Origin of the sequence: Kosakonia sp. CCTCC M2018092, assembly GCF_003864115.1 — a bacterium.
GTDB classification, from domain to species: domain Bacteria; phylum Pseudomonadota; class Gammaproteobacteria; order Enterobacterales; family Enterobacteriaceae; genus Kosakonia; species Kosakonia cowanii.
The window spans coordinates 4299335-4357005 of record NZ_CP034225.1; the positions used below are offsets into that span (position 1 = coordinate 4299335).

The 57671-nt window shown below is 56.7% G+C and carries 47 protein-coding genes, 1 tRNA gene and 2 pseudogenes (1 of these 50 cut by a window edge); 26 read left to right on the forward strand and 24 right to left on the reverse strand.

Translation table 11 applies throughout. The annotated features are described in order from the left end of the window. Positions 1–101 precede the first annotated feature (101 nt). A complete protein-coding gene (locus EH164_RS20275; RefSeq protein ID WP_034811937.1) occupies positions 102–233 on the reverse strand; it encodes an entericidin A/B family lipoprotein in 132 nt (43 codons plus the stop codon). A 57-nt stretch (positions 234–290) separates the two neighbouring features. Further along, the gene (efp, locus tag EH164_RS20280; RefSeq protein ID WP_023478480.1) at positions 291–857 is read right to left on the reverse strand and encodes an elongation factor P; all 567 of its coding nucleotides are present in this window, start codon (positions 855–857) and stop codon (positions 291–293) included. A 41-nt stretch (positions 858–898) separates the two neighbouring features. Here efp and epmB point away from each other — a divergent pair, with 41 nt between their 5' ends. Next, on the forward strand, positions 899–1927 hold the full coding sequence (gene epmB, locus EH164_RS20285; protein ID WP_054803047.1) for an EF-P beta-lysylation protein EpmB: 1029 nt from the start codon (positions 899–901) through the stop codon (positions 1925–1927). Between the two features lie 77 nt (positions 1928–2004). Here the strand turns inward: epmB and EH164_RS20290 are convergent, their stop codons facing one another. The 4 genes from EH164_RS20290 to EH164_RS20305 form a co-directional block, all read right to left on the reverse strand. Further along, positions 2005–3648: a methyl-accepting chemotaxis protein gene (locus tag EH164_RS20290; RefSeq protein ID WP_124970464.1), complete on the reverse strand. Its 1644-nt coding sequence runs from the start codon at positions 3646–3648 to the stop codon at positions 2005–2007. Positions 3649–3965: 317 nt separating this feature from the next. After that, a complete protein-coding gene (locus tag EH164_RS20295) occupies positions 3966–4319 on the reverse strand; it encodes a DUF4156 domain-containing protein (protein WP_023478338.1) in 354 nt (117 codons plus the stop codon). 157 nt (positions 4320–4476) lie between these two features. Next, positions 4477–8496 carry an Ig-like domain-containing protein gene (locus tag EH164_RS20300; protein ID WP_164483630.1) on the reverse strand — a complete coding sequence of 1340 codons (4020 nt, stop codon included), beginning with the start codon at positions 8494–8496 and terminating at the stop codon, positions 4477–4479. A 78-nt stretch (positions 8497–8574) separates the two neighbouring features. Next, positions 8575–9015 carry a hypothetical protein gene (locus tag EH164_RS20305; RefSeq protein WP_124970470.1) on the reverse strand — a complete coding sequence of 147 codons (441 nt, stop codon included), beginning with the start codon at positions 9013–9015 and terminating at the stop codon, positions 8575–8577. Between the two features lie 492 nt (positions 9016–9507). Between EH164_RS20305 and EH164_RS20310 the strand changes: the two genes are divergently transcribed. Next, positions 9508–10209, forward strand: a complete 702-nt coding sequence (locus tag EH164_RS20310) for a winged helix-turn-helix domain-containing protein (protein WP_164483631.1) — start codon at positions 9508–9510, stop codon at positions 10207–10209. Positions 10210–10296: 87 nt separating this feature from the next. Here the strand turns inward: EH164_RS20310 and groL are convergent, their stop codons facing one another. Further along, the gene (groL, locus tag EH164_RS20315) at positions 10297–11943 is read right to left on the reverse strand and encodes a chaperonin GroEL (protein ID WP_023478547.1); all 1647 of its coding nucleotides are present in this window, start codon (positions 11941–11943) and stop codon (positions 10297–10299) included. Between the two features lie 44 nt (positions 11944–11987). Further along, the gene (locus EH164_RS20320; protein WP_007372708.1) at positions 11988–12281 is read right to left on the reverse strand and encodes a co-chaperone GroES; all 294 of its coding nucleotides are present in this window, start codon (positions 12279–12281) and stop codon (positions 11988–11990) included. Positions 12282–12519: 238 nt separating this feature from the next. On the opposite strand from EH164_RS20320, the gene yjeH reads away from it, so the two are divergent. Beyond that, a complete protein-coding gene (gene yjeH / locus EH164_RS20325) occupies positions 12520–13776 on the forward strand; it encodes an L-methionine/branched-chain amino acid transporter (protein WP_124970476.1) in 1257 nt (418 codons plus the stop codon). Between the two features lie 31 nt (positions 13777–13807). On the opposite strand, the gene EH164_RS20330 is transcribed toward yjeH, so the two are convergent. After that, positions 13808–14272, reverse strand: coding sequence for an FxsA family protein (locus EH164_RS20330; protein WP_042718491.1), 465 nt, complete (start codon positions 14270–14272; stop codon positions 13808–13810). A gap of 338 nt (positions 14273–14610) precedes the next feature. Here EH164_RS20330 and aspA point away from each other — a divergent pair, with 338 nt between their 5' ends. From aspA to EH164_RS20355, 5 genes are all read left to right on the forward strand, one after another. Further along, positions 14611–16047, forward strand: coding sequence for an aspartate ammonia-lyase (gene aspA, locus EH164_RS20335; RefSeq protein ID WP_023478344.1), 1437 nt, complete (start codon positions 14611–14613; stop codon positions 16045–16047). A 115-nt stretch (positions 16048–16162) separates the two neighbouring features. After that, a complete protein-coding gene (locus EH164_RS20340; RefSeq protein WP_076769014.1) occupies positions 16163–17464 on the forward strand; it encodes an anaerobic C4-dicarboxylate transporter in 1302 nt (433 codons plus the stop codon). Positions 17465–17548: 84 nt separating this feature from the next. Further along, complete coding sequence (gene cutA, locus EH164_RS20345; RefSeq protein WP_023478491.1) at positions 17549–17872, forward strand: divalent cation tolerance protein CutA; 324 nt, start codon at positions 17549–17551, stop codon at positions 17870–17872. Next, complete coding sequence (locus tag EH164_RS20350; RefSeq protein WP_124970482.1) at positions 17848–19542, forward strand: protein-disulfide reductase DsbD; 1695 nt, start codon at positions 17848–17850, stop codon at positions 19540–19542. Before cutA ends, EH164_RS20350 begins: the two co-directional genes overlap by 25 nt. 46 nt (positions 19543–19588) lie before the next feature. Beyond that, on the forward strand, positions 19589–20164 hold the full coding sequence (locus tag EH164_RS20355) for a transcriptional regulator (RefSeq protein ID WP_042718485.1): 576 nt from the start codon (positions 19589–19591) through the stop codon (positions 20162–20164). Here EH164_RS20355 and EH164_RS20360 read toward each other — a convergent pair. Together EH164_RS20360 and EH164_RS20365 are read right to left on the reverse strand one after the other, a co-directional pair. Then, the gene (locus tag EH164_RS20360) at positions 20161–20766 is read right to left on the reverse strand and encodes a LysE family translocator (protein WP_124970485.1); all 606 of its coding nucleotides are present in this window, start codon (positions 20764–20766) and stop codon (positions 20161–20163) included. The two genes, EH164_RS20355 and EH164_RS20360, sit on opposite strands and share 4 nt — an antisense overlap. 38 nt (positions 20767–20804) lie before the next feature. Beyond that, positions 20805–21650, reverse strand: coding sequence for an AraC family transcriptional regulator (locus EH164_RS20365; RefSeq protein WP_124970488.1), 846 nt, complete (start codon positions 21648–21650; stop codon positions 20805–20807). Between the two features lie 182 nt (positions 21651–21832). Between EH164_RS20365 and EH164_RS20370 the strand changes: the two genes are divergently transcribed. Beyond that, positions 21833–21908 (forward strand) — tRNA-Phe (locus EH164_RS20370). 1247 nt (positions 21909–23155) lie between these two features. Here EH164_RS20370 and EH164_RS20380 read toward each other — a convergent pair. From EH164_RS20380 to EH164_RS20390, 3 genes and pseudogenes are all read right to left on the reverse strand, one after another. Next, positions 23156–23488: a hypothetical protein gene (locus tag EH164_RS20380; RefSeq protein WP_164483632.1), complete on the reverse strand. Its 333-nt coding sequence runs from the start codon at positions 23486–23488 to the stop codon at positions 23156–23158. 380 nt (positions 23489–23868) lie between these two features. Beyond that, a pseudogene (locus EH164_RS20385) lies at positions 23869–27636 on the reverse strand (RHS repeat-associated core domain-containing protein); the annotation flags it as partial. Positions 27637–27707: 71 nt separating this feature from the next. Then, complete coding sequence (locus EH164_RS20390) at positions 27708–28145, reverse strand: DcrB-related protein (RefSeq protein ID WP_124970491.1); 438 nt, start codon at positions 28143–28145, stop codon at positions 27708–27710. A 210-nt stretch (positions 28146–28355) separates the two neighbouring features. Between EH164_RS20390 and EH164_RS20395 the strand changes: the two genes are divergently transcribed. After that, on the forward strand, positions 28356–28874 hold the full coding sequence (locus EH164_RS20395) for a ClbS/DfsB family four-helix bundle protein (RefSeq protein ID WP_124970494.1): 519 nt from the start codon (positions 28356–28358) through the stop codon (positions 28872–28874). Between the two features lie 68 nt (positions 28875–28942). Here the strand turns inward: EH164_RS20395 and EH164_RS20400 are convergent, their stop codons facing one another. Further along, complete coding sequence (locus EH164_RS20400) at positions 28943–29230, reverse strand: SymE family type I addiction module toxin (RefSeq protein ID WP_124970498.1); 288 nt, start codon at positions 29228–29230, stop codon at positions 28943–28945. 377 nt (positions 29231–29607) lie between these two features. Then, positions 29608–30078, reverse strand: coding sequence for an ester cyclase (locus EH164_RS20405; RefSeq protein ID WP_054803059.1), 471 nt, complete (start codon positions 30076–30078; stop codon positions 29608–29610). Between the two features lie 150 nt (positions 30079–30228). Between EH164_RS20405 and EH164_RS20410 the strand changes: the two genes are divergently transcribed. Beyond that, the gene (locus EH164_RS20410; RefSeq protein WP_124970501.1) at positions 30229–30609 is read left to right on the forward strand and encodes a helix-turn-helix domain-containing protein; all 381 of its coding nucleotides are present in this window, start codon (positions 30229–30231) and stop codon (positions 30607–30609) included. Between the two features lie 9 nt (positions 30610–30618). Here EH164_RS20410 and EH164_RS20415 read toward each other — a convergent pair whose 3' ends face one another. Beyond that, on the reverse strand, positions 30619–31068 hold the full coding sequence (locus tag EH164_RS20415; RefSeq protein ID WP_124971629.1) for an NUDIX domain-containing protein: 450 nt from the start codon (positions 31066–31068) through the stop codon (positions 30619–30621). Between the two features lie 140 nt (positions 31069–31208). Here EH164_RS20415 and EH164_RS20420 point away from each other — a divergent pair, with 140 nt between their 5' ends. The 3 genes from EH164_RS20420 to EH164_RS20430 all read left to right on the forward strand — a co-directional run bounded on the left by EH164_RS20420 (position 31209) and on the right by EH164_RS20430 (position 33724). Next, positions 31209–31949, forward strand: coding sequence for an SDR family oxidoreductase (locus tag EH164_RS20420; RefSeq protein ID WP_124970504.1), 741 nt, complete (start codon positions 31209–31211; stop codon positions 31947–31949). Between the two features lie 146 nt (positions 31950–32095). Beyond that, entirely contained in the window at positions 32096–32707 is a 612-nt protein-coding gene (locus tag EH164_RS20425) for a DUF2238 domain-containing protein (protein ID WP_124970507.1), read from the forward strand. 69 nt (positions 32708–32776) lie between these two features. After that, complete coding sequence (locus EH164_RS20430) at positions 32777–33724, forward strand: nickel/cobalt transporter (protein ID WP_124970511.1); 948 nt, start codon at positions 32777–32779, stop codon at positions 33722–33724. 37 nt (positions 33725–33761) lie between these two features. On the opposite strand, the gene proP is transcribed toward EH164_RS20430, so the two are convergent. Next, complete coding sequence (gene proP, locus EH164_RS20435) at positions 33762–35264, reverse strand: glycine betaine/L-proline transporter ProP (RefSeq protein WP_124970514.1); 1503 nt, start codon at positions 35262–35264, stop codon at positions 33762–33764. 602 nt (positions 35265–35866) lie between these two features. On the opposite strand from proP, the gene kdgT reads away from it, so the two are divergent. Then, positions 35867–36862 (forward strand): 2-keto-3-deoxygluconate transporter, encoded by a 996-nt coding sequence (kdgT, locus tag EH164_RS20440; protein ID WP_124970517.1) that lies wholly within the window; start codon positions 35867–35869, stop codon positions 36860–36862. On the opposite strand, the gene EH164_RS20445 is transcribed toward kdgT, so the two are convergent. Both EH164_RS20445 and crfC read right to left on the reverse strand, forming a co-directional pair. Continuing rightward, the gene (locus EH164_RS20445) at positions 36859–37740 is read right to left on the reverse strand and encodes a diguanylate cyclase regulator RdcB family protein (RefSeq protein WP_124970520.1); all 882 of its coding nucleotides are present in this window, start codon (positions 37738–37740) and stop codon (positions 36859–36861) included. The two genes, kdgT and EH164_RS20445, sit on opposite strands and share 4 nt — an antisense overlap. After that, on the reverse strand, positions 37737–40091 hold the full coding sequence (gene crfC / locus EH164_RS20450) for a clamp-binding protein CrfC (RefSeq protein WP_124970523.1): 2355 nt from the start codon (positions 40089–40091) through the stop codon (positions 37737–37739). The genes EH164_RS20445 and crfC overlap by 4 nt, the downstream gene beginning before the upstream one ends. Positions 40092–40699: 608 nt before the next feature. Here crfC and EH164_RS20455 point away from each other — a divergent pair. The 5 genes and pseudogenes from EH164_RS20455 to EH164_RS20470 all read left to right on the forward strand — a co-directional run bounded on the left by EH164_RS20455 (position 40700) and on the right by EH164_RS20470 (position 43265). Further along, complete coding sequence (locus EH164_RS20455; protein ID WP_023478448.1) at positions 40700–41035, forward strand: zinc ribbon domain-containing protein YjdM; 336 nt, start codon at positions 40700–40702, stop codon at positions 41033–41035. Positions 41036–41199: 164 nt separating this feature from the next. Beyond that, positions 41200–41925, forward strand: a complete 726-nt coding sequence (phnF, locus tag EH164_RS20460) for a phosphonate metabolism transcriptional regulator PhnF (protein WP_124971632.1) — start codon at positions 41200–41202, stop codon at positions 41923–41925. A gap of 71 nt (positions 41926–41996) precedes the next feature. After that, on the forward strand, positions 41997–42581 hold the full coding sequence (gene phnH, locus EH164_RS20465; RefSeq protein ID WP_124970526.1) for a phosphonate C-P lyase system protein PhnH: 585 nt from the start codon (positions 41997–41999) through the stop codon (positions 42579–42581). A 31-nt stretch (positions 42582–42612) separates the two neighbouring features. Continuing rightward, a pseudogene (phnP, locus tag EH164_RS22950) lies at positions 42613–42732 on the forward strand (phosphonate metabolism protein PhnP); the annotation flags it as partial. A gap of 197 nt (positions 42733–42929) precedes the next feature. Then, positions 42930–43265, forward strand: coding sequence for a low molecular weight protein tyrosine phosphatase family protein (locus EH164_RS20470; RefSeq protein WP_124970528.1), 336 nt, complete (start codon positions 42930–42932; stop codon positions 43263–43265). A gap of 10 nt (positions 43266–43275) precedes the next feature. Here EH164_RS20470 and EH164_RS20475 read toward each other — a convergent pair whose 3' ends face one another. Both EH164_RS20475 and EH164_RS20480 read right to left on the reverse strand, forming a co-directional pair. Then, a complete protein-coding gene (locus EH164_RS20475; protein ID WP_124970531.1) occupies positions 43276–44748 on the reverse strand; it encodes a bifunctional UDP-sugar hydrolase/5'-nucleotidase in 1473 nt (490 codons plus the stop codon). A 189-nt stretch (positions 44749–44937) separates the two neighbouring features. Next, entirely contained in the window at positions 44938–47502 is a 2565-nt protein-coding gene (locus tag EH164_RS20480) for an ATP-binding protein (protein WP_124970534.1), read from the reverse strand. Positions 47503–47627: 125 nt separating this feature from the next. Here EH164_RS20480 and EH164_RS20485 point away from each other — a divergent pair, with 125 nt between their 5' ends. From EH164_RS20485 to EH164_RS20510, 6 genes are read left to right on the forward strand one after another with little or no spacing between them, the layout of a single operon-like run. Beyond that, complete coding sequence (locus EH164_RS20485) at positions 47628–49151, forward strand: sugar ABC transporter ATP-binding protein (RefSeq protein WP_124970537.1); 1524 nt, start codon at positions 47628–47630, stop codon at positions 49149–49151. Position 49152: 1 nt separating this feature from the next. Then, on the forward strand, positions 49153–50154 hold the full coding sequence (locus EH164_RS20490; RefSeq protein ID WP_180344267.1) for a ribose ABC transporter permease: 1002 nt from the start codon (positions 49153–49155) through the stop codon (positions 50152–50154). A 40-nt stretch (positions 50155–50194) separates the two neighbouring features. Next, positions 50195–51136, forward strand: coding sequence for an ABC transporter substrate-binding protein (locus EH164_RS20495; protein WP_124970540.1), 942 nt, complete (start codon positions 50195–50197; stop codon positions 51134–51136). A 47-nt stretch (positions 51137–51183) separates the two neighbouring features. Beyond that, positions 51184–51870 carry a D-lyxose/D-mannose family sugar isomerase gene (locus tag EH164_RS20500; RefSeq protein WP_124970543.1) on the forward strand — a complete coding sequence of 229 codons (687 nt, stop codon included), beginning with the start codon at positions 51184–51186 and terminating at the stop codon, positions 51868–51870. 11 nt (positions 51871–51881) lie between these two features. Beyond that, positions 51882–52742 (forward strand): ketose 1,6-bisphosphate aldolase, encoded by an 861-nt coding sequence (locus EH164_RS20505; protein ID WP_124970546.1) that lies wholly within the window; start codon positions 51882–51884, stop codon positions 52740–52742. After that, on the forward strand, positions 52742–53740 hold the full coding sequence (locus EH164_RS20510) for a carbohydrate kinase family protein (protein WP_124970549.1): 999 nt from the start codon (positions 52742–52744) through the stop codon (positions 53738–53740). The genes EH164_RS20505 and EH164_RS20510 overlap by 1 nt, the downstream gene beginning before the upstream one ends. 312 nt (positions 53741–54052) lie before the next feature. Here EH164_RS20510 and glgP read toward each other — a convergent pair whose 3' ends face one another. Together glgP and glgA are read right to left on the reverse strand one after the other, a co-directional pair. Continuing rightward, complete coding sequence (glgP, locus tag EH164_RS20520) at positions 54053–56500, reverse strand: glycogen phosphorylase (RefSeq protein WP_124970555.1); 2448 nt, start codon at positions 56498–56500, stop codon at positions 54053–54055. 19 nt (positions 56501–56519) lie between these two features. Beyond that, positions 56520–57671, reverse strand: the 3' portion of a protein-coding gene (gene glgA, locus EH164_RS20525; protein WP_023478535.1) for a glycogen synthase GlgA. 282 nt of this gene lie beyond the right edge of the window; the window shows 1152 of its 1434 coding nt (coding positions 283–1434); its start codon lies off the right edge, out of view — the gene reads right to left on this strand; the stop codon is at positions 56520–56522.

A 57671-nucleotide genomic window follows, 5' to 3' on the forward strand; every position in this document is an offset into this window, starting at 1 on the left:
TCCTTTTATTGTCAATATCGTTTGTGTATAGCCACTTAAGCATAGACAAATTCCCGAAAAGCGACGGGAAAAAAGCGGATTTTTAAGACGAGAGGAAGTTATTAACTGGCGGCGTGCGAAATGATATGACCAAGCGTCTGCACATCTTCGCCGATACCGCGCGCGGTATTGCAGCCTGCGAGCAGTGCGCAGCTGATAAGCAGCAGTGAGAGGAGTTTTGCGAGACGTTGCATTATCCGGGCCTCAACGAACCCGCGACGCAGCAGAGCGCTACGTCGCGGTTGCGCGCATTACTTCACGCGAGATACGTATTCGCCGGAGCGGGTATCGACTTTAATCACTTCGCCAACCTGTACGAACAGCGGCACTTTAACCACAGCGCCGGTGCTCAGGGTAGCCGGTTTACCGCCAGTACCTGCGGTATCACCTTTCAGACCCGGATCGGTATCAACGATTTCCAGTTCAACGAAGTTCGGCGGCGTGACGGAGATCGGCTGGCCGTTCCACAGAGTCACGATGCACTCTGCCTGATCCAGCAGCCATTTTTCGCTGTCGCCAATCGCTTTTTTATCAGCAGAGAGCTGTTCAAAGGTTTCGTTGTTCATGAAGTGCCAGAACTCACCGTCGTTGTAGAGGTAAGTCAGGTTCATATCCACAACGTCCGCGCCTTCAGCCGAGTCGGTAGACTTGAAGGTTTTCTCAACGCGGGTACCGGTCAGCAGACGACGCAGTTTAACGCGTGCGAACGCCTGGCCTTTGCCCGGTTTCACGAATTCGCTGGCCTCAACCGCGTACGGTTCGCCGTCCATCATGATTTTAAGACCGGCACGAAAATCGTTGCTATAGTAAGTCGCCATAAGGCCCTCTGAAATTGTTAACTGGTAGCTTAGCCAAAAAAATGGCACACATTGTAACCCTAAAATCCCCTTCCAGAGAAGATTGGTTATTGCAACTTGCCGATGTAATCACCGATCCCGATGAACTGCTACATATTTTAAATATAGAACCTGATGAAGCACTGCTGCGCGGACGCGAAGCAAAGCGGCTTTTCCCGCTGCGGGTGCCGCGGGCGTTTGTCGCGCGCATGCGCAAAGGCGATGTTAACGATCCGCTTTTGCGTCAGGTACTTACCACCAGCGAAGAGTTCATCTCAGCACCGGGTTACAGCACCGATCCGCTGGATGAGCAGAGCAGCGTGGTGCCTGGTCTGCTGCACAAATACCGTAACCGCGCGCTGCTGCTGGTCAAGGGCGGCTGTGCGGTAAATTGTCGCTACTGTTTCCGTCGCCACTTCCCGTATGCCGATAACCAGGGCAACAAGCGGAACTGGCAGGGCGCGCTGGATTATATCGCCGCGCACCCTGAGCTGGATGAGATCATTTTTTCCGGCGGCGATCCGCTGATGGCAAAAGATCACGAGCTTGAGTGGTTGATCGCCCAGCTGGAAGCCATTCCACACCTTAAACGCCTGCGCATTCATAGTCGCCTGCCGATTGTGATCCCGGCGCGCATCACCGACACGCTGGTTGCCCGCTTCGCCCGCTCCTCGCTGCAAATTTTGCTGGTGAACCATATCAACCACGCGCAGGAGATTGGCGACGATTTCCGCGCGGCAATGGCGCAGCTGCGCCAGGCGGGCGTCACGCTGCTCAACCAGAGCGTGCTGCTGCGCGGCGTGAATGACAATGCGCAGACGCTGGCGGATCTCAGCAACGCCTTATTCGACGCGGGCGTGCTGCCTTACTATCTGCATGTGCTGGATCGGGTAGAGGGCGCGGCGCACTTTATGGTGAGCGATGAAACGGCGCGGGAGATTATGCGTGAGTTACTGACGCTGGTGTCGGGGTATATGGTGCCGAAGCTGGCGCGGGAGATTGGCGGTGAGCCGAGTAAAACGCCGCTGGATCTACAACTGCGTCAACAGTAAAAAAAAAGCACGGTCGCGAAATACGCAACGCGACCGTGAAAAAGCGCTTGCACGGGAAACAAGCGCGTGTCGGAACTTTAAAATGTCTCCCAGCCCTCATCGCTGCCGCCGGCAGGTGCCAGATGCGCACGCTGTACGGGTGCTTTCACGGAGCTGGCGCTGGCGCGAGTCGGCTGCTGGCCCGGTAAACGGAACACATCCACCAGCTGCTGCAGTTTCGTGGCCTGCTCTTCAAGGCTACCCGCTGCCGCCGAGGACTCCTGTACCAGCGAGGCGTTCTGCTGGGTCGTGGTATCCATTTCAGACATCGCCTGCGCAATCTGACCGATGCCACGGTTCTGCTCATCAGAGGCAGCGGCGATCTCCTGCATCAAATCCTTCACCTGCATGACGGAGTTAACGATGCCGCTCATGGTTTCGCCAGCCAGATCCACCTGACGGGAACCCTCCTGCACATAGTTCACCGATTCGCTGATCAGCGTTTCAATCTCTTTGGCTGCCTGCGCGCTGCGCTGGGCCAGTGAGCGAACTTCGCCCGCTACCACCGCAAATCCGCGGCCCTGATCCCCTGCCCTTGCCGCTTCTACTGCCGCGTTCAGTGCGAGGATGTTGGTCTGGAAAGCGATGCCGTTAATCACCGAGGTGATTTCAGAGATGCGTTTTGAGCTCTCCATAATGTCTTTCATGCGGTTTACCGCCACGCTGACTACGTTGCCGCCCTGTGCAGCGGTATCGGAAGCGGTAATCGCCAGTTGGCTCGCCTGATGGGCGTTCTCGGCGTTCTGTTTCACCGTCGAGCTAAGCTCTTCCATGCTGGCGGCTGTTTCAACCACTGCCGCCGACTGCTGTTCAGTACGTGCTGAGAGTTCGTTATTGCCTAACGCAATCTCATTCGCTGCCGTATTCACCGAGCTAGAGGCGGCGCGCACCATCTTCAGCGATTCAGAGACACGCTCGACCAGCAGGTTAAACGCCGCGACCGCACGGCCAATCTCATCCATACGCCCGGTTGTCAGCGCCTGGCTCAGATCCAGTTTCTCGCTTATATTTTCCATGCCATCGCGCATATCGTTAAGGCGACGCTTGATGTTAAGCACGGTAAAGAGACCAAACAGACCGAGAACCAGCGTCGCGACCAGCGTGGCGGAAACGGATAAAACCATCGAGCGATTAATTAAGCTGGAGTTAGCAGAGACAGCGTCATTTACCAGCTTGCCGTTATAAGCAACCTGATCGGTAAAGTCGTTAGTTAATATGGCAATACTTTCGGCAACCGGCCCGCCTTTACGCATAGCCTGAATAATGGCAGCCCGGTCATTACCTTCTGAGACTTTAAAAAATTGATCCATCACTGCGCGAAACTTTTCTAAATCGCCCAGCGTTTTATTCGACATTTCCTGATCGTGTTGATCGGAAACGAGATCTTTAATGTAACCCTGGTGCATGGCGTAAACGTCGTCATACAACTTTAATGCGTTCTGTTTGATTTCCGCCATCCCGGCAGGTTCCTCAGTCAGACCGTGAATGAAGAGCTGGCCGCGAATCGTCAGCACTTTCAGCATCTCTTTGTTCATCATGTCCAGGCTGGGTAAGGTATTTTCTTTAAAGTTCGTTTGCGACTCACCCAGTTTCGATAAAGAAAATATCGCAATCAGGTTTGTGCCGATAAGGCTAAAAATCAGTAATGAGAAAGCGAGTAACAATCTCTTTGTAATATTCATTGGTAACTCCCGACACTTCATGCAAGAAATAGTATTGTTTTTTCACACTCCCTCGCGTTTCGTCCTGAAGTGAATATCGGCAGCGAAAATTATTACTTTATCTCGATATATCCTCTTTTTTAAAAAAAGATAGAATTCGCAGAAATATAATTAAAAAAATCATCAAGCTTAAGAAAACTTAATATTCAGAGAGGCTAAATTTAATTAGCAGGAAAATTATAATCCTCTTATTTACAAGCAGAGAATAAATAACAGCGATGGGAAAAATATCAGTTCTTTCAGCGCGCCCGCCATCACTGGCGGGCAGAAGGGAAAAATCAGTTAGGGCACTTGTAAACCTGAGCGTTCATTTCGCTGGCGGTCGGCACAAAGCTCGACAGCACGCCCTGCGTCGGGCTGCTTACGTTGTAAAGCACATTACCGCCCATAGCGGCGGCCTGGTTGCGCAGAGCATTTGCCGCGCCGCGCATTGAGCCGCCCTCTTCGCCATGCTGGCCAGAGAGCCAGTTGCTCTGCTTACCGCTGGCGGTGCCGAGATACTGGCACTGTGCGGCCGGTTTATCTTCTACAAAACGCACGTTCTGGCCGCCTGCGGTGAGATCATTACTGCTGCTGCAACCCGCCAACAGAAACGCTGCGCCAACCATTCCCGCCAAATATTTTACCGACATGTTATTCCCCGTAATCAATGAGCTGGACGCGGTTCGTCCGTGTCTAAACCTTATACTAAAAAGATGACTAAAAGAAAAACGCCGCCATCGCAGGTCAGATAAATCAGCGAAAATAGCAAAAAAGCCCCGCCGTGATGGCCGGGGCTTAAGTACAGCATTAGCAACGATTTATGTTACTGCCAGTAAAAAGCGTATTGATTGGCACGACATCGACGGTCCCGTCCTGGGCGACAACGAACTTCACAATCGCCCAGACACGGTTACTGAGATACCCGTTGGCATTAACAGATTCCCAGTCATAGGAGCGACCATCAGCAAGATAGAGCTTCACTTTCGCACCGCTTATATCGTTATGGTCGGTCGAATAACGGTAAACCGCGTAGCAGTAATTTCCAGGATGCATTCGGTTGATGGTAATCGTTTCCGGGCCATAGCCCTGCGTATTATCCACATCCAGTTCCGCATCTGCTCCTGCTGGCTTACGGGAGGAGTACTGGACATGAGCAGTACTGTTACCTACCGGCACAAACAGGTGCGAATCGAGATCTTTCGGCCTGGCATCCCAGGTCAACACCATACGCGCCGCCTTACCGTTAAGCAGCGGGGAGAGCACAAAGTTTTTTGTGTAATCAGTGACGCCCAGCAGACTCGCCACTAAGTCCGTTTCCAGCGTGATATAGCCCGCCAGACTCGCCTCCACAAAGTAATCTCCTTGTTTAAGCGTCAGGGAGTATTTACCGCTACTGTCCGACACTATGGTGTGAAGCGGTTGCGCATCGCCCTGCGAACGGAAGATCTTCACCGTGACACCCGAAATCGCGATGCCGGTAACGGCGTTTATAGTGGTGCCATGCACCAGCACTGGCGGCAGGGTAAAGCTCACCTTCTTGTTGGCATTGACATGGCTCGCGTTACTGAGCGATGCGGCGACCTGGACGTTTATCGCCTCAGCGCGCGTACTGAGCAGCGTCCCCACGGCGACACCGGCGCTGTCGGTTACACTCTGGCTGGTGATAGTGACATCTGACCCTTTATCCTGCGCCCAGTTAACCGTTACCCCGCCGATCGCGTTGCCGTTCGCATCCTCAACCGTTGCCCTGAAGTCAAAGCTGTCGGTGCCGTTGGCATCTTTCTCTATCGCCGGGCCATCCAGCACAACGCTGGCGATAGCCGCCGTTGTGACATCACCAGTGAAGTTAACCGACTTGCTGGCGTAAGTTGTGCCTACGGCGGCCGTCACGGTGTAGCTGCCTGCGCGCAGGCTGGTGACGCTGGTACTCACTTTGCCATCGTCATCGGTTACCCCCTGGGCCGTGGTCAGTGCCGCCCCGGTGCTGACGGTAAATTTCACCAGCATGCCGCTCAGGATGTTCCCGCTGGCATCTTTCACAATGGCAGTGAGGTTATTCATGGCGTTGCCATCCGCCACTGCGTTATTGGTATCAACCAGCAGATGGGCGTCGTCGATACGCGCCGTCGCGGTGTCAGCTACGAAGAGAGTAGACTTGCTGATAGTTGAGCCGTTTACCGTGGCATTTACCGTATAGACCCCGGCGGTACTGCTCACCACCGTCGTGCTCACTTTGCCATCTGCGCCCGTAAGACCGGCACTCGCCGCCAGCGTTGCCCCAGAACTGACGCTGAATCTGACCGCCACACCGGAGAGCGGGTTGTCATAAGCATCCACCACCGTCGCGGTCACACCGTTTGTAGCCCTGCCATTAGCCGCTGCACCATCGGGCGAGATTACTAAATTTTCATCAGGCAGCTGCGCGGAATTGCCATCCGGGAGAAAAGTCGTGGTCAACCTCGCCGAATGGGAAGTGCCCACCAGATTCGCAGCGGCATTAAAGCTCCCCGCCCTGCGGCTGGTTAACGCCGTTTGCGCTTCCCCTTGTGCGTCCGTGACAGCCTGCGCTGGGGAGACTTTCACCGGGCTATCGGGCACAAACTGGATCGCCATGCCGGGAATCGGGTTGCCGAGCGCATCCGCAACTCTAACCTGCATCATGTTGATGTCGTTGCCATTGGCGAGGGCATTTTGCGCCACGCTGCTCTGCACAAAGTGCGCCGTTGCGCGGTCAACCTCAAAGGTCACCGTTTTACTGAGTGAGAGATTGTTAGCATTCGCCGTGACGGTGGATATCCCCGCGCGAGTATGGGTCAGCGACAGCATCGCCTGCCCTTGCGCATCCGTCAGCACCGGGCTGCCTTCCACCAGCGTGGCACCGTTGTCTGCCGAAAACATCACTGGGTAACTGGCCAGCGGGTTGCCGTAGCGGTCAGTGACCGTGGCGCGAAGTTTGTTGGTTTGCACGCCGTTTGCCACCGCGTTATCAGCGAGTACGGTAAGCTCGGTGAGCCGCGCTGACGCGACATCGGCAATAAACTCGACTCGCGCGCTACGTTCATTACCGTTACGCAAAGCGGCGGTCAAAACACCATTGCCGACCACCCGGCTTCGCAGTTGTACCGCTGCGATCCCCTGGTTATTGGTGTCGACCTCCAGCCACTCTTTATCAGAGGCATGATCGGTAAAGAGGGTCGCCGCCGACACATTGTTATTGTCAGTCAGCTGTGACACGCGAAATGCCACGCGCTGTCCAACAAGCGGCTGCCTGTCACGGTTCACAATTCTGGCTTTTACCGTAAAGGCGTGCTGATTATCAGCGATCTGCGCCGCGTCAGGGGTGAGCGTGAGCTGATCCACCACAACACTTGAGCGCATCACGTGGAGAGTAGTTGTCACCGGCTCAGAGCGATTGCCTTTTTCATCTACGCCGATGGCGGTTAAAACATAATCCTGCGACGCACTGGCTGCCCGGTTGTGGCTGGGAGCATACGCCGGAACCTGCACCTCCAGCGCCGTCATTGACGGTTGGCTGAAGCTGCCACCATTGACGCTGAAATTCGCCGATGCCTGCCATTCAATACGCTTCAGCCCATATTTCGCTTTTGCCACCGTCACAGGAATAGAGAGCGTCGTACCCGCCTCAACCGTATAGTGCTGCGGAATGGAAAGCGCCACCAACAGCTGCTTTCGGTACTGCATCACAATGTTGTAGTTACGAGCCACCAATGCATATTTGCTTCCCATCAGGCTACGCTGGATTTCCAGATTATCGGCATCGAGCTGACGCCACAGCGGCACGCCGAGGCGATAGTTCATCGACAGATCAAAGCGGGTGTCACGGGTGTCTCCAAATGAGCGCTCTCCGGAGAGCGTTAACAGCGGAAAGGGCGAGTAGTTCAGCCCCAACGTTAACGCCCAGGGATCGTTTTTCAGATCTCCGCTACTGGTCAGCGCGATATTTTTGCCAAAGTAGCGCTCATACTTTACCGAGCCGCCCCACTGGGGTTGCGATGGCAACCAACCATCAAGACGAAGATCAAATCCGTTCGCCGGGCGTTCGTCGTGATCTTTCATCTTTTCAATCGTCGAGGGGTGCCAGTCCGTAAGACGGTGATAGGCGTTCGCCGACAGTTTCAGGAAATTCCCCCACGCTTCGCCACCAATCCCTAAACGGGCGTTTTTGCCCGTGTAGTCGTAGTCATAGAAGGTATTGACGCCGTACATCCAGGCATCGATCTGCTGGCGATAGCCAAGACCAATATTGGTAATGTTGCGTTCATCATTTTTACGCAGCCCCAGTTGACCGAATAGCAGTTGATCCTCGGTATCATGCAGGGGTAAAAGCACATCGCCGCCAATGTTGCCGTCGCTATCCAGCGTGGCATTCACCGTGCCTTTTTGCCCCACCCAGTCCTGAAGCTGCTGGTTAATCAACCCACCACCTACGCTGCGAGCGAAATCAGCAGACGCTTTCCCGACATTTTCCGACATCAGTAATTGACCGGTCTGCGCAACTTTCGGTGCCAGCCACGCATCGGCTGCGGCAGGTTCAACTGCCTCCTCCGTCTGCATATCGAGCGTCGGCAAAGGCGGGTTATTTTGCGCCGGGGGTGCAACCGTCGGTGAAAGGGTGTGGGATAACATTCTGGGCTCGCTAATGAGCGCCTGTAGCCCGGCCATCGTTTCATCCATGCTGCGATAATCGGCATATTCTTTTGCCTGTGCCGCAGGAGTGAAGGAGAAAAAGAGTGGGCTGAATAACTGGAGCGCGATAATTACCCACGCGGTACCACGCTTCCAGCCGGGAAGTTGTCTGGTTTTCATTATTAAGTCATCAAGGAAAAAAGACGAAAAAGCCGTTTTTAAAAACGGCATTCAAAATAAAAACTGGCGATGCCTCTGTCAGATGCTGGCAAGGTTTCGCATCTTTTCTTTAACGATTTGGTAACTCGTGTAGTGCGCCTTCGCACACAGGGTATCCAGCTTGAGATCGAGCTGCATGGTGTAGATCTCTTTCGCCTCTTTACCCATGATGTTTTTATTAATGTTCAGAAACTTGTAGCCTTCGCCTATTTTTGAGTAATCATCAGAGTAATTTTTATAGGTCGACGTATCAGTGCCGCGAATGAAGTTAAATTTGTCGATACAGGCGTTGTTAGTTGATGCAATAACGATCCCATCGAAAAAGGGTGATTTGCGCTCCGCCGCCGCGCCTTGTGGCGCGCTGACGTTACTGGCGCTGAGTGCCGAAACGCTCTCTTTTGGGCTGTTTTTATTACCCGCACAAGCTGAGAGGAGAAATACGCACGCGCTGCTTAATATAATGGCATTTAAATTGTTCATTTTATTTTTTCCCTTAAAATTTAACCATTAAAAAAATATCAGGCTTTAAACGTGCGAATGCCGTGAGGATATTCCCACTCACACATCACACGCACCTAATAAGGTTGTATAATAAATTCGCAATTTAGCTTTAAGCTATTTATATCGGAATATTGGATACAAACAAGATAATTTATCGTTATATAAGCCACTTTCAGCGCAACGCATAATTATTATAAGAAAAATAATAACAAAATCCCGCCCCTTCGCTGAGAATTGTCTGGTAAATTGTCGGGATGCGTCTCTTAAAACAGAAAAAAAGCGGCTTTATTTATTGACAATATAGGTAGCATGGACAATATGGTTACATTTTTTAAGCAGCCTCATCATTCTGAATAGAGTGATTTAATTAACAGGTTAAAGTAAGTATTAATTAATTTCTTTATTACAGAAGCATCTAACTTTTTCTTTTTAATTTATTCCATGACCGACGGCATCATGAAAGGTATCAATATGCTCTTTATTATAGATAAGGAAATCTATTTCAGACCCGCCGATGGCGCGATATGGGGCGCGGGCACTGAAAATGAAAAACGGTTTTTAACCCTCGCCGGCAGCCGCTTACTGCTCTTTTTTATCGAGCATCGCGGCGAGATCGTGACCCGCGATGCGATCTTTCAGGCGGTCTGGGAGCGGTATGGTTTGCACTCCACCAATAACACGCTCAACCAGTACATCTCACTGCTGCGCAGAACGATGACGGACTTTGGCTTAGGCGCGCAGGTGATTAAAACCATCCCCAAAACCGGCTTTATATTCAGCCGCGATATCTCCGTTATCGCCGTCACGGAAAATCGTGACGTGGCAGTACCAGCGCCAGCGGCTGCACCAGTACCAGCCGCGCCTGACTCAATGATTGCGCGTAAACAGTACGGCGCGCTGGCGCTGCTGGTGCTGTTTTTGCTCTGCACCTTTATGCTCTTTGGTCTGTGGCAGAGCCGTACCCTCAGCGCGCCGCTGCCTGAATTTGGCAAAAGCGTCGTGACGTTCACCCAGTGCGATTTTATGCCGGCGGAGAGCGAGGAGGAGTCCCGGTTGCTTGCGTCGAGTGACAAACTCAAATTTATGACGCTGGTAGACGATCTGGCCGTTGAGCAGGAAGCAACCCGCGATAAAGCCCCGCAGGCCTGCCCGGCCAACTCGCCTGCGGGCTGAAACGCAGGCAAAAAAAAGAGCGGGCATTAAGCCCGCTCCTCTTCGTTGAACCCGCGCCCGGTTTTGCGGGCACGTGTCCGGCAGCAATTACATCATGCCGCCCATACCGCCCATGCCACCCATACCGCCAGCAGCACCTAAATCAGGCGCGTCGCTTTTCGGCAGATCGGTAACCATGCACTCGGTAGTGATCATCAGACCGGCTACGGATGCCGCGTACTGCAGTGCAGAACGGGTCACTTTAGTCGGATCCAGGATACCCATGTCGATCATGTTGCCGTACTCTTCGGTCGCTGCGTTGTAACCGTAGTTACCGTCGCCCGCTTTAACCATGTTCGCAACAACAGACGGCTCTTCGCCGCAGTTCAGCACGATCTGACGCAGCGGAGCTTCCATTGCGCGCAGCGCAACTTTGATACCCACGTTCTGGTCTTCGTTCTGACCTTTCAGCTCAGCCAGTTTGCTGGCTACGCGAATCAGCGCCACGCCACCACCGGCAACCACGCCCTCTTCAACGGCAGCACGGGTTGCGTGCAGCGCATCTTCAACGCGGGCTTTCTTCTCTTTCATCTCAACTTCGGTCGCAGCGCCAACTTTGATTACCGCAACGCCGCCTGCCAGTTTCGCTACGCGCTCCTGCAGTTTTTCACGGTCGTAATCGGAAGTAGCTTCTTCGATCTGCTGACGAATCTGCGTTACGCGACCCTGAATAGCGGTCTCTTCACCCACGCCATCGATGATGGTGGTGGTGTCTTTGTTGATGACAACGCGTTTCGCCTGACCCAGATCTTCCAGGGTCGCTTTTTCCAGCTCCATACCGATCTCTTCAGAGATAACGGTACCGGCAGTCAGGGTTGCGATATCCTGCAGCATTGCTTTACGACGGTCGCCGAAGCCCGGTGCTTTCACCGCAGCCACTTTCACGATGCCGCGCATGGTGTTAACCACCAGGGTCGCCAGCGCTTCGCCTTCCACATCTTCAGCGATGATCAGCAGCGGTTTGCCTGCTTTAGCAACGGCTTCGAGAACCGGCAGCATTTCGCGGATGTTGGAGATTTTCTTATCAGCCAGCAGGATGAACGGGCTTTCCAGCTCTACTGCGCCAGTTTCCGGCTTGTTGATGAAGTAAGGGGAGAGGTAGCCACGGTCGAACTGCATACCTTCAACCACGTCCAGTTCGTCCTGCAGACCGGTACCGTCTTCAACGGTGATCACGCCTTCTTTACCGACTTTATCCATCGCTTCAGCGATCAGTTTACCTACGGTTTCGTCGGAGTTAGCGGAGATGGTACCAACCTGAGCGATAGCTTTAGAGTCAGAGCACGGTACGGAGAGCGCTTTCAACTCTTCAACGGCAGAAGCGACAGCTTTGTCGATACCGCGTTTCAGATCCATCGGGTTCATGCCCGCAGCAACGGCTTTCAGACCTTCAGTGATGATGGACTGTGCCAGAACGGTCGCGGTGGTGGTACCGTCGCCCGCAGCGTCGTTCGCTTTGGAGGCAACTTCTTTCACCATCTGCGCGCCCATGTTTTCGAACTTGTCTTCCAGTTCGATTTCACGTGCTACGGAAACACCATCTTTGGTGATGGTCGGTGCACCGAAAGATTTATCCAGAACCACATTACGGCCTTTCGGACCGAGGGTAACTTTCACTGCATCTGCCAGAACATTTACGCCGCGCAGCATTTTTACACGAGCGTCGTTACCGAATTTTACGTCTTTAGCTGCCATTTTCTGTATTCCTTAAATTCGTTCAGGTTCGTTCGCGCGCGTTGTTACGCTTCAACAATTGCCAGAATGTCGCTTTCGGACATAATCAGCACTTCTTCGTTGTCGATCTTCTCAGCCTTCACACCGTAACCATCGTTGAAAATCACGATATCGCCCACTTTCACGTCCAGCGGCTGAACAGTACCGTTTTCCAGGATGCGGCCCTTACCGACAGCGATGATTTCGCCACGAGTTGATTTGCCTGCCGCAGAACCGGTCAGAACGATACCGCCAGCAGATTTAGACTCAACTTCCTTACGTTTGACGATCACACGATCATGTAACGGACGAATACTCATTTGATAGCTCTCCTTTGAGAAAGTCTTTATCAGTTATGGTGAGGCCGGGTCCATGCGGTTATCCGGCTGGTGACCTGAGAGATGGGGTTAGGCCTCTCCCCCTTCAAGGGGTAAAACAAAAAAAATTTTCGAAAATGCAATCGACTGCCCCCTCCCTTTCCTGGCAGGGAACGGCGAGCCATAAGTAAAACAGCTTGTGCTACCATCGACGCTCCCGATAAGAGACAAACAGAAAAAAATGAGCGGATTAAAACAAGAGCTGGGGCTGGCGCAGGGCGTTGGATTACTCTCTACCTCGTTACTGGGCACCGGGGTCTTCGCCGTTCCGGCGCTGGCGGCTCTGGCCGCTGGTAACAGCAGCCTGTGGGCGTGGCCGTTACTCATCGTGCTGGTGTTCCCGGTGGCGATTGTCTTTGCCATTCTCGGACGTCACTTCCCCAGCGCAGGCGGCGTCGCCCACTTTGTCGGCATGGCGTTTGGTCCGCGTTTGCAGCGGGTGACCGGCTGGCTGTTTCTCTCGGTGATCCCGGTTGGGCTGCCTGCGGCCCTGCATATCGCCGCCGGTTTCTGGCAGGGGCTCTTTGGCTGGCAGGGGCCGATGCTGCTGATGGCAGAGCTGATGACGCTGGCGCTGATCTGGCTTATCGGTACGCGCGGAGCGGGATCCAGCGCCAACCTGCAATCGATTATCGCCGGGCTGATCGTTGCTCTGCTGGTCGCCATCTGGTGGCGCGGCGGCATTACGCTGCGCGATATCCCCTTCCCACCGCTCGGCGACGTTTCCCTCTCTGAGATGTCCGCTTCATTAGCGGTGATGTTCTGGTGTTTTGTCGGGCTGGAGGCGTTCGCCCATCTCGCCTCGGAGTTCAAAAACCCGGAGCGGGATTTCCCCCGTGCGCTGATGATTGGCCTGCTGCTGGCAGGCACCGTCTACTGGGCCTGTACCGTGGCGGTGCTGAAGTTCGATCTCTGGCATCACCTGGGCGCAGCGGCCTCGCTGCCGGTGATTGTCGTCGATCTCTTTGGTAAGCAGGCGCTGTGGGTGGCCTGCATTATTGGCTATCTCGCCTGTTTCGCCAGCCTCAATATCTATATTCAGAGCTTCGCGCGGCTGGTGTGGTCGCAGGCGGCCTACAAACCCGACAGCGCGCTGGCAAAACTCTCGGCGCGCCAGCTGCCGCTTAATGCTCTCAACGCGGTGATTCTCTGCTGCGTGGCCTGCACGCTGGCGATTTACGCCTTCAATATCAATCTCGACACGCTGATCATCTACGCCAACGGGATTTTTATCATGATCTACCTGCTCTGCATGCTGGCGGGGTGCCGCTTGCTGAAAGGGCGCTATAAGGCGCTGGCGGCGTTGGGAAGCGTGCTCTGCCTGCTGTTGCTGATCATTCCAGGCTGGAAGAGTTTGTATGCGGTGGTGATGCTGGCGGCGCTGTGGCTCTTTTTACCGAAGCGGCGCACGACAACGGTTCGTTCTGTGTCGGAATAAAAAAATGCCCGGCAAGGCCGGGCAGCGGAGCTTAACGATCGTCTTTATGATCCAGACGGTTGTTGGGGTCATCTTTACGCTGATATTCGCCTTCAAAGGTGTCGCCACCGCCAAACCCGGCGCCCGCGCCCGGCCCGCGCGAAAAGCGCAGGTGCGGCATCAGCTTGAGGGTGATCAGTTTTTGCACCGGCGGCACCAGCAGCAGCAGGCCGAGGAAGTCGGTAAAGAAACCGGGCAGCAGCAGCAACAGGCCAGCGATCACCAGCGACACGCTCTTGATCATCTCGGCCGCCGGGCTTTCACCCGCCGCCATCTTCTGCTGCATCGCCATCAGGTTTTTAAAGCCCTGGTTGCGCACCAGCGACATGCCGATAACCGAGGTGAAGAGCACCAGAATGAGGGTCATCAGCACGCCAAAGACGTGAGCCACCTGGATGAAGATCGAAATTTCGATGTAAACGTATAAGAAAAAAGCAATAAACGGTATCCAGCGCACTGGCTTCTCCTGTAAACGAGCAACGGTCATCTCACCGTTGCTAAAATGAGTCTGCGAAATCGCATAGGGATGAGATGGTGGCAAAGCTGAAAAATTCAATTTCCCCGGTGGTGTAAAGTTTTGTTTGTTACGCAGCGGTGACTTATTTCACATATTGGTAATTATGATGGGTCCAGTAAGATAATAAGTGATCCCGATTACGGCAATTCGCCCGCGCCAGCATATAATTTCACTCTTCTGGCCGATTGAGGGAATAATCGTCGGTCGAAAAAGACACATAACCACATAAATATTGTGTGATTGGTGTATTCATTCGTAGCTTGAAAAAGAAGGTTCACATGTTAAACAACATTCGTATCGAAGAAGACTTGTTAGGTACCAGGGAAGTGCCAGCGGATGCCTACTACGGCGTGCATACTCTGAGAGCGATTGAAAACTTTTATATCAGCAACAACAAGATCAGCGACATCCCTGAGTTTGTTCGTGGCATGGTGATGGTGAAGAAAGCCGCAGCGCTGGCGAACAAAGAGCTGCAAACCATCCCTAAAAGTATTGCTAACGCTATTGTTGCCGCATGTGATGAGGTGCTGAACAACGGCAAATGCATGGACCAGTTCCCGGTTGACGTCTATCAGGGCGGCGCGGGTACCTCTGTGAACATGAACACCAACGAGGTGCTGGCAAACATCGGCCTTGAGCTGATGGGCCACCAGAAAGGGGAGTATCAGTTCCTCAACCCGAACGATCATGTCAACAAATGCCAGTCCACCAACGATGCCTACCCGACCGGGTTCCGCATCGCGGTCTACACCTCGGTGGTCAAACTGATCGACGCCATCAAACAGCTTGGCGAAGGCTTTGAAAACAAAGCGGTGGAGTTCAAAGATATCCTGAAAATGGGTCGTACCCAGCTGCAGGATGCGGTGCCGATGACCCTCGGCCAGGAGTTCCATGCCTTTAACGTGCTGCTGAATGAAGAGACCAAAAACCTGCTGCGTACCGCGGAACTGCTGCTCGAAGTGAACCTCGGCGCAACGGCTATCGGTACCCGCCTCAACACGCCGGATGGCTACCAGCAACTCGCCGTGCAGAAGCTGGCGGAAGTGAGCAACCTGCCGGTAGTCGCCGCAGAAGATCTGATCGAAGCGACCTCCGACTGCGGTGCCTATGTAATGGTGCACAGCTCGCTGAAACGCCTGGCGGTAAAACTGTCGAAAATCTGTAACGACCTGCGCCTGCTCTCCTCCGGGCCGCGCGCCGGGCTGAACGAGATTAACCTGCCGGAACTGCAGGCGGGCTCCTCTATCATGCCGGCCAAAGTGAACCCGGTTGTGCCGGAAGTGGTAAACCAGGTCTGCTTTAAAGTGATCGGTAACGACATCACCGTCACCATGGCTTCCGAAGCGGGTCAGTTGCAGCTGAACGTGATGGAGCCGGTGATTGGCCAGGCGATGTTCGAGTCGATCCACATCCTGACCAACGCCTGCTACAACCTGCTGGAAAAATGCATTAACGGCATCACCGCCAACAAAGAGGTGTGTGAAAGCTACGTCTATAACTCCATCGGTATCGTTACCTACCTCAACCCGTTTATCGGCCACCACAATGGCGATATCGTCGGCAAGATCTGCGCCGAAACCGGAAAGAGCGTGCGTGAAGTGGTACTCGAGCGCGGATTGCTGACGGAAACGGAGCTGGATGATATCTTCTCTGCCCAGAACCTGATGCACCCGGCCTATAAAGCGAAACGCTATACCGATGAAAGCGAACAGTAACCTCCCCCCAGGTTAAAAAATATGAAAGGCACGTCCTCCGCGACGTGCCTTTTTCTTTTGGGTGGTTACTTACCAATAACAATTTCATATCACTTGGAAAACAAGGAAGCCCACTATGTTTGCTGCAGAGCTTGTCCTCGTCTTACTTGCCATCTATCTTGGCGCCAGGCTCGGGGGGATCGGCATTGGCTTTGCCGGTGGCCTCGGGGTGCTGGTGCTGACGCTCTTCTTTCAAATTAAACCCGGCGCCATCCCGTTTGACGTCATCGAGATCATCATGGCGGTCATCGCCGCGATTGCCGCCATGCAGGTGGCAGGCGGGATGGATTATTTAGTCAGCCTCGCCGAGCGCCTGCTGCGCCGCCATCCGAAGTACATCACCTTTCTCGCCCCGCTGGTCACCTGGTTTATGACCATTCTGGCGGGTACCGGCCACACAGCCTTCTCCACGCTGCCGGTGATCACCGAAGTGGCAAAAGAGCAGGGCATCCGCCCCTCGCGCCCGCTCTCTATCGCCGTGGTAGCGTCACAAATCGCCATTACCGCCTCGCCCATCTCTGCGGCGGTGGTCTTCTTTGCCGGTATTCTTGAGCCGCTGGGCGTCAGCTACCTGACGCTGCTGGCGATCTGTATTCCCGTCACGCTGATTGCCGTGATGCTGACCGCCATTGTCTGTAACTTCCTCGGCTGCGAGCTGAAGGACGATCCGGTCTACCAGGAGCGGCTGGCGAAAGGGGAAGTGAAGCTGCGCGGCGAGCAGGTGTTTGCCCTGAAGCCCCACGCCAAACGTTCGGTGATGCTCTTTCTGGTCGGTATTATCGCCGTCATGCTCTACGCCACCGCCATCAGCCCGACGGTGGGGCTTATTGCCAACCCGGTGCTGCCGCGTAACGAAGCGATTGTGGTGTTTATGCTGACTATCGCTACGCTTATCTGCCTGAGCTGCAAAGTCGATACCGGCGAGATCCTCAACGCTGGCACCTTTAAATCCGGCATGAGCGCCTGTATCTGCGTGCTCGGCGTGGCGTGGCTCGGCGATACTTTCGTCAAACACCATATTGAAGATATCCAGATGGTGGCGGGCGATCTGCTGCACAGCTACCCGTGGCTGCTGGCGGTGGTGCTCTTCTTCGCTGCGACCCTGCTCTACTCGCAGGCGGCGACCACCAAAGCGCTGATGCCTGCCGCGCTGCTGCTTGGCGTCTCACCGCTGACCGCCGTGGCTTCCTTTGCCGCCGTGTCGGCGCTGTTTGTGCTGCCGACCTACCCGACGCTGCTGGCGGCAGTCGAGATGGATGACACCGGTTCAACGCGCATCGGCAAATTCGTCTTTAACCACCCCTTCCTGATCCCCGGCGTGATCGCCATCGCGCTCTGCGTGGTGCTCGGCTTTATCTTCGGCACTATCTTGTTGTAAAAGTCTATAAATCGGGCTGCCCGGCGGCCCGATCTTCCCGCGTCGCATGCTATAGTCCCTGCTTTCGCTTTCAGGAGGTTGAGAATGAACACGCCCGACGCCGTTGTTGTACTCTGCACCGCCCCGGATGAAGCCACCGCCCAGGATCTGGCGGCCAAAGCGCTGGCGGAAAAACTCGCCGCCTGCGTGACGATCCTCCCCGGAGCGACCTCACTCTACTACTGGGAGGGCAAGCTGGAGCAGGAGTATGAAGTGCAACTGCTGCTGAAAACCGACGTCGCGCATCTGGACGATCTCTTCGCCTGCCTGAAATCGCATCACCCTTATCAAACCCCTGAACTGCTGGCGCTGCCGGTTTCTCACGGAGAGCACGACTACCTCACATGGCTCAACGCATCCTTACGCTGATCCTGCTGTTATGCAGCACATCCGCTTTCGCCGGGCTGTTCGACGCGCCCGGCCGCTCTGACTTTGTGCCTGCCGACCAGGCGTTCACCTTTGATTTTCAACAGCATCAACATGACCTGACGCTCAACTGGCAGATGAAAGAGGGTTACTACCTCTACCGCCAACAGATCCGCGTCACGCCAGCGCAGGCGCAGATCGGCGCGCTCGAACTGCCCAAAGGCGAGATGCATGAAGATGAGTTCTACGGCAAAACCGAGATCTACCGCCAGAAGCTGAACCTGCCGCTAAGCATCGCGCAGGCGGGGAAAGGCGCGACGCTCACCGTTACCTATCAGGGGTGTGCCGATGCCGGTTTCTGCTACCCGCCGGAGACCAAAGTGGTGCCGCTGATGGAGGTCGCTGCCGCGCCGGTGGTCGAACCCAAAGCCGCACCAACGACTGAGACCGCGCCCGACCGCCCGTTGCCCTTCTCCGCCCTCTGGGCGCTGCTGATCGGCATCGGTATCGCTTTCACCCCCTGCGTATTGCCGATGTACCCGCTGATCTCCGGCATTGTGCTCGGTGGCAAACAGCGCCTTGCCACGCCGCGCGCGCTGCTGCTGGCCTTTATCTACGTGCAGGGGATGGCGCTGACCTACACCGCGCTGGGGCTGGTAGTTGCCGCCGCCGGGCTGTCGTTCCAGATCGCATTGCAACACCCTTACGTGCTTATCGGCTTGTCGCTGCTGTTTAGCCTGCTGGCGCTGTCGATGTTCGGCCTCTTTAACCTGCAACTCCCCTCCGCGCTGCAAACCCGCTTAACGCTGTGGAGCAACCGCCAGCAGGGCGGCTCCATCGGCGGCGTGTTCGCCATGGGGGCGATTGCCGGGCTTATCTGCTCGCCCTGCACCACCGCGCCGCTCAGCGCCATCCTGCTCTATATCGCCCAGAGCGGGAACCTGTGGCTCGGCGGCGGCACGCTCTACCTTTACGCCCTCGGCATGGGCCTGCCACTGATTCTGGTTACGGTGTTCGGCAACCGCCTGCTGCCGAAAAGCGGGCCGTGGATGGAGCAGGTCAAAACCGCCTTTGGCTTTGTGATCCTCGCCCTGCCGGTCTTTTTACTGGAGCGCGTGCTGGGCGAAGCCTGGGGGCTGCGGCTCTGGTCATTGCTCGGCGTCGCCTTCTTCGGCTGGGCCTTTATCACCAGCCTCAACGCCACGCGCCCCATCATGCGGGTGCTGCAAATCACCCTGCTCGGCGCGGCGCTGGTTTGCGCCCGTCCATTGCAGGACTGGGCCTTCGGCGCGCCGGCGGCGCATACCGCAGCGCCTTTGGCCTTCACGTCGGTGAAAACCGTCGACGACCTTAACCGGGCGCTGGCGCAGGCCAACGGTCGGCCTGTCATGTTGGATCTCTATGCTGACTGGTGCGTGGCCTGTAAAGAGTTTGAAAAGTACACCTTCAGCGACCCAAAGGTACAGGCAACGCTGAAAAACACGCTGTTATTACAGGCCAACGTGACGGCCAATGACGCGCAGGATGCCGCGCTGCTGCGCCATCTGAATGTGCTGGGGTTGCCGACCCTGCTCTTTTTTGACGCGCAAGGGCGAGAGCAGCCAGCTTCCCGGGTGACCGGGTTTATGCCTGCCGACGCCTTTGCCGACCATTTGCGCAAACGCGCCCCGTAAACAACACTTGGTGGGGAAGTTTGACGCAGTAACGGAGGAGACCACTGTGCAACGCGAAGACGTTTTAAGCCAGACATTGCAACTGCTTGAATTACGAGGCATTGCGGACACCACTCTTGAAATGGTTGCCGAGCGCGTCGACTATCCGCTGGAAGAGTTCCGCCGTTTCTGGCCCGATAAAGAGGCGCTGCTCTATGATGCGCTGCGCTATTTAAGCCAGCAGATCGATACCTGGCGCCGCCAGTTGCTGCTGGATGAGAGCCTCAACCATGAACAAAAACTGCTGGCGCGTTACGCCGCGCTGACCGAGTGCGTGAGCAACAACCGCTATCCGGGCTGCCTGTTTATCGCCGCCTGCACCTTTTTCCCCGCGCCGGATCACCCGATTCACCAGCTGGCGGATCAGCAGAAGCTTGAAGCGTACAACTTCTCCCATAAGCTGCTGAACGAGCTGGAGGTGGACGATGCGGCGATGGTGGCGAAGCAGATGGAGCTGATCCTGGAAGGGTGTCTCAGCCGCATGCTGGTCAACCGCAGCCAGGCGGATGTCGACACCGCCCAGCGGCTGGCAGAAGATATTCTGCGCTTTGCCCGCTGCCGCAAGGGTGGCGCGCTGACCTAAGCGCTCAGCAGCCCCGCCCACGCGGAGATAAACAGACCCAGCGCCATCACGCGCTGGAAGGTGACGAGCGAGGCCGGGGTGCGAAAGAGCCGGTTCACGGCTTTGCCCAAAAGCGCCCAGCCGAACAGGCTCATCACCGAGATAATGAAAAAGAGCAGCGCCATCACCGAGACCTCGCGCAGCGGATGACCGCTGTGTGGGGCAAACAGGCTCACTACCGCTAACGCCATCATCCAGGTTTTCGGGTTAATAAGTTGCAGTATCGCCGCCGCGCGCGCGGTGAACGGCTGCTGCGCCTCGCCGTGCAGATCGGTGGCTGGTGCCCGGAACAGCTGCCAGCTCATCCAGCTTAACCACACCACGCCTGCCCAACTCATCACCGTTCTCACCATTACGTGATCCTGCAACACCTCCCCTGCGCCCGCGCCGGAGAAGAAGACAATCGCGCTGGCGGCGGCACAGCCGCTTATCACCGCGGGCAGCGTGGCTTTGACGCCGAAGCGCTGACTGCTGGTGAGGATCAGGATATTGGTCGGGCCGGGAGTGATCGACGCGACAAAGGCAAAGAGTAAGTACGGCAGGAGGGTATACAGCAGGGTCATTGTCAGGCTCCTTAGGATATGAGCCTGTCAATGTCGCGTTATTTGTGGCCGTCGTCTGGAAGGTTTGTGCACAGCCTGCGGTAGTGCGCAGGAGAGATACGATAAGCGCGCTGGAACCAGCGCCCGAGGTGGCTCTGATCGGCAAATCCCACGGCGGCAGCAACATCGGCGGGCTGATCGCCTCGCGCCAGCTGCGCCCGCGCAGTGGTAAGGCGCAGTTGAACAAGCCAGGCGTGCGGGCTTAAACCGAACTCGCGCTTAAAGCAGCGCGTCAACGTAAAGCGATCGGTGCCTGTTTCGCGCGCCAGGTCCGTTAAGCCAATATTGTCGCCGATATGCGCGTGAAGATAATCCCGCGCGCGGTGGGCAATCGCCACGCTCTGGATCTGCGTCGGGATGCGTTTGCGCCACTGGCAGTGGTGCGTCAGCTCGCCAAGCAGGGCATCCATCGTCCCCTGCTGGACAATGCGCATCTCATCGCTGTGCAGCGCAGAGAAGGTTTGCGCAATGGTGCGAATCAGCCGCGGTTCGCGCGCAATAGTGTGGGAAAAGTGCAACGCATAGCTGGAGGGCACGGCGTCATACAAGCCGCGCAGGGTGGTGTTGAGCCAGCGGTCGTCGAGGTAAAAAGTGAGATAGGTGAATCCGCCCTCTACCGGCGCATCGCCATCGTGGATCTCGCCCGGCTCGAGTAAAAAGGCGTCACCCGGTCGGCTATGGTGCCGCTCGCGGCGGCAGTGAAACTGCTGGGTGCCAGACAGGGTGATGCCCACCAGGTAGCTGTCATGCCAGTGCGGGTCAAACGCATGCCCTTCAAAATGGGCGCGGATGGTCTCAATCCCCGTATCCGCATGCTGTCGCAGCTCAAGCCAGTCTTTAGACATTTCGCCTCCGTATACTATCGAAAAATAGCATTCATCAACGCTATGTAAAAGTCTGGAAGATTTGTGCAGCCGCCGATTTTCGGCGCGGTTTTGCGCGTTTTGCCGCAAAGTTGAGCAACTGAAAGGGATTTCGGGAAATTTGGTTGACGCCCACGGGCGATTACGGTTTAATGCCGCCCGTTGCCCGGATAGCTCAGTCGGTAGAGCAGGGGATTGAAAATCCCCGTGTCCTTGGTTCGATTCCGAGTCCGGGCACCACTTATTCAGAGAACCCAGCCTATGGCTGGGTTTTTGCTTTTCTGCGACCGGACTCTCCATCGAACTTCGTTCGATTATTCGCCGCAAGCGGCTCACCCCTTCGGGGCCAGCGCGACAAGCGCGCTGTTCAACGCCTTCGGCGTTAGTCCGGGTCCGGGCACCACTATTTAAAGAACCCGCCCAAAAGGCGGGTTTTTGCTTTTCTGCGACCGGACTCTCCATCGAACTCCGTTCGATTATTCGCCGCAAGCGACTCACCCCTTCGGGGCCAGCGCGACAAGCGCGCTGTGAGAGGAATCGGTTTTGTATCGACACGCAGACTCTAAAAGTTTTATCTCCCTTACTCATCATATAAAAAATTAAATTTGTACAGCACTCAATCTTAATCATGTCGCTATTAATTGAGACCTATTTATTCTTTAGATATTAATTTGTTTTGTAATAAACCTTGTATTCCATCACCTCCATATTTAAGAGTAACATCCCCGACAATGTTTTGGAGGAAATATAAACCATCATTTGCTCCCAGGAGGATTGCAGTTATTTCCAGGCTTATTACTCTAAGAAATTTAAAAAGTTATTCTTGAACCTCTACTAATAAATTCCTTAATACACCTCTTGCTCTGGAAAAACGAGCATCATCTCCAGTTGATTTAGCAAGATTAGTTACTAATATAGTAAGATAGCGCCTCGCCTAAAAAATCAGACAGTAACGTAGTAACGACCAACACTTCTTTTTTCGTTTTGAGCCCTGACAACTAATTTCACATTATATTAATGATTTACTTCTTCAGGATGAACTTTATTGCTCAGTAAGTTTAATATTTATATTGGAATAGATAGCCCCAGAACAAAAACACCTCTAACCAGTAACTCCTTGCCGTTAGGGAAATGAATTTCCGGCAGCATATTTTATTTACCAGAGGAAACAACACCAATACCACATTTTTAATTTGCGTGGTCTCCTTAGGAACTAAAATTCATCATGCAATCTTAGTGAAGCACTTGGCAGCAAGGTTTTTCATAATAATATTGCCCAATATAGCAGGCATCATGCCCCACCCTTTTTTAAATAAACCCCTTGGGTTTTAATAATCTCCTTACTTTACAATAAATTAATCAATGAAAATAAACTTCCGGCCTGTGAATATAGTAGCGGAAAAGTTTATGGTGAAAGCAGACTTTATAAATTGCAAATCCAAAAAATGTAAATACGGGCAAAATCAATTACCCGTAATTTTGATGATTCATTTTTTTGAAAACGGATAAAGGCACTCATTAAATACCTTTTCTTTTATAGACTCATCAAGCAGTCTGCCGGTTTCCTGCTCTTGCTTCTGTATCTTTGATGAAATAAAATTTTCGTTTATTTTATGAGGCTTACTATAAAAGTTTTTTGCATGCTCACCTAGATCATCAATATCGATTAACTTTGAAAAAGCAGAATTAATCAAGGGACTTCCTGCATACATCAATGACTCTGTTTCTTCACAAGAAAACTTCAAATACATAATTGCTTTTTTCAAAGCCACGACTTCACCTTGATTTAGCATCAGTACTTTATCTTTATCATCAACCACACCCGCCTCCTCTCGATTTCATCTGTTCGTGCGTCATTTTCCACCGCTGATCATATGATAAATGAGATACCGTGTCATAAGGATTTTTACCTGCATGAAGTATATCCCTCAATTTCAATCTGCCTGAGTGAATATACTCTAACTCAGAGCTCCGAGCAATTTTAGACATCTGCGAAGCATCAGCTTTAAAAACAATAGAATAGTCACCTCGCCCCGGATGAGAAACGTCATTTATAAATGATATCTCTCATAGCATCTTTGGGAGACATTAATATATCTGTAATATAAACTTTCCCCCGCGAATTTGCTTCAATCACGCCGCTATTCATTATACTGTCAAACCCTGCTTTATCCGTATAATGAATAAAGATATCCTCACCACTTAACCCCCACGGGTCAATCCAGCCCTGCGGATTAGGCGCATACTGATAAAGATTCCAGCCCCCAGCTAACCCTATAGGGTCCTGAACAATGAACCTTCCCGTTGGTGGGTCGTAATAGCGGAACAGGTTGTAGTGCAGCCCGGTTTCGCTGTCTGCATACTGCCCGGCATAGCGCAGGGGCTGGTGTGTAAGCGCGGTGTGCTGCGCCAGCCGCGTGAAGCCGTCGGTCTGATGACGGACCTCGCCGAAGCTGCCGTACCGACCGCTCCAGCGGAGGTTGCCTTCTTCGTCTGTCACTTCCAGCGGCGCACCGTTCAGGTCGCTACTGAACCAGTAGATTTCCCCGGCCTTGTCCTCCCGCAGATGGTCGACCCGCGCCAGCGGGCTCCAGACCTCGTTCGGGTCGTAAATATAGGTGCTGCACTGCCCGCCTTGATGCTGCTCCTGCAAAAGGCGGTAACCCTGCCAGAGGAAGCGGCTTTCATGGGTGCCGTGACCGGTGGTGATCGTCTTGCGGATGCGCCGGCCAAGCGCGTCATAATGGTAGTGCGCTTCGAAGCGCCCCTGCGGCCCCGTTCCGCGCGCGGATACAAGACGGTTTTCGGCATCATACGTGTAGTGCTGCTCATACAGCCCGCTGCGCCTGCGCGTCAGGTTGCCCCACGCATCGTACTGCATAAACAGGTTCTGCCAGTGCTGCAGGCGGTTATCCGTGACCGGGGCGTCGTTCGCGGCCAGGTTATCTGCCGCATCATACGTAAAGAGCGCACTGCTGTTGCCCTGGCGGGACTCGTAATGCTTCAGCAGGCGGCCTTCAGCGTCGTAACCGTAATTCACCTCGCCGCGCAGGGTGTCGCTGACGCCCGCCAGCTCGCCAGCTCGCCACGTCCGGTGTAACGGTAGAGGCGCTCCAGTATCGCCTGCTCCGGCAGGGCCACCTCGGTGATAAGTGTACTGCGCTGCGCAGTGCGTCTGCCGAGGCTGTCGTAACTGCGGGACTGTTCGCGCGCGCCCTGAGTACGGCTCACTTCCCGGTGCAGACGGTCGCGGGTGAATTCAGTGACCAGCTGCGACCCAAAACGGATGGCGCTGACGTGACCGGAGCCGTAGTGCAGCCAGGAGAGTTGCTGCCCGCCGGGCAGGGTCAGATTTGTCAGATTGCCCAGTGCATCCCATGCATAGCTGAGTTCGCCGTTAACACCAGACTCATTTACCAGGCGACCTGCTGCATCGCGGGTAAAGGCGATGTCATCGGATTCAATGCCCAGGGCAACGCCTTCGGCAGTCGGGATGCGCCGGATACGGGTGAGCTGGCCGTTCAGGTCGTGGTCATAGCGGTACTCCGCATGGCGGGTAGCGCGTGCGGTCAACAGGCCACTTTCATCATAACTGAAGGTTCGTCTACGCCGGGCGATGCCGCCATCGACGGCAGGCCTGCCATTTTCATGCAGTTCGCTGAGGAAGCCACGGCTGTCCCATATCATCTGGCGCGACGTGTCGTCCGGGCGGATTTCGCTGAGCGGACGGCCTGCGGCGTCGTACGTAAAGCGGTATTCTCCGCCATTGCCGTTTTCGAGTCTGAGCAGGTTGCCGCGCCGGTCGTAATGCCAGCGCCGGGTACGCCCGATGCGGTCGATGATGCTCACCGGCAGGCCGAGCGGGTTATAGTCCCAGCGCACCTCGCTCTCCAGCGGATCGCGCCAGGCGGCAAGCTGGCCGCGAGCGTTCCAGTGTAATGTTTCGCGGCTGCCGTCCGGGCGAATAACGGCTGAAAGTTGTCCCGCGCTGTTCCATTCGCGGCGGGTGACGTTACCCTCTGCATCCTCACTCGACAGAAGCTGCCCGAATCTGTCATAGCTGAAACGCGTGACGCTGCCGGAGCAGTCGGTGCGGCTTGTCAGCAGTCCCTGACGGTTCCATGCCAGCCGCACCACTCCGCCTGTCGCATCGGTGATACTGTCCGGTAAAGGTTCTTCATCATCCGGGTAGTGGTAAGTGGTCCGGTTGCCTGCGGCGTCGGTTTCCGAAAGCAGGCGTCCCCGCAGGTCATACAGGCTCTGCTCTGTCGTGCCGTCCGGCCAGACCGTGCGGGTGAGGCGGTCGGAGGCGGTACCAGTAATATTCCGTCTGCCGCCCGGCCGGGTCCGTCTCCTGGACCATGCGCCCGTACCTGTCCCACCGGCTCTGGCGCATGGCACCGCCCGGCAGGATGACATCACACAGTTCGCCGTCGCGGTAAATAAAGGCGGTCTTCTGGCCATCGAAGTCGGTGAAGGCGGCGACGTTGTCATCGTCATCAATCAGCCAGTGCGCCTGCGCCCCGTCATCACGGATGGCCCGGCGGGTGCCGTTGTCAAAATCATACTCAAAAGTTAGCTGCTCACCGCCGCTGTGGCGGAAAGCCGTTACGCGCGCCAGACCGGCAATCTCCTGCCAGCGGTATTCGCTCACCAGGCCGTTTGCATCCTCGTGGGCACACATCAGGCCGCCCTGCCAGCGGAACCGCCTGCGCACGCTACCGCCCCGGCCGGTCACTGAGACCAGCTGGCGCTGTTCGTCATAAGCATAACTGACCAGACAGATCTCATCATTCAGCCAGGCCCCGGCAAGGCGGTCGCCCTCATAGCGGCAGACCACGCGCTGCCCGGCGCTGTCCGTCAGGGCATGCAGGGTGAGGTTATCGTTCCACTCGAAGAGGATATCGTTGCCGCAGGGTCCGGAGATGCGCTGCAGCAGGGAGGGTTTATCGCACTCAAGCGGGGCGTAGTGCCAGCGTTCGCCGCTGATGTCATACACCGACCTGGCATCGTCCTGATGGTGCTCCAGCCAGCGCTTTTCAGCTTCGCAGTAGGTCCGGTACCCCTTCGGCACCCGCGGGAAGGAGACATAATCCCCGGTCGGTGCCCGCCACACCAGCCCCTCCTGGTAACGCTCAAGACGAGTTTCCCAGAAAAGATTCCAGCCGCGGCCGAGCACGCTGTCGCCCGGGTTACCGCTGCGCCAGTAACGCTGCCAGCGCACCGGCAGACGCGACGGCAACACAAAGTCCAGCTCGTCGTCGCCGCTGAGAAACTTCTGCCCACTGATGATATCCACCGGGCGGGCAATAATTCCACCCGCCGCGATGGCGGTCAGCATCGCGCCGAAGCGGCAGGCGATGCGGCCGATTTTGCTGATACCCGGCAGTTTCGACAACAGCTTACCCACCGCGCCGACCTTACCGGCCGCGTCACCCCAGCCGCCAGCCAGCCCGGCAAACAGCAGGGTCAGGTCTGAAATCTTGTACAGCACTTCGGGGACTTCCGGGGTAATTGACAGGGTCTGCTCCGGGTCGCCGCCAATACGGACGTTGCCGGAGCCGGTCATCACCTTCGCATCACAGGTGGTGCGGTCCCCGATACGGGCGGCAGGCAGGCCATTGATGTAAACACGGGAGGATCCTTCCGCCATCTGCTGCGAGCCGTCGTCATCGCAATCCACCATGCTGTCCGTGGCAATAGCGGCGGGCTTACCGTTGATAAAGACGTCAGGAGAGCCGGTGGTGATGACGCCTTTCTTCGTCATGTTCTCCGCCATACTTCCGGCAATGCCGTCGCGCACCCCGGTCGCCACCTCCCCGGCGAGAAAACCGACTGCGAGACTGGCACCGATAAGCAGTACACCGATGCCCAGGCAGGAGGCACCGATGCCTGCGACCATCAGCGCACCGGCCGCGATGCCGCCCAGCGCCGCAATCGCGCCGCCGACAAGGGTGCCAACAATCATGCCGGCCAGCGCGCCGGAATGGCCTATATCATCACCGACATACGCGGCTTCAAACTTAGCAACAATCCTTGTTAAGCGTGGAAACGGAAACTTTTGAGAACGGAAAGAAGCAGCGCACGATCGGCGTCGTTTAACGCCCGCACGGCGGACATCGTGAACACCAGAATATGGTCAGCGGAGGGGTTAAACACCGCCTGCTGCTGAAAGGTGCGTTTACCGTCACGCAGGTAGCTGGCATGAATGGTTTCGCCGGTTGCCAGGTTATCGCCAAGCACAGCCTCTGTGCGCTCGCCCGTTTTCCAGCCCTTGAGATGTTTCGCCATCAGCGCCATCTGGCGGTCGATATAGGCCGCCAGCGTTTCGCCGGGATTATGCGTGTCGCGGGAGATATTGAGCGCCGGTGCATCCGCGCCGGGCGGCGTGAACACATTGACGGTGCGGTCCTGATAGCCTTCAGGAAGGGTGACCTGGCCTTCAGTAAACAGGCAGGGCTGAGCGGATTCTGACATAAAGTGCGTCCTGTCACAGGTTCAGAAAAATGGATTTTCGCACAGGGTTTGGCTGAAAACCAGACGCGAAATTGAGAGTTCCCGCGCAGATATTATTCCCCGATGAGGTACAGATATGGCCTGTAACCTTCTTGCGTTAACGCGGTGAGTTCATTATCAACCTCACCCGTGCATTGATGGTGTCTATTCTTATCTGAGAGGGAATTCGTGATGAGCGTACCGCAAACCAAAGCTGAACTGCTTTCCGCTATCGATAAAAATTTCGCTAAATTAATCAGTTATCTAAATAACATCCCACCGGAAATCACGTCAGAGCTTTCCATGGAGGGTCACGCGAAAGGAACAGCGATGAGCGTGCATAACCTGGTCGCCTATCTGCTCGGATGGAACAAGCTGGTCGTGAAGTGGATAACCAATGATGCCAAAGGCCTGCCCGTAGATTTCCCGGAAACGGGGTACAAGTGGAACCAGTTGGGTCTCCTCGCGCAAAAGTTTTACTCGGATTACAGCGCGTTAAGCTATGGCGAACTGATTGAAGAACTGCAACGCGCCAAAAGTGAAATCGTCCAGCTTATTGATGCGCGCACGGACGAGGTTTTGTATGGAAGACTGTGGTACACGAAATGGACGATGGGCCGGATGATCTCGTTTAACACCGCCTCGCCGTACGCCAACGCGAATGGGCGTTTAAGGAAGTGGGCGAAAGATAATCATCTGTTTTTAAAGTGATTATCAGCGTTATTAAGTGGACACTAACTCCCTAAAATTGTGGTGTTGGTGTCCACTTAATTCCAGATTCAAAGCGCGCTCAGCACCCCTTCTTTCACCGCTTTTACCGCCTGCTTCATCTGCTTTAACTCATGCCGCAGGGCATGCTCGTTGTCGTTATCGGGGATCAGCACAATGCAGTCTCCGGCGATTTTCACGCTGACGCCTTTGCCGGTGGTGAACCCGGCCTCTTTCAGCCATTTGCCGCTCAGGTTGAGGCAAGGCGTGCTGGTATCGCCCTGATTGGGGGCATAGCCGACGGTGTAGCGGCGTTCGGTTCTAGGGGACGGGTGAGTCTGGGTAGGGGTCGTAGCCATAAGGGCAGCCTCCAGTAAGTGAAATTTGAGCCGCCACCGAAGAGACCAATCTTATGGCGGCGGACCGGACGGAGTTGGTCTTACCGGCCTTACTGGACACCGGCGCGTCTTGCGACGCCCCCGCCCGGCCCGCCATTGAGGCGTAACCGTACGCGCGACATAAAGAAGACGCAATACGCGTCGTATGTCGACAGTAAGGGTTTCAGGAGACCAATCCCGGCACCTGATTTTGCAGGTGCCGGTGAAAAATAGCGCTGATGCCCAAAGCCGACAAGCGGTTTTACTTCTTCCTGCAAAACAAAGCGTTATTCCGGAATTTGCCTCGCAAAATGGGTGTTCTCCCCCTGCCCGCGTTTGCACGCAGCCGGGATCGCTCTTCAGAACATCGTGTTGGCGTTGGCGGACTTCTCCGGCACCGACTGAATGATGTCCCAGTGTTCAACAATTTTCCCGTTGCTCACACGGAAGATATCCATCACCGCCTGGCCGCGATCTTTACTGTCATTGGTCGAGTGAACCTGCAACCAGACTAAATCGCCGTCGGCAGCGCTACGCACAATCCGCGCGGCAGAGTGCGGGTTCTCTTTGAAGAAACCGGTGAAATAATTCACAAACGGGGCTTTGCCGTCCGGCACATCGGGGTTGTGCTGGCGGTAATGCTCATCAACCACCTTCGCGGCCTCTTTCACCTCGTGGCGGTTGAAGAATTTATCATAAAAATCAACCACCAGCTGTCTGTTAGCCTCTTCTGTCGCCACATTGCGCGCATTTGCCGCAGGGGCCGCTACAGCGCTGCCAGACGCGATCAGAACTGCCGTTAACAGCGCACCGCTAATAAACTTTTTCATTGTGCTCTCCTTTAGTACATTACCTTTGGTCACAAAAATAGACCGTTAAGAACGCGGATGGTACATTGCCCGCAAAACCTCAACAAGAGGTCAAAATTAAGGTACTTAGTCACACGAAGCTGACTATTGGCGGCAAAAGAGAGATAACGAATGAGCGACAACGACCAGAATGATATCGCCGAATTTGGGCAACCCTGCCCAATCCGCGATGTGCTTAACCAAATCGGCGATCAGTGGAGCCTGCTGATTCTGGAAGCGATGACGGAACGCACGCTGCGCTTTAATGAACTGAACCGGGAAATTGGCGACATCTCACGCCAGATGCTCTCCCGCACGCTAAAACGTCTTGAAACAGACGGTTATGTCAGCCGCACCGTTTATGCGGAAGTGCCGCCGCGCGTGGAGTACACCTTAACGCCGCTGGGGAGATCGTTCCTGGAACCGATGCAGAAACTTATTCAGTGGGCGGATGAAAATCATGCTGATATCTGCCGTTCCCGCCGACGCCAGCATGAACAGCAGCAGGAGTAGGCGCAGTGGCTATCTCCGGCTCTCCCAGCCATACTCCGAGTAGTTTTGACCAACATTGATAGCCTCCAGCGCCTGGCGCACATAAGGAATGGTCTGCTCCGGCAAGGCCGCAAGCCTTTGCCAGCCCATCTCACTGTGTTTTTCCGGCTCGGCGAGAAAAGGCGTGCCCTGCCACTGGCGGCAGATAAAATAGTGCCCCATCCAGGAGCGATCTTCTGTCCACACATGCATGGTATGCGCCAGCTGCATATCGTCGGCAGCCGCTTCAACGCCGGTTTCCTCTCGCAGCTCTCTGGCGGCAGCAGCTGCAAGGGTTTCACCCAAATCAAGACCACCTGCGGGCAGGCTGTAATTCCCATCCATCCAGCCGGTCTGCGATCGCCGCAGCATCAGGAGATCATCTCCGCGCAATAGCAGCACAAACAGGGCAATCGAAAGGTGGTAGCGCTCTCTGCTCATCGTGTCTTGATCCATAATTGAAGTACTGATTTTTTATACAGCCATTCACCGCAGGAATGAAACTACCATTTTTGGTCTCGAAACGGCTGGCGCGGTTGCGTAAGGTAAACGTCCATTTCAGGAACCAACAGGGGCTATTTATGAGCAGATTTGAAGGCAAACGCGTGTTGATCACCGGCGGCACCAGCGGGATGGGGCTGGCGGGTGCACAGCGCATCGTCAGCGAGGGTGGCGAGGTCGCCATCACCGGGCTGAACGAAACGCGCCTGGCTGAGGCCCGCAAGCTGCTGCCCGCCTCATCGCTGATCCTGAAAAGCGACGCTGCCAGCGAAGTGGATATCGAGACGCTGGCGACGGCGATCAGGCAGTGGGGATCCCTCGACGGCCTGTGGCTGAACGCCGGTTATGCCGAAGTCGGCGCGCCAGAATCGGTCACCGCCGAGAGCTTTAACCGCATGATGAATGCCAACGTGCGCGGCCCAATGCTCCAGCTGGCGGCGCTTTCTGGCGCATTAAATTCCGGCGCGTCAGTGCTGGTCACCGCCTCCTCCTCCGTCTACGAAGGCGCGGCAATGACCAGCCTCTATGCCGCCACCAAAGGCGCGATCGTTGCGATGGTCAAGAGCTGGGCCAGTGCGCTGGCACCGCGCGATATCCGCGCCAACACGCTGGTGCCGGGGCCGATTGAGACCAACTTCAGGCACTTTATGCCCGAAGAGTCGCGCCAGCAGTTCGAAGATTTTGTAGTAGGCCAGGTGCCGCTCCGACGTGCCGGTACCGCACAGGAAGCCGCCGCCGTCGCGCTCTTTTTGCTCTCGGATGATGCCTCATACGTCACCGGCAGCCAGTACGCGGTGGATGGCGGGCTGGTGCATTACTGATTCGATAAGTGTCTTAACGTGCTGAAAACCAGAATCCGCTGCTAAGGCGGATTTTTTTCATCTTCGTCGCCCGTTCTCAACCATTTGTCTTTTCCCCCTTTTCAGCCGATAGTCTCTTTTTCTCTGTTACCGAAACGGACATTCGTATGCTCAAGAGCGTTAACCGCCCTGCGCTGTACGGCGCAGCGCTGATCCTGTTACTGATCCTTATCTACACCGGACTCTTTACCCATGACCGCGCCACCTGGCTGATGGAAGTGATCCCGGTGATGATCGTGGTGCCGCTACTGCTCGCTACCTGGCGGCGTTACCCGCTGACTGCCCTGCTTTACACGCTGATTTTCTTCCACGCTATCATCCTGATGGTTGGCGGGATGTACACCTATGCCAAAGTGCCTGTTGGCTTTGATGTGCAGCACCTGTTTAACCTTAGCCGCAACCCATACGACAAACTTGGCCACTTCTTTCAGGGGCTGGTTCCGGCGCTGGCGGCGCGGGAGATTTTACTGCGCGGGCAGTACGTACGTGGTGGCAAGATGCTCGACTTTATCGTCTGCTGTATTGCGTTAGCCATCAGCGCCACCTATGAATTAATTGAGTGGTGGGCCGCGCTGGCAATGGGCCAGGGGGCGGATGACTTCCTCGGTACGCAGGGCGATCCGTGGGATACCCAGTCGGATATGCTCTGCGCCCTGCTCGGCGCGCTGACCACCGTGCTGCTGCTCGGGCGCTGGCACAAACACCAACTCAATCTCTGACCCCAGACTGGAGCCCACACCTGACGACACCTATACTGCGGGCTATCCCTTCTTAATCGCTGAACGCCTATGACGACGCAACTTCTCACCCGCGACTGGCGCCTGCCGGCGGCGCTTGCGCTGCTGGCGGCAGGGCTGGTCGCCGCTTTCGCGCTGCACACGCACTGGGGCGCTTTTTTGCAGTGGTGCCTGGCGGCGCAAATCACTCTTCATCGCTACCTGGTGATGTACCTGCTGCAACTCAATAACCATCAGTACAGCGGCGGGCTGTGGCTGCTGACCGGGGCGTTCTTCTACGGCGTGCTGCACGCCATCGGGCCGGGACATGGCAAATTTATTGTCGCCACCTATCTCAGCACCAATAAAGAGAGCGAGGCCGCCGCGCGCATGGTTCCGCTGCTCGGCAGCCTGATGCAGGGCGTCAGCGCGATCCTGTTTGTCTTTATCCTCGCGGTCGGGTTTAACCTCGCCTCGGGCGATCTCAGCGAAAGCCGCTGGTATGTCGAGAAGATCAGCGCGGTGCTGATTGGCGGCTTCGGGGCCTATATCATCTGGCGTGCGGTGAAGAGCCTGCAACCGCGCGCGCTGCGCATCCGCTCCCTGACACATGTTCACGACGCGCAGTGCGGCTGCGGTCATCACGGCGTTGGCGTGTCGACGCAGGGCGACTGGAAAACCCGGCTGGGGGTGATCCTGGCGATTGGTGCGCGGCCGTGCAGCGGAGCCATTATGATTTTGCTCTTCTCCAATGCGCTCGGCATTGTCACGTGGGGAATGGCGGCGGTGATGACCATGGCTTTCGGCACAGCGCTCTCGATCATGGGGCTGTCGCTGGCGGTGCGTTATGCGCGTAACCGCACGGCAGCCTTTTTTGGCAGTGAGTCAGGTCGCTTACGCTGGCTGGTTCCAGGGCTTAAGATCGCGGGTGGCGTGGCGCTGATGCTCTTTGCGCTGGTGCTGTTTTTAACGGTGATCCCGGTGAGTGCCAACGGGGATTATATTGCGGCAGGGTGTTAAAAAACCCGGAGGGCTAAGCCGTCCGGGTTTTATTTAGTTACTCGTCAATCTTCGGATGCTGCTGCACCAGGCGGGAGCGTTTCTCCTGCAGCTGGGCAATCTCTTCATCCAGATCTTCGATTTTCTGTTCGATGTTGTCGTGATGTTCTTGCAGAATTTCACGCGCTTCCTGCATATCCGACGCTGCCGGGGTTGCCCCTTTCAGCGGCAGGTTCGCCGTCTCTTTCATCGTCAGGCCGGTAATCAGGCCAATCACCGCGATCACCATCAGGTAGTACGCTGGCATCATCAGATTCGTTGAGGTCTCCACCAGCCAGGCGGTCAGCGTTGGCGTCAGACCCGCAATCAGGATGGAGATGTTAAAGGCGCTGGCGAGCGCGCTGTAACGGATATGCGTCGGGAACATCGCAGGCAATGTGGAAGCCATCACGCCGGTGAAGCAGTTAAGGATCACCGCCAGCAACAGCAGGCCCGCGAAAATCATGCCGGTCACGCCGCTGTTGATCATGCTGAAGGCCGGGATCGCCAGCGCCAGCAGCGCGATACTACCGATCAGCACAAACGGGCGGCGACCGAAGCGGTCACTCAGCAGACCCATCACCGGCTGCACAAACAGCATGCCGATCATAATGGCGATGATAATCAGCACCCCATGATCTTCCGAGTAGTGCAGGTTATGCGACAGGTAGCTCGGCATATAGGTCAGCAGCATGTAGTAGGTGACGTTGGTGGAGATCACCAGACCAATACAGGTCAGCAGGCTGCGCCAGTGTTTGCTGGCAATCTCTTTAAAGGAGACGCGCGGCCCTTCCTGTAGCCCTTCGCGGTCGCCCTGCTCGAGCTTATCGACATGCTGCTGGAACGCCGGAGTCTCTTCCAGCGCATGACGCAGGTAGAGGCCAATCAGGCCCAGCGGCAGTGCCAGGAAGAACGGAATACGCCAGCCCCAGTCGAGGAAGTTCTGCTCGCCGACAATCGTCGACAGCAACACCACCACGCCCGCGCCGAGGACAAACCCGGCGATAGAGCCGAAGTCCAGCCAGCTGCCCATAAAGCCGCGTTTACGGTCCGGGGAGTATTCGGCAACGAAGATCGACGCACCGGTATACTCGCCGCCGACGGAGAAGCCCTGCGCCATCTTACATAACAGCAGCAGAATCGGTGCCCAGATGCCGATCGACTCATACGAAGGTATAAGCCCGATAGCAAAGGTACTGACGGACATGATCACTATCGTGATCGCGAGGATTTTTTGCCGTCCATATTTATCCCCCAGCATGCCGAAGAAGAGGCCGCCAAGTGGACGAATCAGGAACGGAACGGAGAAGGTACCGAGCGCGGCTATCATCTGCACGCTGGGGTCTGCATCGGGGAAGAACACTTTGCCAAGTGCGTAGGCCACAAAGCCATAAACACCGAAATCGAACCACTCCATCGCGTTACCTAACGACGCGGCGGTGATGGCTTTACGCAGTTTCGCGTCGTCAATAATCGTGACGTCGCGTAGCGTTATCGGTTTGATTTTTTTCCTTTTTAACATCTCTGTTTTCCTCTTAAGACTCTCGCCCTGTATCGCCCGTTTACCCATCCATGGCAGGCGTTTTTTATCGGCCTTGCGGCCATTCTTTCAAGCGTAGCAGGTTTACTTACACTAACTGTTCAAAGCCTGTACAACCGAACCTGTTGACGCCTGTTGGGCAGTGAATGAGCGAATTACCCTATCAGGGTTTATAAATGTGATCAAATTCACATAGTTGTAACCGGTAATCATCAACCACCGTTTTTACCTCACTTTTTGCCTCATTTCAAAAAAGCGCGATCGGCTTTCGACCCACCTTTTTACAAGCCATTTACATCGAAAATAAATAAAGAAACATCGATAAATGTTTACGCGAATTCTGTGATCGGTGTAACTAAAACACTGTTTCATTCTTATTGAATAGATATTCCAATCGCCTCATGATAGCCCCACTAATAGCAGCGTTAAGGGCTAACTCGTCGGTGTCGACGAGCCTGTTCAGGCCGCTCCGCCGCCGCCCGTCATCAATGCGCTGGCTTCTGAATGCTTTAAATCTTTGAAACATCGAATGATTCATTTTTAGCTTCCTCGTTCATCTGAATGACGAGTCGTGAGGATTGTGTATGAAAATTAAGGCCACGATTGAACGTATTCCTGGCGGGATGATGTTAGTTCCGCTGCTGTTAGGTGCCATTCTTAATACCCTGGCACCCGATACCGGTGCCTATTTTGGCTCCTTTACTAAAGGCATGATTAGCGGAACGGTACCGATTCTGGCGGTATGGTTTTTCTGTATTGGCGCCTCGATTGATCTTCGCGCGACCGGCACGGTGCTGCGCAAATCGGGCACGCTGGTGCTGACAAAAATTGCTGTCGCCTGGCTGGTGGCGATGATTGCCGCTTCCTTTATTCCTGATACCGGCATTCAGACCGGCTTTTTCGCCGGGCTGTCGGTGCTGGCGATTGTCTCGGCAATGGATATGACCAACGGCGGGCTCTATGCCAGCCTGATGAACCAATACGGCAGTAAAGAGGAGTCGGGGGCATTTGTCTTGATGTCGCTGGAGTCCGGCCCGCTGATGACCATGGTGATCCTCGGCTCCGCTGGCCTCGCCTCGTTTGAACCGCACCACTTTGTCGGCGCGGTACTGCCGTTCCTGATCGGTTTTGCTCTCGGCAACCTCGACCACGATCTGCGCGCCTTCTTCAGCAAAGCGACGCCGGTGCTGATCCCCTTCTTCGGCTTCGCGCTGGGTAACACCATCAACCTGAAAGTGATTATGGAGACTGGTCTGCTGGGGATTTTCCTTGGCGTGGCGGTGATTATCATCACCGGTATTCCGCTCATCCTGGCTGACCGTTTGATTGGCGGCGGGAATGGTACAGCGGGCGTGGCGGCCTCTTCCGCAGCGGGTGCGGCAGTGGCTAACCCGGTGATCATCGCCCAGATTAACCCGGCCTTTGAACCGGTTGCTGCATCAGCGACCGCGCTGGTCGCCGCGAGCGTAATTGTCACCGCCATCCTGGTGCCGATTATTACCGCGCTCTATGCACGACGCTTCGGCAAGGTGCCAACGCCGGAAGAGATGGCGGCGCGAACCGAGTCGACGAGCCACTAAAGGTCGTCGAAAACCTCATCGACCATTGCCGTCGCCAGACGGGCTGCCGAGCAGAGCCTCGGCATCCCCAACGCGACGGGCTGCCAGCTCTGCGTCACCGACCAGCAAATCGGGTGGCGCTCTGCATCACACCAGTCCCCCAGCCAGCCCAGCAGATCTTTATACTCCATCACCCCTGGCGTCGACGGCGCGGCGAGCCATTGATGATAGAAGTGGCGCGTCCCCTGCGACGCATCAATGCCCTGCGCCAGAAACTCTGCCGCCATCACCCGCAGGTTATCTTTCAGCATCGTCGCCACATCTTCATTCGCCAGGCGGCAGGCATCGCCAAATGCCCCCCAGCGCAGCTCCTCCAGCGCGACGTAGCAGCGTCCGGCCATCGACCAGCCGTTGTAGCTTCCCGCCCGCCAGTGGGTAAAAACTTGTTCACTGTGATGACCGGCCTGCACCGCCAGCCCGCGCTGCGTCAGCGCTTTCTCCTTAAACGCCGCGCGCTGGCTAAAGTGCTCCAGCAAAACGTCGTATTGCTGCTGCGCGCCGGGCGTGACGCCGCCGGGACGCCGCTCGGCGTGCTGCATCGCCTTCAGCCGCTGCGTAATGCGCGTCAGCGCCAGATAACCGGGATCGAGCATGCTCGCCAGTTTTTCTGCCAGCCCGAGCCGCAGGGCGTCGTTCTCCTCAAGCTTGCCGGAGATCGCCCACGGTCGCAGCTGCGTCTGGGCCATGATCTCCTGCGCCAGCCGCTCACGGAAAATCTGCTGCTGTGGCGCGATCGTCGTCTGACGCGGCGCGTCGATGCCCTGCACCAGATCGACAATAAATTTCGGATGAATAGATTCCAGCACCCGGCCAGGGCCGTCGAGCAGTCGATTTTTCATGGTTGCTCCGCCGCGAAGAGCGTCTGGATATCGTCGCGTAGCAGCCGCGCGTCTTCATGGATCCAGTGCGCCGTCCTGATACAGTGCAGTAAATGGCGACGCAGCGCGCTGACCGAGGACTCGTTCTGCTGGCGGATTGCCATGCTCTCGCGCAGGCTCTCCTGCAACCCGGAAAGACTCTGGGAGAACTCAGCAAAAAAGGTCGCCATCCCGGCGGTGACGGAGACATCAACCTGCGCGCTTAGTGCTTTGCGGATCTGCTCGCAGAAGTGCGCCACATGGGCGGTCAGCTTCTGATGCAGCGTGCCGAGGTCAATCACATACCGGGTGCGCGTCGCCACATAGTCATCCCAGCCCCAGTTGGGGTTGTTGAGCCAGCGCGAGACCGTTTCGCGCACGCCGCCAATGCGGCTGGCCTGCGCGGCGCTGGTCTCTTCCGGCGCGATGACATTGTTAAACAGCGTGCGGGCATTAAAGTTGAGCGTGCTCGGCTGAAACGCGGGAAAAGAGATGCGGGCACGAAAACCGGCATGGCTCAGCTCCGCTTTGATGCGCGTTTCGATTGGGCGCATGGCATCGTTCAGCGAGCGCGTCAGCGTATTCTCCAGCTCATCAAAACGCAGCGCCAGTTCACGGCTGATGCGCTCCTGCGCCGCCAGCAGGATCGTCTCGCAGGCGGAGCGCATTTTGCTCAGGGCGATCTGCGCCTGGCCTTCATCTTCCAGCACCAGCTGGCCGGGGCTTAAGCGCTCATCAAGGCGTAAATCGGCCTGGCTCTCGCTGGCCATCGCCATCAGTTGCCCATCATGGAACCAGGCGTCGATCGCTTCGACAATTTCAAACTGCTGGCCGTTGATAAAGATCTCTGCCGCCGCGAGTGCCTCTTCCACTTCATGATCGACCTCATCACGCACCCGCGCCTGGCTGGTGCGCAGCAGGGTCATATCCTCTTCCAGCCGGACGATATTCTGCTCCAGCTGCTCATAGGCGACGGTCAACCCCTGATAGCGGAAATCGAGATACTCCCGCGCGCTCTGGGTGTAGTTGAGGAGCTTATGCGAGGCGGATCGCAGCGCATAGAGAGAAGCGTTGGCGTGAGCCGCGTGCAGCAAGTTGCGGATCGGCAGCTCAAATAGCGAATCCTGCCACAGTAGATCGGCGGCGTGACGAATATGTTCAGTATCATCCAGATCCGCCATGCGCCAGCGCCGACCGAGCGCCGCTTCGGCAAAGTCCTGCACCCAGGGCTGATCGTTTGGATCGGGCAAGCGCCCCTTTTTCTGCAACTCATGACGGGCGCGGTTCGCCAGGTAGCCCCACATTGAGGAGACCGGGTAGATCTGCGTCGGTGTGATATTGCCTTTCATTAAGGTGCCAGAGATAAGCGCGCGAACCTGGTGCTCATCGTCGCTGTTGCGATCTTTTTGATCGAACTTATTCACCAGCGCGTAGAGCGGAACCGAGCGGCCAACGGCCGAGATCGCCTGGCGCACCTCTTCATCGGAGATCGATTTCAGCTGGGTGTAATCCATCACCGCCAGCACCGCCGAGGCGCGTGCCAGCTGCTCGCTAAGCATCTTCTGTAAATGGGGCTGCCCGGCTTCGTTCGGCCCCGGTGTGTCGAGCAGAGTCAGCTGACCGAGGTTGCTCTCCAGCCCCGCCAGATGGACAAACTCCACTTCAATAACCGGAATATGTTCAATCGCCGCGTAGGCCGAGAAGGGAAAATCGACGCCCAGCGCTTTCGACAGGCGTACAAGATCATTGAGGCTTTTCAGGCAGTGGAAGATCGGCTGCGCGCCGAGATAGTGCTTATCAAACGCGTCGCCCTGCGCAATGCGCGCCAGCAGTGAGTCCATATCGCGATCGATCTCAATCTTCTGCGCCAGCTTGCCGCGATCGTAATTAAACAGCCGCGTCTGCAACTGCTGCGCAAGCGCATCAATCGGGCCGACGTGGGAGAAATGGAGCACAGGCTCTTTCTGGCCGGGGGTATGGCGGATCAGCGTCGGCAGCGCCGTCATCGGGCGGTTGCGGTTCGGCAACACTTCTGTGCCGACAATCGCGTTGATGGTGGTCGACTTGCCCGCTTTCATGGTACCGACAATCGCCAGCACCATCTCCAGCCGGGTAATTTTACGCAGTTCGTTCTGTAAGGTCGCCTCTTGCGCCTCAACGCCGCGGGTGCTGAAGTGCAGAGGCATCACGTTATTATTTTGCGCCGCGCCGCTGATATTTGTCTCATCAAGCGCCGCCGTCGGCATTTTTTTCAGAGCCAGCAGGTTGTGCAAAGAGAGTTGTAACAGCCGTTCTGCTTCCTGACTTAATTCAAATATTGTTTGTGTGTGCATGTCAAAAGTCTTTCCTTAACGCAAATTTTCTTTGTTTTATTTAGCCGTGGAGTTTTATTAGTGAAGTTTCGGCTTTTATAATTACGTGTAGAAAATATCTTCGAAAAGATAAACACCTGATGGCATTCGGGAAAATAATAATTTCCCCGTAAAAAGGAACAGCAATAGTACTCTGGTCTTTAAAAACCAAAGGGTTAGAGCTTAGCGCATTTTTATGAATAGCCAGGATATATCATCATTGATTTACCCACCCGATCTGAGAGGTAATTATTCGCCGGGAATGGCGCATTTAACAGGTGTGACAGCCTGGTTACAAATAACACCGGTTGCTAACTGTCACCATATCTGAATTAGTAAATGCTGGCAATTTCAACCAGCAAATATTGCAATTATCACACATAAGTAGATTCTCAATGATGTGATGAGATAAGCATCGCTTAAGCGAATGTCAGAGGGTGTCGCGAGGGCTGTCTTTTTATCTTCGGGATTAAAAAAATAATAACAACGGCAACTGTACGGTTTTGCTGTATAATCGCGCCCTTTCAGGCACTGCGCCTTTTGTGCCGGTAAACATCCGGCTCTCTCTGCTCTTGTTTGAGGTAACCCCTATGCAACTTCCCCACTGCCCAAAATGTAATTCCGAATACACCTATGAAGATAATGGCATGTTCGTTTGCCCGGAATGCGCCCACGAGTGGAACGATGCCGAACCCGCGTCGGTGAGCGATGAATTAATCGTCAAAGACGCAAATGGTAATCTGTTAGCCGATGGCGACAGCGTGACCGTAATTAAAGACTTGAAAGTAAAAGGCAGTTCTTCAATGTTGAAGATCGGCACCAAAGTGAAGAATATTCGTCTGGTGGAAGGCGACCATAATATCGATTGCAAAATCGATGGCTTCGGGCCAATGAAACTGAAATCGGAATTCGTTAAAAAGAATTGATGATTCGCCGGCGGTGTTTACCGCCGGGTGCACCACCGAAACAGGGAGCCGATCGCGGCTCCTTTTTCTTTTTTCATCCTGGCGCAATCAATACATAACCCAATTGCAACATTCCCCTGGCACTCTGGAGGCACATTAACTGAGTCTGCGGGGGAATGATGACTATCCACTTATCCAGACATCCGACCAGCTTCCCAACACGTTACCAGGAGATCGCCGCCAAACTGGAGCAGGAGCTGCGTACCCACTATCACTGTGGCGACTGGCTGCCCGCCGAACAGCAGCTGGCCGCGCGCTTTCAGGTCAACCGCCACACTCTGCGCCGCGCCATCGATCAGCTGGTCGAAAAGGGCTGGGTGCAGCGCCGCCAGGGCGTTGGCGTGTTGGTGTTGATGCGCCCGTTCGACTACCCGCTCAATGCGCAGGCGCGTTTTAGCCAGAACCTGCTCGATCAGGGGAGCCATCCCACCAGCGAACGGCTGCTGGCGGTATTGCGCCCGGCCTCCGGTCATGTCGCCGATGCGCTCGGCATTACCGAAGGCGATAACGTCATTCATCTGCGCACCCGTCGCCGGGTGAACGGCGTCGCGCTCTGCCTTATCGATCACTACTTTGCTGACCGCCAGCTCTGGCCGCTACTGCAAGAGTTTGATAGCGGGTCGCTGCATGACTTTCTGCGCGATCGCGTCGGTCTTGAGCTGAAGCGCACGCAAACGCGCATCAGCGCCCGCCGTGCGCAGGTGAAAGAGAGCCGCTGGCTGGAGATCCCCAATATGGCGCCGCTGCTCTGCGTGCGTACCCTTAACCACCGTGACGGTGAGATCAACGCGACGGAGTACTCCGTCAGCCTGAATCGCGCCGACATGATCGAATTTACTATGGAGCACTGAATGCAGGTTGATACCCCTACGCGCCACACCGGCCGGGTCGAGGCCTCTGTTCCGGTGCGCGGAGAGAATGCATGACACTACAACCCGCCTTCGCGTCGGCGGTTCACGACGCTCAGCACGCCTTTCGTCGCCTATTAAAAGCAATGAGCGAGCCGGGGGTGATTGTCGCCCTGCCGCAGCTGAAACACAGCTGGCCGCCGCTCAACGCAGCCACCACCAGCGTTCTGTTAACACTGGCAAACAGCGACACGCCGCTGTGGATCGCAAACGCGCTGGATAACGATCTGCTGCGCCAGAACCTGCGCTTTCACACCCAGGCACCGCTGCTGGAGACGCCGCAACAGGCGCTCTTCGCCATTGCCGACAGCACCCTTAACCATCAGCAACTTAGCGCCCTGCCAGTGGGTCAGCCGTTAAACGCAGAGAGCAGCGCGACGCTGATTTTACAACTGCCTGCGCTCAGCGGCGGGCGGATGCTGCGCCTCACCGGCCCTGGCATTCAGGAGGAGCGGATGATCGCCCCGCTGCTGCCGGAGTGCATCACCGATGAGTTAACCGACCGTCCACACTCGTTCCCGAGCGGAATCGATGTGATCCTCACCTGCGGCGAACGCGCGCTGGCGATCCCGCGAACCATCCTGGTGGAAGTGTGTTGATGGGGTAAGAATGACCTTAAACCGGGTGTGAGGCGCTGCACGACTTATCCTAACGCATATCAGATATGCCCTCGATCAAGGGATGATGAAAAACCCGCTGCCGACGGGGCCTGAAGCAGGTTATGATGGCCTGCGGATTGTGCTGGATTAGACTGACCATTGTGGCTATATTGCGTCCCGCAACGCCCGGCAACGCCGGGGCGGAAAGCAGCCAGTATGTGGTCGTTTGTAGGATGAAGCGGACAGACTCGCACCAGAGGGTTGCCAGAAAATAACGCAACCGGGTCTTAATACCCGCGTATGACACGACGTAGTGCGCTCAGCGCGGCTTGATGAGTATCGACTTGCATGAATGTGCTTTTTATTTGTAGCCGGAACCAATGGCGCAGCCCCACCGCTGAGCAGCTGTTTCGCCGCTATCCTGGGCTCAATGCCCGCTCCGCCGGTATGCAACGCCAGGCAAAAAAAACCGTTTCGCCCGCGATTCTCTCCTGGGCAGATGTTATCTGCGTGATGGAAGAGGAGCACAAAGAGCGCCTGCTGACCGACTATAACCGTCTGGTGCAGCATAAACCGCTGCATGTGCTCAATATCCCGAATCACTACGCCTTTATGGACCCGCAGCTGGTCGCCATGCTGGAAGATATTGTTCCCGAACGGCTAGGGCTGCGCGTCCCTGCCTAAGCGCTAAAAATTACCCCGCCGGGTGGAGAAACTGCACACGCGGCGTGGGTGAGATTAACGGCGCGTGCTTATTCACATACTCCGTCAGCAGCTCCGCCATCGGAACATCGTAACGATCGCGGATGGCGATGTCGCGAATGCCAAAATCGCTCACCTGCTCATTACACGCCACGCGATAGATTTTATCCCGCGCCAGCGGCTGACCGTTGACCTCAATCGAGGTCATGCGATCCCCGGCGGGTCGGGTGAAATCGACGCTGAAACGCAGGCCGCTGACGTGGGCATACGCCCCGGAAATAATGTTCTGCTGCGCATAGTTGTGCTCAATGAACGCTTTGATCTGCTCGCCGCTCATCTCCCGCGTCACCAGCGGCAGGCGAAACGGTAGCGCATTCAGCACCTCGCCATAGGTCACCGGCCCGGCCGGAATGGTGTCGCGCAGAAATGCGCCGACGGTAAAGGCGATATCAGCATTAGCATACTCCCGCTCGGCATCGGCCAGCATGCTGCCGAGGTTGGTCTGCCCGGAGCGCACCCGTTCGCGCTGACCATTAAGGGTAAAGGGAAGCGCCATCACCACTTTATTAAGCACCTCCGCGCTTGCAGCCCGGGCTTGCTCAATACAGGATTCGGTTTCGCTATCCGCTTTCAGCGCCGTTAAGCTCGCCGCATCCAGCAGCTTTTCACTCCACGCGACGATCTTTTTATCTTTTACCGTGAGCGTCAGATGACCGAGGTAATCACCATACTGCCCGGCGTTAACCATCACCGTTTTGCCCATCTGCTTACCGGCCTGCACAGCAATATGGTCGTGACCATCCACCAGCACATCGATCTCCGGCACCGCTTCCAGCAGCTTGCTGATATTCACCGCCGGGTCAGTTTTTCCGAGATGCGCCAGCACGATGATCAGATCGCTCTTCCCTTTCACCTGTGCCACCGTGTTGCGCACCGCCTGAATCGGATCGCTGACGGAAAAACCGGCCAGTTTGCTGTCGGTAGTCGCCACCATGGCATTGAGCGGCGACACGCCGATAATGGCGATATTCAGCCCCGCTATCTTTTTCATCACATAGGGGCGAAAAGCGAGCTTGTCGTGGTAGTAAATATTGGCAGAGATAAACGGGAAGCGGGCTTTCTCCCGCAGCGAGAGCAGCTCCGTGCCGCCGAAAATAAAGTCCGCATTACCGGGCGTAAAAGCGTCGTAGCCCATGGTGTTCATGGCGCGCACGTTGCTTTCCCCCTGCGTCAGATCGGTCACCGGCATGCCGCTTACCGCATCGCCAACGTCCACAAACAGCACGTTGGTGTCCTGCTCGCGCAGATTTTTCACATAGGCGCTCATTTTGCCGTAGCCGATACCCGATTCGCTCATCCCGCGCCCGTGCGTATCCCCGGTGTGAATAAGCGTCACTTTTGCCTCTTGCGCCTGCGGTGCGCTGATGCTCATCAGCAGCAGAAACGCGATAACCCCTTTTTTCATTGTTACGTCCTTTTCCTTTTTTATGACCGACAAAAACAAAAAAACCTGAAACGCAGCGCAGAGGTTAATCACCAGTGCGTGGGTTTCAGGTTTAGCCGTGAGGGAGTCACTATCCTTAAGGCAAATAATCTATCGGGCGACAGGCGTCCCGGCAAGCCAGCTTTTTATCACCCTGTGAGCGCCGTCACCTCACACCGCGATGCGTTGCAGGGCCTGCGCCAGCTGCGCGCGGGTGAAGGGCTTGCGTAACAGTTCGACCTCCGGCAGCGCCGGATTGTGGGCAGGGCGCAGATCCTGGCCGCTGATCAGCAGCATCGGCAAGTTTGGCGCGTGCTGGCGAGCGGCGGCAATCACCTCCGCGCCGCTTAAGCGCCCCGGCAACATTAAGTCGCTGATCAGTGCTCCAATCTCGGTAGAGGCGGCAAGCATCTGCAACGCCGCATCGCCGTTTTCCGCTTCCAGCGTCAGGTAGCCCAGCTCGTGAAGCTGCTCGCACAGGGTCTGGCGCACGTCGGCTTCATCCTCCAGTACCAGAATCAGCGTGTCGCTGCGCACATGGCGCGCATCGCTGGCGGGTTCAGCATTGCTTACCGCCGGGAGAGTGGCGCGCGGCAGTTGTAAACGCACCGTGGTGCCCTGCCCTGGGTTACTTTCAATCTCCACCCGTCCACCGGACTGGCGCACAAAGCCGTAAACCATCGACAAGCCCAGCCCGCTGCCGCTGCCGGTCTGCTTGGTGGTGAAGAAGGGTTCAAACACCCGCGCTTTGACCTCCTGCGACATGCCGCAGCCGCTGTCGATCACCTCCAGCGCCACCATATCCTGCCTGCGTCCGTCGGTGCGGGTGACGCGCTGGTTCCAGGTACGCACTTTGATCACGCCCGTTTGCCCATCCATTGCATCGCGGGCATTCATCACCAGGTTAATGATGGCGTTCTCCAGTTGCCCGACGTCGATCCATGCTGGCCAGGCGGCGTGCTGCGCTTCAATTTCCAGGGTCAGCGTTGAGGGGAGCGAGTGGCGCAGCAGCTCGTCGAGATTCTCCAGCAGCGCCTGCATCTCTACCGCATGCGGGTGGAGCGACTGCTTGCGTGAGAAGGCCAGCAGCCGCTGGGTGAGCAGCGCCCCGCGTTCGGCGGCTTTCAGCGCACGAGAAATGCGCGCCGCGTCCGGCGAATCGGTTGAGGCCAGCTCCAGGCTGCCAATAATCACCGCCAGCAGGTTATTAAAATCGTGCGCCAGCCCGCCGGTAAGCTGGCCGACCGCTTTCATCTTCTGGCTGTGCAGCAGCGCCTCCTCCAGCCCTTTGCGCTCGGTGCGATCCAGCACCACGTTGACCATCCCGCGCCCCGGCACCGGGCTGAAGCGCAGCTCAATGGTGCGGTTATCCGCCAGCCGCAGCTCCTGGGTTAACGGCAGCGGGCGCGCCAGGTTCTCCTGCACATGGCCGGGCAGATCGCTCACCTGGCGCAGCAGGCTGTGGTAGTGCTGACCGCGCCGCAGCGGCTCCTCGCCGAGGCCCAACAGCAGCGGGTATTGCGGGTTCCACACCACCAGGCAGCCCTGGTTATCAAACAGCGCAAAGCCGTCGCGCATGGCATGAAAGGTGGTCTCCAGCTGCGTGCTCTTCTCTTTTAACAGCGTGGAGGTGTGCTCCAGCGAGGCGGTGTTGCGGGCAAAGACGTTGAAGGCGCGCGCTAGCTCGCCTAATTCGTCGCGCCGTTGCAGCGCAGGCACCGAAACATTGGATTCCCCGCGCGCCAGCCGCGACATGGCGCGTGAAATGGCGGTCAGGTTCGATCCCAGATTGCGGTAGATATACCAACCGGCGCAGGCGGTGATTGCCAGCGCCAGCAGCGCAAACAGGCTGATAAAGATGCTGATGGAGCGCATCTCCTGGTGGCTCTGGGCGGTGCGCTGTTCAGAGGCCTGCGCCACTTCCGCCACATACTGGTTAATATCGTTGTTAAGCAGCGCGCCCAGCGCTTTGATATGAAACATCGACCAGGTGATCGCCAGATCGCTCTCCTCCAGCTGGCCCGCAAGCGGCATCAGCTTGTTAAGCTCGGCCTGAAAATCGGGCAGGATAAAATCGAGCAGCGGATCGCCCGCCCGCGCCGGAAGCTGGCCGACAATCTCCGCCAGCTGCGCCAGCGTCGCGCGCGGCGACGGTGTCTGAATGGCGGCGAGAAGCAGCCTGTCCATCTCACTCAGCAGGCGCGGGTCGGGGGTGTTCAGCCCGTCGCGCGCGGCGATGGTCTGCAAATGGCGTAAATAACTCTGATTCTGATAGAGGGAGCTAAGCAGCGCGTTGCGCTCAAGGTGGCGGCGCTGCCCCCGCTCCAGCATCTCCGTGACGCTCTGCTGTAACGCCTGGCTGCGGCGGGTGATTTGCGCCACCAGCTGCGGTTCGAGCCGTGCCAGCGGCGCGTTTGCCAGTTGCGTTAATGAGCGTTGCAGCGCGCTTTGCGTCGCTTTCAGCCGCTCCGCCTCTCCTTTGTACTCCTGCGCGCCAACTACCTGCGAAAGCCGCACTGCGGCGGTGGCGACGCTGGCGGTATCGCGCGCGAGGTTCATGCTGGCGGTCATATCATCCAGCGTCTGCTGCTGCACCTGCTCTTGCAACTGGCTGGCGTGGCGAAAGCCGAGCACCGCCACGGCGCAGACCATTAACGTCACCGCTACCACCAGCACATTGAAAAAGAGCAGTCGCCCGCGGGCGCTGGTGAAAAAGGGGTTGGCGCGATAGGGCATAGCGGCTCCGGGAGAGGTCACAACAGTGGCGTGGCGCCACTATGACAAATATGAACAGCTTCTGACATTCTCCATTTACCAACGTGTGATGAAGTGCGTAAATCGTCACTCGCAGGAGCTTCGTCATGCCTAATGTGCCCGTGCTGGAGATGCGTAATATTGCCAAAGTGTTCGGCAAGTTTTACGCCCTCAAAGGGGTGGACCTGACGGTCTGGCCCGGCGAGATCCATGCCTTAATGGGAGAGAACGGTGCTGGCAAAAGCACGCTGATGAAGATCCTCGCCGGGGCCTACACCGCCACCAGCGGCGAGATCCTGATCGACGGCACGCCTCACACCATTCGTGGGCCAAAAGACGCCCTTGCCGCCGGGATCACCCTGATCTACCAGGAGATGCAGCTCGCGCCCAACTTAACGGTGGCGGAGAACATCTTTCTCGGCAGCGAAATCGCACGCGGCGGGCTGGTGCAGCGCAAAACCATGGCGGCGCAGGCGCAGGCAGTGATTGACCGTCTCGGTGCCAATTTCAGCGCCACCGACCGGGTAATGAAGCTGACCATCGCCGAGCAGCAGCAGGTGGAGATCGCCCGCGCCCTGCACCGCAACAGCCGTATTCTGGTGATGGATGAACCCACCGCCGCCCTCTCCTCCCGTGAAACTCATCGCCTGTTTGAACTCATCATGCGCCTGCGCGATGAGGGGATGGCGATTATCTATATCAGCCACCGCATGGCGGAAGTGTATGAGCTTTCGGATCGCGTCAGCGTGCTGCGCGACGGCCAGTATGTGGGCAGCCTGACGCGCGACAACCTCAACGCCGCCGAACTGGTGCGCATGATGGTCGGGCGACCGCTCAGCGATCTGTTTAATAAAGCGCGCGATATCACCCCCGGTAAACCGCGTCTTACCGTTCACCACCTCACCGATGGCGGCAAGATCCAGCCGGTCAGCCTGCAAGTGCGCGCCGGTGAAATTGTCGGCCTTGCCGGGCTGGTCGGTGCCGGGCGATCCGAACTGGCACAGCTGATTTTCGGCGTGCGCAAAGCGACCGGCGGCATGATTGAGATCGATGGCGAACCGGTGGTGATCCACTCCCCGCGTGCGGCGATCGATCTTGGCATCGGCTTTTTAACCGAGAACCGCAAAGAGCAGGGGCTGTTCCTCGAACTGGCGGCGCAGGAGAACATCACCATGGCGACGCTGGAGCGCGATGCGTCGTGGGGCATGCTGAACCGCAAAAAGGCGCAAACCCTCTCCGATGACGCGATCAAATTACTCAATATTCGCGTGCCGCACGCGCAGGTGCGGGCGGGCGGTTTGTCCGGCGGCAACCAGCAAAAACTGCTTATCTCGCGCTGGGTGGCGATCGGCCCACGCATCCTGATCCTTGATGAACCGACGCGCGGCGTTGATGTCGGCGCGAAGAGCGAGATCTACCGGATCATGAACCAGATGGCGCGCGAAGGGGTGGCGATCCTGATGATCTCCAGCGAACTGCCGGAGGTGGTCGGCATGAGCGACCGCGTCTATGTGATGCGCGAAGGCACTATCGCCGGCGAGTTGCAGGGCGAGGCTATCACCCAGGAAGAGATTATGACGCTGGCGACCGGCGTTAACGACACCCATCACCAGGCGGTACACCATGACTGAAATGAAACCACACCCGGCCACCACGCCGCAGCAGGAGGCTAAATCTGCCTCCGCCAAAAAAGTGCTGATGGGCGATCTGATGCAAACCGTCGGCATCCTGCCGATTCTCATCCTGATCGTCGCGGTATTTGGCTTTATCGCGCCGAACTTCTTTACCGAAAGCAACCTGCTCAACATTACCCGCCAGGCGTCGATCAACATTGTGCTGGCGGCAGGCATGACCTTCATCATTCTCACCGGCGGGATAGATCTTTCGGTTGGTTCGATTCTCGGCACCACGGCGGTGGCGGCGATGGTGGTATCGCTGATGCCGGAGCTGTCGATGCTCTCGGTACCGGCGGCGCTGATGCTCGGCCTGCTGCTCGGCCTGTTTAACGGCGCGCTGGTCGCCTTTGCCGGATTGCCCCCCTTTATCGTCACGCTCGGCACCTATACGGCGCTGCGCGGCGCGGCCTATCTGCTGGCGGATGGCACTACCGTTATCAACTCCGATATCAGCTTTGAGTGGATCGGCAATAACTATCTCGGCCCGGTACCGTGGCTGGTGGTGATCGCGCTGGCGGTGATTGCGGTGTGCTGGTTTATTCTGCGCCGCACCACGCTCGGCGTTCATATCTACGCGGTCGGCGGCAACATGCAGGCAGCGCGCCTTACCGGTATCAAAGTGTGGCTGGTTTTACTCTTCGTCTACGGCATCAGCGGGCTGCTCTCCGGCCTTGGCGGGGTGATGAGCGCCTCGCGCCTTTACAGCGCCAACGGCAACCTCGGCATGGGCTACGAGCTGGATGCGATTGCGGCGGTCATTCTCGGCGGCACCAGTTTTGTCGGCGGTATCGGCACCATCACCGGCACGCTGGTCGGCGCGTTAATCATCGCCACCCTTAACAACGGCATGACGCTGATGGGCGTCTCCTACTTCTGGCAACTGGTGATCAAAGGGGCGGTGATCATCATAGCGGTGCTGATTGACAAATACCGTACCCGACACCATCAGGCAGCATAATAAAACCCTACAAAACAGTAACATAAGTGAGGATTACAGCATGCGTCTTAAACCTCTTGTCACCGCGCTCTGCGCCACGGCCCTGCTCGCCGCGACGCCGTTCGTTCAGGCGAAAGAACTGAAATCTATCGGCGTTACGGTAGGCGATCTCGCCAATCCCTTCTTTGTGCAGATCACCAAAGGCGCGGAGCTGGAAGCGCGCAAGCTGGCGGGCGACAAGGTCAAAGTGACGCTGGTCTCCAGCGGCTACGACCTCGGCCAGCAGGTCGGCCAGATTGATAACTTTATCGCGGCGAAGGTCGACATGATCATCCTCAACGCCGCGGATTCAAAAGGCATCGGCCCGGCGGTTAAGCGGGCGAAAGAAGCTGGCATTGTAGTGGTGGCAGTGGACGTGGCGGCAGAAGGTGCCGACGCGACAATTACCTCCGATAACACCCAGGCGGGCGAAATGGCCTGTAAATACATCACCGACCGCCTGAAGGGCAAAGGCAATGTGGTGATCATCAACGGGCCGCCGGTTTCCGCGGTACAGAACCGTGTCGAAGGGTGCCAGAAAGAGTTTAAACGTCACCCGGATATCAAGGTGCTCTCGGATAACCAGAACGCCAAAGGCAGCCGCGAAGGCGGGCTGGAAGTGATGACCTCCCTGCTGGCCGCCAACCCGAAAATCGACGGCGTGTTCGCGATTAACGATCCGACAGCGATCGGTGCCGATCTGGCAGCAAAACAGGCACAACGTAACGAGTTCTTTATCGTTGGCGTCGATGGCAGCCCGGATGGTGAAGAGGCGCTGAAGCGTAAAAACTCGCTGTTTGTTGCCACCCCGGCGCAAGATCCGCAGGTGATGGCGGCGCGCGCGGTGGAGATTGGGTACGACATTCTGCAAGGCAAGCCCGCGCCGAAAGAGCCGGTGCTGATCCCGGTGACGCTGATCGATAAGCAGAGCGTCGCCAGCTACAAAGGCTGGACGGTGAAATAAGCCCTCTCCCTCCCCGCGCGGGAGGGAAAGCGCGATACGGAGAGACGATGAAACGCTCTGCCATTAATGACATTCTCGGCCACACACGGCAGTTCTTCTCGAAGCACGACGTGCATCTGCCGCCTTTTGCCAGCTTTGCGCCGACCCAGTGGCGCGAGTTGGATCATGAGGCGTGGCGAGAAGTGTTCGAGCTAAAGCTGGGGTGGGATGTCACCGCCTTTGGCGGCGACAACTTTTACGCCGAGGGGCTGACGCTCTTTACCCTGCGCAACGGCTCGCCGGACGGCGCGCCCTATGCCAAGTGCTATGCAGAGAAGATCATGCATGTGCGCGACGGGCAGCTAACGCCAATGCATCTGCACTGGCGCAAGTGCGAGGACATCATTAATCGCGGCGGCGGAAACTTAATTATTGAACTATGGAACGCGGATGCGCAGCACCAGACTGACAGCAGCGACGTTACCGTGGTCATCGATGGCTGCCGACACACGCACGCGGCGGGCAGCCAGCTGCGCCTCTCACCAGGGGAAAGCATTTGTGTCACACCGGGGCTTTATCATAGCTTTTGGGGCGAGCCGGGGTTTGGCGATGTGCTGGTCGGCGAGGTTTCATCGGTTAACGATGACCAGCACGACAACCACTTCCTCAACCCGGCGAACCGCTTTAGCGACGTGCTGGAGGATGAACCAGCACATCTGGTGCTCTGTAATGAGTACTCACTCTTTTTAGGGTAAAGGAGGCGGTTATGCCCATGATCTCTCTCGCCGCAGGGCTGGCGCACGCGCGCGAGCACCACTACGCCTTAGGCGCGTTTAACGTGCTCGACTCCCACTTTCTGCGCGCGCTGTTCGCCGCCGCAAAGCGGGAGCGCTCGCCGTTTATTATCAATATTGCCGAAGTGCACTTTAAGTATGTCTCGCTGGAGTCACTGGTCGAAGCGGTGAAGTTTGAAGCCGCGCGCAGCGATATTCCGGTGGTGCTCAACCTCGATCACGGGCTGCATTTTGAGTCGGTGGTGCGCGCCCTGCGCCTCGGTTTCAGTTCGGTGATGTTCGACGGCTCTGCGCTGGAGTATGAAGAGAATATTCGCCAGACGCGGGAAGTGGTGAAGATGTGCCACGCCGTGGGCGTCTCGGTAGAGGCGGAATTAGGCGCGGTTGGCGGCGATGAGGGCGGCGCGCTGTATGGTCACGCCGATGAAGCCTGCTTTACCGATCCGGCGCTGGCGCGGGAGTTTGTCGATCGCACCGGCATCGACACGCTGGCGGTCGCCATCGGTAATGCGCACGGCAAATATAAGGGCGAACCGAAGCTCGATTTCACCCGCCTCGACGCCATTCGCCAGCAGACCGGCCTGCCGCTGGTGCTGCACGGCGGTTCGGGCATCAGCGATGAGGATTTCCGCCGCGCCATTTCGCTTGGCATTCATAAAATCAATTTCTATACCGGCATGTCGCAGGCGGCGCTCGGTGCCATTGAGCAGCGTATGGCAGATCGCCAGCCGCTGTATGATGAGTTCGCCCAGCTGCTGCTCAGTGTTGAAGAGGCAATTGCCGATACGGTGGCCGGGCAGATGCGCATCTTCGGCAGCGCGGGGCAGTGCTGATGGCCCGCCACGGGGTTATCGCCGCCGGCAATATGCTGGTGGATCATGTGCATCATATTGCCCAGTGGCCGGAGCGCGGCTGGCTGGCGGAGATTGTCCAGAGCGAACGCTCGACGGGCGGCGCGCCGCTTAATGTGCTGCTGACGCTGGCGAAAATGCACGTTGGCCTGCCGCTGCAGGCGGTCGGGCTGGTGGGCGAAGATGGCGACGGCGACTACATTATGGCGATGCTCGATCAGTACCATGTCAATCGTCAGCATGTGCAGCGCACCCCTTCCGCCCCAACCTCGATGTCGCAGGTGATGACCGATCCCTCCGGTCAGCGCACCTTTTTTCACTCGCCCGGAGCCAACCGGCTGCTGGATATCGACGCCTTTGAGATGCTTAACGGCGAGATGAAGATCTTCCATCTCGGTTATCTGCTGCTGCTCGACAGCCTTGATAAGGCCGATGAGGAGTACGGCACGCGCAGCGCGCGGCTGCTGGCGCAGATGCGGGAACAAGGCTTTGAGACCTCGCTCGATCTGGTGTCGCGCAAAGGCGACCCGCGCTATAAACCGCTGGTGCTGCCCTGCCTGCCCCATCTGGATTATCTGGTGATCAACGAGTTAGAAGCGGGCGAGTTCAGCGGGCTGGCGATGCGTACCGCGCAGGATAAGCCGCACGTTGAGAATATTGGCCGCGCGGCGGCGCAGCTTTTAGCGGCCGGGGTAAAACAGCGGGTAGTAATTCATTGCCCGGAAGGGGCGTGGGGTGAAGCGCCGGATGAAGCCGGAGCGTGGATCCCGTCGCGGATGTTAAGCCAGGCGGAGATTGTTGGCAGCGTCGGAGCAGGAGATGCCTTTTGCGCCGGGTTTTTATACGGTTGCCACGAAGCATGGCCGTTAGCGCACAGCATTCAGTTAGCCCATGCCTGCGCCCGCGCCAGCTTGTTGTCCGCCAATGCGATTGACGGCGCGAAAACCCTCGAAGAGTTACAGCTTGATATGGCGCTTTAGACGTTCGCAAGCCGGGAAGTTGTAGGCCGGATAAGCGTTAGCGCCATCCGGCAGCATTCGTAGGCCGGATAAGCGTCAGCGCCATCCGGCAGCATTCGTAGGCCGGATAAGCGTCAGCGCCATCCGGCACGCGGTGCCACATGCAGCACATCGCCGGATGGCGGCTGCGCCTTATCCGGCCTACGCCGTTTCAGCCACACCGCTCCACATATTCACAGACCAGGGACATTCGTAGGCCGGATAAGCGTCAGCGCCATCCGGCATGCGGTGCCACATGCAGCACACCGCCGGATGGCGACTACGCCGTTTCAGCTAAAGCCGCACCGGCTTAATGTTCCAGATATGCTCCGCGTACTCCTGGATCGTGCGGTCAGAGGAGAAGTAGCCCATGTTGGCGATATTGCGCATCGCTTTGGTGGTCCACTCTTCCGGATGCTGATAGAGCGCATCCACTTTATCCTGACAGTCGACATAGCTGCGGAAATCCGCCAGCACCTGGTAGTGGTCGCCAAAGTTAATCAGCGAATCAACCAGATCGCGGTAGCGCCCTGGATCCTGCGGGTTAAACAGGCCGGTGGCGATCTGCGTTAACACCTGGTGCAGCTCTTCATCTTTTTCGTAGTACTCGCGCGGTTTATAGCCCTGACGACGCAGCTCTTCCACCTCATCCGCGGTGTTACCAAAGATAAAGATATTCTCCTCGCCGACGTGATCCATCATCTCCACATTCGCGCCATCCAGCGTGCCGATAGTCAACGCACCGTTAAGGGCGAACTTCATGTTACTGGTGCCCGACGCTTCGGTACCCGCCAGCGATATCTGCTCTGAAAGATCCGCCGCCGGAATGATCACCTGCGCAAGGCTGACGCTGTAGTTAGGGATAAAGACCACTTTCAGCTTATCGCCGATATCGGGATCGTTGTTGATCACCTGCGCGACATCGTTGATGAGATGAATAATGTGCTTCGCCATGTAGTAGGCCGAAGCGGCTTTACCGGCAAAGATATTGACGCGCGGCACCCACTCCGCCGTCGGATCGGCCTTGATCCGGTTATAGCGGGTGATGACGTGCAGCACATTCATCAGCTGACGTTTGTACTCATGGATACGTTTGATCTGTACATCGAACAGCGCTTTCGGGTTGACCACCACGTTAAGCTGCTGGGCGATCACCGTCGCCAGCCGCTTCTTGTTCTCCAGCTTGGCATGGCGCACCGCCTGGTTCACCGCCGGGAAGTCGATATGCTGCTCAAGCTCGCTCAACTGGCTGAGATCGGTACGCCAGGTGCGGCCGATATGCTCATCCAGCACTTCAGAGAGCGACGGGTTAGCCAGCGCCAGCCAGCGGCGCGGCGTCACGCCGTTGGTGACGTTAAGGAAGCGCATCGGAAAGATGGCGGCAAAATCGGCGAACAGCGACTGCACCATCAGGTTGGAGTGCAGCTCCGAAACGCCATTCACTTTATGGCTCACCACTACCGCCAGCCACGCCATACGCACGCGGCGACCGCTTGACTCATCAATGATCGACGTGCGGCTCAGCAGCTCGATATCGTTCGGGTGCTGCTCCTGCAACGTCTTCAGGAAATAGTCGTTAATTTCGAAAATGATTTGCAGATGGCGCGGCAGAATTTTGCCAAGCATCTCAACCGGCCACGTCTCCAGCGCTTCGCTCATCAACGTATGGTTGGTGTAGGAGAAGACCTGGCAGGTCACTTCAAACGCCTCGTCCCAGTCGAACTTATGCTCGTCAATCAGCAGACGCATCAGTTCCGGGATCGACAACACCGGGTGGGTGTCGTTGAGGTGAATGGCGATTTTATCCGCCAGGTTGCTGTAAGTCTGATGCAGCTGGAAGTGGCGATGCAGAATATCCTGCACCGTCGCCGAGACCAGGAAGTACTCCTGGCGCAGACGCAGCTCGCGCCCGGAGTAAGTGGAGTCATCCGGGTAGAGCACGCGGGAGACGTTCTCGGAGTGGTTTTTATCCTCCACCGCCGCGAAGTAGTCGCCCTGGTTGAATTTACCGAGGTTAATCGCGCTACTGGCCTGCGCATTCCACAAACGTAGCGTATTGGTCGCGTCTGTATCATAACCGGGGATAATCTGGTCGTAGGCCACCGCGAGGATCTCTTCGGTTTCAACCCAGCGGCTCTTTCTCCCCTCCTGTTGAATGCGCCCGCCAAACCGCACTTTGTAGCGCGTGTTGTGGCGTTTGAACTCCCACGGGTTGCCATACTCCAGCCAGTAATCGGGGGACTCTTTCTGACGCCCCTCGACGATGTTCTGTTTGAACATGCCGTAATCATAGCGAATGCCGTAGCCACGCCCCGGCAGTCCGAGGGTCGCCAGTGAATCGAGGAAGCAGGCTGCCAGCCGCCCGAGGCCGCCGTTACCTAAGCCCGGATCGTTCTCTTCGTCGATCAGCTCTTCAAGGTCGAGGCCCATCTCATCCAGCGCGTTTTTCACATCCTCATAAATACCGAGCGAGAGCAGCGCGTTGGAGAGCGTACGGCCAATCAGAAACTCCATGGACAGGTAGTAGACCTGGCGCACCTCCTGGGAGAGTTGCGCGCGGGTGGAACGCAGCCAGCGCTCCACCAGCCGATCGCGAACCGCAAACAGCGTGGCGTTCAGCCACTCATGTTTGTTAGCGATAACCGGATCTTTACCGATCGTGAACATCAGTTTATAGGCAATCGAGTGTTTCAATGCCTCGACACTTAATGTCGGTGAAGCATAGGTAAACGGAGCATTCATATGCGTGATTCCTGGAAAACTATTTCAACCGAGTGTAAAGATCGCGGTATGACTGCGCTGCGACCTGCCAGCTAAAATCCATTGCCATTGCCTGGCGCTGAACAAAACGCCATAGCGAAGGACGGGACCACAATACGAAAGCACGACGAATCGCGCGAAGCAACGCTAATGCGTTGCTGTCCTCAAAAACAAACCCGCTGGCCACGCCGTCGGCGAGGTTCTCCAGCGAGCTGTCAGAGACAGTATCGGCTAACCCGCCGGTGCGTCGTACCAGCGGCAGGGTGCCATATTTCAGACCGTAGAGCTGCGTTAACCCGCACGGCTCAAAGCGGCTCGGCACCAGAATCACATCCGCGCCGCCCATAATGCGGTGCGAGAAGGCTTCGTGGTAACCAATCTGCACGCCCACCTGGCCGGGGTGTTCTGCCGCTGCGGCGAGGAAACCCTCTTGCAGTACCGGATCGCCCGCGCCGAGCAGCGCTAACTGACCGCCCTGCTCCAGCAAACCGGGCAGCGCTTCCAGCACCAGATCAAGCCCTTTCTGGCTGGTCAAACGGCTCACTACCGCAAATAGCGGCACTTTGTCGTTCACCTTCAGCCCCATGGCAATCTGCAACTGGCGTTTGTTCTCCGCCTTCTCCTCAAGCGTGTCACGCGTGTAGCGTGCGCCGAGTAGCAGGTCGGTGGCCGGGTCCCAAATCTTCTCGTCAACGCCGTTGAGAATACCGCTCAGGCGGCCCTCTTTCTGACGCTGGCGCAGTAACCCTTCCATCCCATAGGCAAAGTGCGGTTCGGTGATCTCCCGCGCATAGGTTGGGCTGACGGCGGTGATGTGATCCGCGTAGTAGAGCCCCGCTTTCAGGAAGGAGATCTGACCGTTGAACTCCAGCCCGTGCATGTTAAAGAAAGACCATGGCAGATCGATGTCATCCATATGCTGCGCATAAAACATGCCCTGATAGGCAAGGTTATGCACGGTAAACACCGATTTCGCCGAGTGGTCTTTGAGCGCCATATAAGCCGGTGTCAGACCGGCGTGCCAGTCGTGCGCATGCACAATGTCCGGCCGCCAGAAGGGATCGAGGCCACAGGCCATTTCACTGCCGACCCAGCCGAGCAGCGCAAAACGCAGCACGTTATCGGTATAGGCGAACAGGTTAGTGTCATGGTA

Coding starts and splice junctions, on each gene's coding strand:
- EH164_RS20275 (WP_034811937.1), bottom strand. CDS start 233: ATGCAACGTCTCGCAAAACTCCTCTCACTGCTGCTTATCAGCTGCGCA.
- efp (WP_023478480.1), bottom strand. CDS start 857: ATGGCGACTTACTATAGCAACGATTTTCGTGCCGGTCTTAAAATCATG.
- epmB (WP_054803047.1), top strand. CDS start 899: ATGGCACACATTGTAACCCTAAAATCCCCTTCCAGAGAAGATTGGTTA.
- EH164_RS20290 (WP_124970464.1), bottom strand. CDS start 3,648: ATGAATATTACAAAGAGATTGTTACTCGCTTTCTCATTACTGATTTTT.
- EH164_RS20295 (WP_023478338.1), bottom strand. CDS start 4,319: ATGTCGGTAAAATATTTGGCGGGAATGGTTGGCGCAGCGTTTCTGTTG.
- EH164_RS20300 (WP_164483630.1), bottom strand. CDS start 8,496: ATGAAAACCAGACAACTTCCCGGCTGGAAGCGTGGTACCGCGTGGGTA.
- EH164_RS20305 (WP_124970470.1), bottom strand. CDS start 9,015: ATGAACAATTTAAATGCCATTATATTAAGCAGCGCGTGCGTATTTCTC.
- EH164_RS20310 (WP_164483631.1), top strand. CDS start 9,508: ATGCTCTTTATTATAGATAAGGAAATCTATTTCAGACCCGCCGATGGC.
- groL (WP_023478547.1), bottom strand. CDS start 11,943: ATGGCAGCTAAAGACGTAAAATTCGGTAACGACGCTCGTGTAAAAATG.
- EH164_RS20320 (WP_007372708.1), bottom strand. CDS start 12,281: ATGAGTATTCGTCCGTTACATGATCGTGTGATCGTCAAACGTAAGGAA.
- yjeH (WP_124970476.1), top strand. CDS start 12,520: ATGAGCGGATTAAAACAAGAGCTGGGGCTGGCGCAGGGCGTTGGATTA.
- aspA (WP_023478344.1), top strand. CDS start 14,611: ATGTTAAACAACATTCGTATCGAAGAAGACTTGTTAGGTACCAGGGAA.
- EH164_RS20340 (WP_076769014.1), top strand. CDS start 16,163: ATGTTTGCTGCAGAGCTTGTCCTCGTCTTACTTGCCATCTATCTTGGC.
- cutA (WP_023478491.1), top strand. CDS start 17,549: ATGAACACGCCCGACGCCGTTGTTGTACTCTGCACCGCCCCGGATGAA.
- EH164_RS20350 (WP_124970482.1), top strand. CDS start 17,848: ATGGCTCAACGCATCCTTACGCTGATCCTGCTGTTATGCAGCACATCC.
- EH164_RS20360 (WP_124970485.1), bottom strand. CDS start 20,766: ATGACCCTGCTGTATACCCTCCTGCCGTACTTACTCTTTGCCTTTGTC.
- EH164_RS20365 (WP_124970488.1), bottom strand. CDS start 21,650: ATGTCTAAAGACTGGCTTGAGCTGCGACAGCATGCGGATACGGGGATT.
- EH164_RS20390 (WP_124970491.1), bottom strand. CDS start 28,145: ATGTCAGAATCCGCTCAGCCCTGCCTGTTTACTGAAGGCCAGGTCACC.
- EH164_RS20395 (WP_124970494.1), top strand. CDS start 28,356: ATGAGCGTACCGCAAACCAAAGCTGAACTGCTTTCCGCTATCGATAAA.
- EH164_RS20400 (WP_124970498.1), bottom strand. CDS start 29,230: ATGGCTACGACCCCTACCCAGACTCACCCGTCCCCTAGAACCGAACGC.
- EH164_RS20405 (WP_054803059.1), bottom strand. CDS start 30,078: ATGAAAAAGTTTATTAGCGGTGCGCTGTTAACGGCAGTTCTGATCGCG.
- EH164_RS20410 (WP_124970501.1), top strand. CDS start 30,229: ATGAGCGACAACGACCAGAATGATATCGCCGAATTTGGGCAACCCTGC.
- EH164_RS20415 (WP_124971629.1), bottom strand. CDS start 31,068: ATGAGCAGAGAGCGCTACCACCTTTCGATTGCCCTGTTTGTGCTGCTA.
- EH164_RS20420 (WP_124970504.1), top strand. CDS start 31,209: ATGAGCAGATTTGAAGGCAAACGCGTGTTGATCACCGGCGGCACCAGC.
- EH164_RS20425 (WP_124970507.1), top strand. CDS start 32,096: ATGCTCAAGAGCGTTAACCGCCCTGCGCTGTACGGCGCAGCGCTGATC.
- EH164_RS20430 (WP_124970511.1), top strand. CDS start 32,777: ATGACGACGCAACTTCTCACCCGCGACTGGCGCCTGCCGGCGGCGCTT.
- proP (WP_124970514.1), bottom strand. CDS start 35,264: ATGTTAAAAAGGAAAAAAATCAAACCGATAACGCTACGCGACGTCACG.
- kdgT (WP_124970517.1), top strand. CDS start 35,867: ATGAAAATTAAGGCCACGATTGAACGTATTCCTGGCGGGATGATGTTA.
- EH164_RS20445 (WP_124970520.1), bottom strand. CDS start 37,740: ATGAAAAATCGACTGCTCGACGGCCCTGGCCGGGTGCTGGAATCTATT.
- crfC (WP_124970523.1), bottom strand. CDS start 40,091: ATGCACACACAAACAATATTTGAATTAAGTCAGGAAGCAGAACGGCTG.
- EH164_RS20455 (WP_023478448.1), top strand. CDS start 40,700: ATGCAACTTCCCCACTGCCCAAAATGTAATTCCGAATACACCTATGAA.
- phnH (WP_124970526.1), top strand. CDS start 41,997: ATGACACTACAACCCGCCTTCGCGTCGGCGGTTCACGACGCTCAGCAC.
- EH164_RS20470 (WP_124970528.1), top strand. CDS start 42,930: ATGAATGTGCTTTTTATTTGTAGCCGGAACCAATGGCGCAGCCCCACC.
- EH164_RS20475 (WP_124970531.1), bottom strand. CDS start 44,748: ATGAAAAAAGGGGTTATCGCGTTTCTGCTGCTGATGAGCATCAGCGCA.
- EH164_RS20480 (WP_124970534.1), bottom strand. CDS start 47,502: ATGCCCTATCGCGCCAACCCCTTTTTCACCAGCGCCCGCGGGCGACTG.
- EH164_RS20485 (WP_124970537.1), top strand. CDS start 47,628: ATGCCTAATGTGCCCGTGCTGGAGATGCGTAATATTGCCAAAGTGTTC.
- EH164_RS20490 (WP_180344267.1), top strand. CDS start 49,153: ATGAAACCACACCCGGCCACCACGCCGCAGCAGGAGGCTAAATCTGCC.
- EH164_RS20495 (WP_124970540.1), top strand. CDS start 50,195: ATGCGTCTTAAACCTCTTGTCACCGCGCTCTGCGCCACGGCCCTGCTC.
- EH164_RS20500 (WP_124970543.1), top strand. CDS start 51,184: ATGAAACGCTCTGCCATTAATGACATTCTCGGCCACACACGGCAGTTC.
- EH164_RS20505 (WP_124970546.1), top strand. CDS start 51,882: ATGCCCATGATCTCTCTCGCCGCAGGGCTGGCGCACGCGCGCGAGCAC.
- EH164_RS20510 (WP_124970549.1), top strand. CDS start 52,742: ATGGCCCGCCACGGGGTTATCGCCGCCGGCAATATGCTGGTGGATCAT.
- glgP (WP_124970555.1), bottom strand. CDS start 56,500: ATGAATGCTCCGTTTACCTATGCTTCACCGACATTAAGTGTCGAGGCA.